This is a genomic window from Candidatus Zixiibacteriota bacterium (assembly GCA_036397555.1).
In the GTDB taxonomy this organism is placed as follows: domain Bacteria; phylum Zixibacteria; class MSB-5A5; order WJJR01; family WJJR01; genus DATKYL01.
Genome location: DASWIS010000008.1, coordinates 519,043 through 575,247 on the forward strand (window position 1 = coordinate 519,043; position 56,205 = coordinate 575,247).

67 protein-coding genes and 2 pseudogenes (2 of these 69 cut by a window edge) are annotated in these 56,205 nt (G+C 60.5%); 67 read left to right on the forward strand and 2 right to left on the reverse strand.

The window, feature by feature from the left end:
* The 41 genes and pseudogenes from rpoB to deoC form a co-directional block, all read left to right on the forward strand.
* Window positions 1–632 carry the 3' end of a DNA-directed RNA polymerase subunit beta gene (gene rpoB, locus VGB22_03745; protein HEX9750391.1) on the forward strand. The gene continues 3,151 nt to the left of window position 1, outside the view, so 632 of the gene's 3,783 nt are visible here — the last part of the coding sequence; its start codon lies off the left edge, out of view; its stop codon occupies window positions 630–632.
* Between the two features lie 112 nt (window positions 633–744).
* A complete protein-coding gene (gene rpoC / locus VGB22_03750) occupies window positions 745–4,839 on the forward strand; it encodes a DNA-directed RNA polymerase subunit beta' (GenBank protein HEX9750392.1) in 4,095 nt (1,364 codons plus the stop codon).
* Between the two features lie 111 nt (window positions 4,840–4,950).
* Complete coding sequence (gene rpsL / locus VGB22_03755; protein ID HEX9750393.1) at window positions 4,951–5,325, forward strand: 30S ribosomal protein S12; 375 nt, start codon at window positions 4,951–4,953, stop codon at window positions 5,323–5,325.
* Window positions 5,326–5,365: 40 nt separating this feature from the next.
* Entirely contained in the window at window positions 5,366–5,836 is a 471-nt protein-coding gene (gene rpsG, locus VGB22_03760; protein ID HEX9750394.1) for a 30S ribosomal protein S7, read from the forward strand.
* Between the two features lie 194 nt (window positions 5,837–6,030).
* The gene (gene fusA, locus VGB22_03765) at window positions 6,031–8,112 is read left to right on the forward strand and encodes an elongation factor G (protein ID HEX9750395.1); all 2,082 of its coding nucleotides are present in this window, start codon (window positions 6,031–6,033) and stop codon (window positions 8,110–8,112) included.
* 130 nt (window positions 8,113–8,242) lie between these two features.
* Window positions 8,243–8,554 carry a 30S ribosomal protein S10 gene (gene rpsJ, locus VGB22_03770; protein HEX9750396.1) on the forward strand — a complete coding sequence of 104 codons (312 nt, stop codon included), beginning with the start codon at window positions 8,243–8,245 and terminating at the stop codon, window positions 8,552–8,554.
* Window positions 8,555–8,571: 17 nt separating this feature from the next.
* A complete protein-coding gene (rplC, locus tag VGB22_03775; GenBank protein ID HEX9750397.1) occupies window positions 8,572–9,198 on the forward strand; it encodes a 50S ribosomal protein L3 in 627 nt (208 codons plus the stop codon).
* Window positions 9,195–9,863, forward strand: coding sequence for a 50S ribosomal protein L4 (gene rplD, locus VGB22_03780; protein HEX9750398.1), 669 nt, complete (start codon window positions 9,195–9,197; stop codon window positions 9,861–9,863). Before rplC ends, rplD begins: the two co-directional genes overlap by 4 nt.
* Window positions 9,860–10,153, forward strand: coding sequence for a 50S ribosomal protein L23 (gene rplW, locus VGB22_03785; protein HEX9750399.1), 294 nt, complete (start codon window positions 9,860–9,862; stop codon window positions 10,151–10,153). The genes rplD and rplW overlap by 4 nt, the downstream gene beginning before the upstream one ends.
* A gap of 16 nt (window positions 10,154–10,169) precedes the next feature.
* Entirely contained in the window at window positions 10,170–11,012 is an 843-nt protein-coding gene (rplB, locus tag VGB22_03790) for a 50S ribosomal protein L2 (GenBank protein HEX9750400.1), read from the forward strand.
* A 30-nt stretch (window positions 11,013–11,042) separates the two neighbouring features.
* Window positions 11,043–11,336 (forward strand): 30S ribosomal protein S19, encoded by a 294-nt coding sequence (gene rpsS / locus VGB22_03795; protein HEX9750401.1) that lies wholly within the window; start codon window positions 11,043–11,045, stop codon window positions 11,334–11,336.
* A gap of 34 nt (window positions 11,337–11,370) precedes the next feature.
* Window positions 11,371–11,790: a 50S ribosomal protein L22 gene (gene rplV, locus VGB22_03800; GenBank protein HEX9750402.1), complete on the forward strand. Its 420-nt coding sequence runs from the start codon at window positions 11,371–11,373 to the stop codon at window positions 11,788–11,790.
* A gap of 48 nt (window positions 11,791–11,838) precedes the next feature.
* The gene (gene rpsC / locus VGB22_03805; GenBank protein HEX9750403.1) at window positions 11,839–12,648 is read left to right on the forward strand and encodes a 30S ribosomal protein S3; all 810 of its coding nucleotides are present in this window, start codon (window positions 11,839–11,841) and stop codon (window positions 12,646–12,648) included.
* A 3-nt stretch (window positions 12,649–12,651) separates the two neighbouring features.
* On the forward strand, window positions 12,652–13,074 hold the full coding sequence (gene rplP, locus VGB22_03810; GenBank protein ID HEX9750404.1) for a 50S ribosomal protein L16: 423 nt from the start codon (window positions 12,652–12,654) through the stop codon (window positions 13,072–13,074).
* 11 nt (window positions 13,075–13,085) lie between these two features.
* A complete protein-coding gene (gene rpmC, locus VGB22_03815) occupies window positions 13,086–13,313 on the forward strand; it encodes a 50S ribosomal protein L29 (protein ID HEX9750405.1) in 228 nt (75 codons plus the stop codon).
* Between the two features lie 15 nt (window positions 13,314–13,328).
* Window positions 13,329–13,595 (forward strand): 30S ribosomal protein S17, encoded by a 267-nt coding sequence (rpsQ, locus tag VGB22_03820; protein HEX9750406.1) that lies wholly within the window; start codon window positions 13,329–13,331, stop codon window positions 13,593–13,595.
* 45 nt (window positions 13,596–13,640) lie between these two features.
* Complete coding sequence (gene rplN / locus VGB22_03825) at window positions 13,641–14,009, forward strand: 50S ribosomal protein L14 (GenBank protein HEX9750407.1); 369 nt, start codon at window positions 13,641–13,643, stop codon at window positions 14,007–14,009.
* 24 nt (window positions 14,010–14,033) lie between these two features.
* Window positions 14,034–14,243: pseudogene (gene rplX / locus VGB22_03830) on the forward strand (50S ribosomal protein L24).
* Window positions 14,244–14,333: 90 nt separating this feature from the next.
* The gene (gene rplE / locus VGB22_03835) at window positions 14,334–14,906 is read left to right on the forward strand and encodes a 50S ribosomal protein L5 (protein HEX9750408.1); all 573 of its coding nucleotides are present in this window, start codon (window positions 14,334–14,336) and stop codon (window positions 14,904–14,906) included.
* Between the two features lie 30 nt (window positions 14,907–14,936).
* Window positions 14,937–15,122 (forward strand): type Z 30S ribosomal protein S14, encoded by a 186-nt coding sequence (locus VGB22_03840; GenBank protein ID HEX9750409.1) that lies wholly within the window; start codon window positions 14,937–14,939, stop codon window positions 15,120–15,122.
* A 22-nt stretch (window positions 15,123–15,144) separates the two neighbouring features.
* A complete protein-coding gene (gene rpsH / locus VGB22_03845) occupies window positions 15,145–15,543 on the forward strand; it encodes a 30S ribosomal protein S8 (GenBank protein ID HEX9750410.1) in 399 nt (132 codons plus the stop codon).
* Between the two features lie 16 nt (window positions 15,544–15,559).
* A complete protein-coding gene (rplF, locus tag VGB22_03850; protein HEX9750411.1) occupies window positions 15,560–16,096 on the forward strand; it encodes a 50S ribosomal protein L6 in 537 nt (178 codons plus the stop codon).
* 29 nt (window positions 16,097–16,125) lie between these two features.
* The gene (gene rplR, locus VGB22_03855; protein HEX9750412.1) at window positions 16,126–16,488 is read left to right on the forward strand and encodes a 50S ribosomal protein L18; all 363 of its coding nucleotides are present in this window, start codon (window positions 16,126–16,128) and stop codon (window positions 16,486–16,488) included.
* Window positions 16,489–16,526: 38 nt separating this feature from the next.
* A complete protein-coding gene (gene rpsE / locus VGB22_03860; GenBank protein ID HEX9750413.1) occupies window positions 16,527–17,120 on the forward strand; it encodes a 30S ribosomal protein S5 in 594 nt (197 codons plus the stop codon).
* Between the two features lie 18 nt (window positions 17,121–17,138).
* Complete coding sequence (rpmD, locus tag VGB22_03865; GenBank protein ID HEX9750414.1) at window positions 17,139–17,321, forward strand: 50S ribosomal protein L30; 183 nt, start codon at window positions 17,139–17,141, stop codon at window positions 17,319–17,321.
* Window positions 17,322–17,339: 18 nt separating this feature from the next.
* Window positions 17,340–17,825 (forward strand): 50S ribosomal protein L15, encoded by a 486-nt coding sequence (gene rplO / locus VGB22_03870; protein ID HEX9750415.1) that lies wholly within the window; start codon window positions 17,340–17,342, stop codon window positions 17,823–17,825.
* A 53-nt stretch (window positions 17,826–17,878) separates the two neighbouring features.
* Complete coding sequence (gene secY / locus VGB22_03875) at window positions 17,879–19,192, forward strand: preprotein translocase subunit SecY (protein HEX9750416.1); 1,314 nt, start codon at window positions 17,879–17,881, stop codon at window positions 19,190–19,192.
* Between the two features lie 23 nt (window positions 19,193–19,215).
* Window positions 19,216–19,779 (forward strand): adenylate kinase, encoded by a 564-nt coding sequence (locus VGB22_03880; GenBank protein ID HEX9750417.1) that lies wholly within the window; start codon window positions 19,216–19,218, stop codon window positions 19,777–19,779.
* Window positions 19,776–20,537 (forward strand): type I methionyl aminopeptidase, encoded by a 762-nt coding sequence (map, locus tag VGB22_03885; protein ID HEX9750418.1) that lies wholly within the window; start codon window positions 19,776–19,778, stop codon window positions 20,535–20,537. Before VGB22_03880 ends, map begins: the two co-directional genes overlap by 4 nt.
* Before the next feature lies 1 nt (window position 20,538).
* Window positions 20,539–20,757 carry a translation initiation factor IF-1 gene (gene infA / locus VGB22_03890; protein HEX9750419.1) on the forward strand — a complete coding sequence of 73 codons (219 nt, stop codon included), beginning with the start codon at window positions 20,539–20,541 and terminating at the stop codon, window positions 20,755–20,757.
* A gap of 14 nt (window positions 20,758–20,771) precedes the next feature.
* Entirely contained in the window at window positions 20,772–20,885 is a 114-nt protein-coding gene (gene rpmJ / locus VGB22_03895; protein HEX9750420.1) for a 50S ribosomal protein L36, read from the forward strand.
* Window positions 20,886–20,934: 49 nt separating this feature from the next.
* Window positions 20,935–21,300 carry a 30S ribosomal protein S13 gene (gene rpsM / locus VGB22_03900; protein HEX9750421.1) on the forward strand — a complete coding sequence of 122 codons (366 nt, stop codon included), beginning with the start codon at window positions 20,935–20,937 and terminating at the stop codon, window positions 21,298–21,300.
* Window positions 21,301–21,343: 43 nt separating this feature from the next.
* Window positions 21,344–21,739: a 30S ribosomal protein S11 gene (rpsK, locus tag VGB22_03905; protein ID HEX9750422.1), complete on the forward strand. Its 396-nt coding sequence runs from the start codon at window positions 21,344–21,346 to the stop codon at window positions 21,737–21,739.
* A 43-nt stretch (window positions 21,740–21,782) separates the two neighbouring features.
* The gene (rpsD, locus tag VGB22_03910; protein HEX9750423.1) at window positions 21,783–22,406 is read left to right on the forward strand and encodes a 30S ribosomal protein S4; all 624 of its coding nucleotides are present in this window, start codon (window positions 21,783–21,785) and stop codon (window positions 22,404–22,406) included.
* 28 nt (window positions 22,407–22,434) lie between these two features.
* The gene (locus VGB22_03915; protein ID HEX9750424.1) at window positions 22,435–23,439 is read left to right on the forward strand and encodes a DNA-directed RNA polymerase subunit alpha; all 1,005 of its coding nucleotides are present in this window, start codon (window positions 22,435–22,437) and stop codon (window positions 23,437–23,439) included.
* A gap of 20 nt (window positions 23,440–23,459) precedes the next feature.
* Window positions 23,460–23,909: a 50S ribosomal protein L17 gene (gene rplQ, locus VGB22_03920; protein ID HEX9750425.1), complete on the forward strand. Its 450-nt coding sequence runs from the start codon at window positions 23,460–23,462 to the stop codon at window positions 23,907–23,909.
* A 93-nt stretch (window positions 23,910–24,002) separates the two neighbouring features.
* Window positions 24,003–24,413 (forward strand): hypothetical protein, encoded by a 411-nt coding sequence (locus VGB22_03925; protein HEX9750426.1) that lies wholly within the window; start codon window positions 24,003–24,005, stop codon window positions 24,411–24,413.
* Window positions 24,410–25,603 (forward strand): phosphopentomutase, encoded by a 1,194-nt coding sequence (locus tag VGB22_03930; GenBank protein HEX9750427.1) that lies wholly within the window; start codon window positions 24,410–24,412, stop codon window positions 25,601–25,603. The genes VGB22_03925 and VGB22_03930 overlap by 4 nt, the downstream gene beginning before the upstream one ends.
* Before the next feature lie 13 nt (window positions 25,604–25,616).
* Window positions 25,617–26,042, forward strand: a complete 426-nt coding sequence (locus tag VGB22_03935) for a cytidine deaminase (protein ID HEX9750428.1) — start codon at window positions 25,617–25,619, stop codon at window positions 26,040–26,042.
* Window positions 26,039–26,332: a EutN/CcmL family microcompartment protein gene (locus VGB22_03940; protein HEX9750429.1), complete on the forward strand. Its 294-nt coding sequence runs from the start codon at window positions 26,039–26,041 to the stop codon at window positions 26,330–26,332. The genes VGB22_03935 and VGB22_03940 overlap by 4 nt, the downstream gene beginning before the upstream one ends.
* On the forward strand, window positions 26,316–27,182 hold the full coding sequence (gene deoC, locus VGB22_03945; protein ID HEX9750430.1) for a deoxyribose-phosphate aldolase: 867 nt from the start codon (window positions 26,316–26,318) through the stop codon (window positions 27,180–27,182). The genes VGB22_03940 and deoC overlap by 17 nt, the downstream gene beginning before the upstream one ends.
* Window positions 27,183–27,202: 20 nt before the next feature.
* On the opposite strand, the gene VGB22_03950 is transcribed toward deoC, so the two are convergent.
* The gene (locus VGB22_03950; protein HEX9750431.1) at window positions 27,203–29,296 is read right to left on the reverse strand and encodes a PBP1A family penicillin-binding protein; all 2,094 of its coding nucleotides are present in this window, start codon (window positions 29,294–29,296) and stop codon (window positions 27,203–27,205) included.
* A gap of 238 nt (window positions 29,297–29,534) precedes the next feature.
* On the opposite strand from VGB22_03950, the gene tyrS reads away from it, so the two are divergent.
* From tyrS to VGB22_03995, 9 genes and pseudogenes are all read left to right on the forward strand, one after another.
* A complete protein-coding gene (gene tyrS, locus VGB22_03955) occupies window positions 29,535–30,782 on the forward strand; it encodes a tyrosine--tRNA ligase (protein HEX9750432.1) in 1,248 nt (415 codons plus the stop codon).
* 11 nt (window positions 30,783–30,793) lie between these two features.
* A protein-coding gene (prfB, locus tag VGB22_03960) for a peptide chain release factor 2 (GenBank protein ID HEX9750433.1) occupies window positions 30,794–31,907 on the forward strand; the annotation gives its coding sequence in 2 pieces (ribosomal slippage) (window positions 30,794–30,847 and window positions 30,849–31,907; 1,113 coding nt in all).
* A gap of 240 nt (window positions 31,908–32,147) precedes the next feature.
* Window positions 32,148–33,200: a phosphate acetyltransferase gene (pta, locus tag VGB22_03965; GenBank protein HEX9750434.1), complete on the forward strand. Its 1,053-nt coding sequence runs from the start codon at window positions 32,148–32,150 to the stop codon at window positions 33,198–33,200.
* Between the two features lie 180 nt (window positions 33,201–33,380).
* A complete protein-coding gene (locus VGB22_03970; protein HEX9750435.1) occupies window positions 33,381–34,562 on the forward strand; it encodes a hypothetical protein in 1,182 nt (393 codons plus the stop codon).
* Window positions 34,563–34,603: 41 nt separating this feature from the next.
* Complete coding sequence (locus VGB22_03975; GenBank protein HEX9750436.1) at window positions 34,604–35,644, forward strand: FAD:protein FMN transferase; 1,041 nt, start codon at window positions 34,604–34,606, stop codon at window positions 35,642–35,644.
* A gap of 18 nt (window positions 35,645–35,662) precedes the next feature.
* On the forward strand, window positions 35,663–36,244 hold the full coding sequence (locus tag VGB22_03980; GenBank protein ID HEX9750437.1) for an FMN-binding protein: 582 nt from the start codon (window positions 35,663–35,665) through the stop codon (window positions 36,242–36,244).
* Window positions 36,241–36,717 carry a hypothetical protein gene (locus tag VGB22_03985; GenBank protein HEX9750438.1) on the forward strand — a complete coding sequence of 159 codons (477 nt, stop codon included), beginning with the start codon at window positions 36,241–36,243 and terminating at the stop codon, window positions 36,715–36,717. Before VGB22_03980 ends, VGB22_03985 begins: the two co-directional genes overlap by 4 nt.
* A 25-nt stretch (window positions 36,718–36,742) precedes the next feature.
* Window positions 36,743–36,958: pseudogene (locus tag VGB22_03990) on the forward strand (hypothetical protein).
* A gap of 23 nt (window positions 36,959–36,981) precedes the next feature.
* Complete coding sequence (locus tag VGB22_03995; protein ID HEX9750439.1) at window positions 36,982–37,545, forward strand: hypothetical protein; 564 nt, start codon at window positions 36,982–36,984, stop codon at window positions 37,543–37,545.
* A 20-nt stretch (window positions 37,546–37,565) separates the two neighbouring features.
* Here the strand turns inward: VGB22_03995 and rlmN are convergent, their stop codons facing one another.
* On the reverse strand, window positions 37,566–38,654 hold the full coding sequence (rlmN, locus tag VGB22_04000; GenBank protein HEX9750440.1) for a 23S rRNA (adenine(2503)-C(2))-methyltransferase RlmN: 1,089 nt from the start codon (window positions 38,652–38,654) through the stop codon (window positions 37,566–37,568).
* Between the two features lie 187 nt (window positions 38,655–38,841).
* On the opposite strand from rlmN, the gene VGB22_04005 reads away from it, so the two are divergent.
* The 17 genes from VGB22_04005 to VGB22_04085 all read left to right on the forward strand — a co-directional run.
* Complete coding sequence (locus tag VGB22_04005; protein HEX9750441.1) at window positions 38,842–39,231, forward strand: response regulator; 390 nt, start codon at window positions 38,842–38,844, stop codon at window positions 39,229–39,231.
* A gap of 68 nt (window positions 39,232–39,299) precedes the next feature.
* The gene (locus VGB22_04010) at window positions 39,300–39,905 is read left to right on the forward strand and encodes a polyhydroxyalkanoate synthesis regulator DNA-binding domain-containing protein (GenBank protein HEX9750442.1); all 606 of its coding nucleotides are present in this window, start codon (window positions 39,300–39,302) and stop codon (window positions 39,903–39,905) included.
* 100 nt (window positions 39,906–40,005) lie between these two features.
* Window positions 40,006–40,764: a ZIP family metal transporter gene (locus VGB22_04015; GenBank protein HEX9750443.1), complete on the forward strand. Its 759-nt coding sequence runs from the start codon at window positions 40,006–40,008 to the stop codon at window positions 40,762–40,764.
* A gap of 103 nt (window positions 40,765–40,867) precedes the next feature.
* Entirely contained in the window at window positions 40,868–41,551 is a 684-nt protein-coding gene (locus VGB22_04020; protein ID HEX9750444.1) for a hypothetical protein, read from the forward strand.
* 105 nt (window positions 41,552–41,656) lie between these two features.
* The gene (locus tag VGB22_04025) at window positions 41,657–42,445 is read left to right on the forward strand and encodes an undecaprenyl-diphosphate phosphatase (protein HEX9750445.1); all 789 of its coding nucleotides are present in this window, start codon (window positions 41,657–41,659) and stop codon (window positions 42,443–42,445) included.
* 24 nt (window positions 42,446–42,469) lie between these two features.
* Window positions 42,470–43,492, forward strand: coding sequence for a glycosyltransferase family 9 protein (locus VGB22_04030; GenBank protein ID HEX9750446.1), 1,023 nt, complete (start codon window positions 42,470–42,472; stop codon window positions 43,490–43,492).
* Complete coding sequence (locus VGB22_04035; GenBank protein ID HEX9750447.1) at window positions 43,489–44,091, forward strand: HAD family hydrolase; 603 nt, start codon at window positions 43,489–43,491, stop codon at window positions 44,089–44,091. The genes VGB22_04030 and VGB22_04035 overlap by 4 nt, the downstream gene beginning before the upstream one ends.
* Before the next feature lie 72 nt (window positions 44,092–44,163).
* Window positions 44,164–45,396: a pyridoxal phosphate-dependent aminotransferase gene (locus VGB22_04040; GenBank protein ID HEX9750448.1), complete on the forward strand. Its 1,233-nt coding sequence runs from the start codon at window positions 44,164–44,166 to the stop codon at window positions 45,394–45,396.
* A 31-nt stretch (window positions 45,397–45,427) separates the two neighbouring features.
* Window positions 45,428–46,360 carry an ROK family protein gene (locus VGB22_04045; GenBank protein ID HEX9750449.1) on the forward strand — a complete coding sequence of 311 codons (933 nt, stop codon included), beginning with the start codon at window positions 45,428–45,430 and terminating at the stop codon, window positions 46,358–46,360.
* A gap of 109 nt (window positions 46,361–46,469) precedes the next feature.
* Window positions 46,470–47,012, forward strand: coding sequence for an archaemetzincin (locus tag VGB22_04050; GenBank protein HEX9750450.1), 543 nt, complete (start codon window positions 46,470–46,472; stop codon window positions 47,010–47,012).
* 128 nt (window positions 47,013–47,140) lie between these two features.
* Window positions 47,141–47,359, forward strand: a complete 219-nt coding sequence (locus VGB22_04055; GenBank protein ID HEX9750451.1) for a hypothetical protein — start codon at window positions 47,141–47,143, stop codon at window positions 47,357–47,359.
* Window positions 47,360–47,546: 187 nt separating this feature from the next.
* Entirely contained in the window at window positions 47,547–48,806 is a 1,260-nt protein-coding gene (locus VGB22_04060) for a hypothetical protein (protein HEX9750452.1), read from the forward strand.
* 546 nt (window positions 48,807–49,352) lie between these two features.
* Window positions 49,353–51,680: a DEAD/DEAH box helicase gene (locus tag VGB22_04065; GenBank protein ID HEX9750453.1), complete on the forward strand. Its 2,328-nt coding sequence runs from the start codon at window positions 49,353–49,355 to the stop codon at window positions 51,678–51,680.
* A 331-nt stretch (window positions 51,681–52,011) separates the two neighbouring features.
* The gene (locus VGB22_04070; protein ID HEX9750454.1) at window positions 52,012–52,524 is read left to right on the forward strand and encodes an NADH-quinone oxidoreductase subunit J; all 513 of its coding nucleotides are present in this window, start codon (window positions 52,012–52,014) and stop codon (window positions 52,522–52,524) included.
* Between the two features lies 1 nt (window position 52,525).
* Window positions 52,526–52,834 carry an NADH-quinone oxidoreductase subunit NuoK gene (gene nuoK / locus VGB22_04075; GenBank protein ID HEX9750455.1) on the forward strand — a complete coding sequence of 103 codons (309 nt, stop codon included), beginning with the start codon at window positions 52,526–52,528 and terminating at the stop codon, window positions 52,832–52,834.
* 16 nt (window positions 52,835–52,850) lie between these two features.
* Window positions 52,851–54,779 (forward strand): NADH-quinone oxidoreductase subunit L, encoded by a 1,929-nt coding sequence (nuoL, locus tag VGB22_04080; GenBank protein ID HEX9750456.1) that lies wholly within the window; start codon window positions 52,851–52,853, stop codon window positions 54,777–54,779.
* Between the two features lie 2 nt (window positions 54,780–54,781).
* Window positions 54,782–56,205: the 5' portion of an NADH-quinone oxidoreductase subunit M gene (locus VGB22_04085; protein HEX9750457.1), read on the forward strand. 130 nt of this gene lie beyond the right edge of the window; 1,424 of the gene's 1,554 nt are visible here — the first part of the coding sequence; it begins with the start codon at window positions 54,782–54,784; its stop codon lies beyond the right edge, outside the window.

The window sequence follows — 56,205 nt, forward strand, 5'->3', positions numbered from 1 at the left end:
TACCGGTCGAAGATATGCCGTACATGGAAGACGGCACGCCCATCGATCTGATTCTCAATCCTCTGGGTGTGCCCTCGCGCATGAACGTCGGACAGATTCTCGAGACCCACATGGGTTGGGCGGCGTCCAAGCTCGGCCGCAAAGTCGCATGCCCGGTATTCGACGGCGCGCAACTTTCCGAGATTCGCAAGCTCTTAGTCGACGCGGGATTACCGGAGTCGGGCAAGGCGCCGCTGATCGACGGGGTCACCGGCGAGTCCTTCGATGAGGAAATTACGGTGGGAATCATCTACATGATGAAACTCTCGCATCTGGTCGACGACAAGATCCACGCGCGTTCGATCGGGCCTTATTCCCTGGTGACGCAGCAGCCGCTGGGCGGCAAAGCCCAGTTCGGCGGGCAGCGATTCGGCGAGATGGAAGTGTGGGCGCTGGAGGCCTACGGCGCGGCGTATACACTTCAGGAAATGCTGACGGTCAAGTCCGACGACGTCGTCGGGCGCTCACGCATCTACGAGGCGATCGTCAAGGGCGAGAATCCGCCCGAACCGGGCATTCCCGAGTCGTTTAACGTTTTGGTGAAGGAATTGCAGGCGCTCTGTCTCGACATCGACTTAGTCGAGAAGAACTGATCGTGTGGCGGGGAGGTCATGCCCTGCCACCGCAGCCGGCGTCACACATAAAGTTCTCCGTCCGGATACGACAGCATCGGGCTGTCGTGATCGATGAATCAGGGAGGCAGTCGTGCCATTTCCCGTGCGTGCGCAGAAAAAGCCCTCGGATTTTGCCGCCATCCGCATCCAGTTGGCATCGCCGGAGACCATCCGTTCGTGGTCGTACGGCGAAGTCACCAAGCCGGAGACGATCAACTATCGGTCGTTTAAGCCGGAACGTGACGGTCTGTTTTGCGAGCGTATCTTCGGACCGGTCAAAGACTGGGAGTGCAACTGCGGCAAGTACAAGCGCATCCGGTTTCGCGGCATCGTCTGCGATCGCTGCGGCGTCGAGGTCACGCAATCGAAAGTCCGGCGCGAACGGATGGGTCATATCGATCTGGCCGTGCCGGTCACGCACATCTGGTATGTCAAGTCGACGCCCTCGCGCATCGGCTACCTGCTGGATCTGTCGATTCGCGACCTTGAGCGCGTCATCTATTACGAAAACTACATCGTCATCGATCCGGGCGATTCGGGCTGCCGTGAGGGACAACTGATCACCGAGGAGGAGCACCAGGAACTCCGAGAAGCAGGACGCGAATTCACCGCTGGTATGGGCGCGCCGTCGGTTGCCGAGGTACTCACCCAAATCGACGCCGATGAGTTGTCGTTGTCGCTGCGCGCGCAGGTCAAAGTTGAGACCTCGGCCCAGCGCAAGAAAGATACGCTCAAGCGCCTGCGCGTGATCGAGTCGTTCCGTCAATCGCAGAACCGGCCCGAGTGGATGGTCTTAAAGACCCTTCCGGTGATTCCCCCGGATTTGCGGCCGCTGGTTCCCCTCGAGGGCGGACGATTCGCGACGTCGGATCTGAACGACCTGTACCGCCGCGTGATCAACCGTAACAACCGACTCAAGAAGTTGATCGATATCAAGGCGCCCGATGTCATTCTGCGCAACGAAAAGCGGATGCTCCAGGAGGCCGTTGACGCGCTGCTGGACAATGGCCGACGTACCCAACTGGCGCGCGGCGATTCGCGGCGTCCGCTCAAATCGCTCTCCGATCTCCTGAAGGGCAAGCAGGGGCGCTTCCGCCAGAATCTACTGGGCAAGCGTGTTGACTATTCGGGCCGTTCGGTCATCGTCGTGGGCCCCGAGTTGAAACTGCACCAGTGCGGCCTGCCCAAAAACATGGCGCTGGAACTCTTCAAGCCATTCATCATCATGAAGCTGGAAGAGAAAGGGTATGTGCAGACGGTCAAGTCGGCCAAACGTCTGGTCGAGCGCGAACGTCCCGAAGTATGGGACATCCTTGAAGAAATCATCAATGAGCATCCGGTGATGCTCAACCGCGCTCCGACCCTGCACCGCTTGGGCGTTCAGGCGTTTTATCCGGTACTGGTCGAAGGCAAGGCGATTCGCCTGCATCCGTTGGTCTGTGCGGCATTCAATGCGGACTTCGACGGAGACCAGATGGCCGTGCACATCCCGCTGTCGTTCGAGGCACAGTTGGAAGCGCGGATGCTCTTGTTCGCGCCGTACAACATTCTCTCGCCGTCGTCGGGACGCCCCATCGCAACCCCGTCGCAGGACATCGTACTGGGGTGCTACTATCTGACCAAAGAGCGAGCGGGCGCCAAAGGGGAGAACGCCAACTTCGCCAACTTCGACGAAGTCTTGATGGCGTATCAGTTCGACACAATTGCACTGCACGCCGTCATCAACGTCCGCCACAATGGCCAGCGGCTGAAAACCACCTGCGGACGTGTGATCCTCAATGAAATCGTTCCTCCCGAACTGGGGTATTTCAACAAGGTCGCGACCAAGAGCGAACTGGAAAAAACCGTCCTGGCCGCCTACCACGAGGTCGGGGCACACCGGACCGCCGAATTCCTTGATCAGCTCAAGAGTCTCGGGTTCCGGTTTGCCACGCGTGCGGGTGTCACGGTCGGTATCGACGACATGATCATCCCGCCGGAAAAGCAGAAACTGATCGACGCGACGCGGTTGCAGGTCGATAAAGTCACCAAACAGTACGAACGCGGCGTGATCACCAACGGCGAGCGTTATAACAAGATCATCGACTTGTGGACGCATACGACCAGCGAGATCTCCGAGTTGCTCTTCGCCGGCCTGGGCGCCGACCGTGATGGGTTTAACCCGCTCCACATGATGGCCAACTCCGGTGCGCGCGGGTCGAAAGAGCAAATTCGACAACTCTCCGGCCTGCGCGGGCTGATGGCGAAGCCACAGAAGAAAATCACCGGGCAGATCGGAGAAATTATTGAGTCGCCGATTCTCTCGAGCTTCCGCGAAGGACTTACGGTGATGGAGTACTTCATCTCCACACACGGCGCGCGCAAGGGGCTGGCCGATACCGCGCTGAAAACGGCCGACGCGGGATATCTGACGCGCCGTCTGGTCGATGTCGCTCAAGACGTCATCATCAATGAAATCGACTGCAGCACGATTCTGGGCCTGAACACCTCAGCGCTCAAAGAGGGTGAAGAGGTCATCGAATCGTTGCAGGATCGCATCCTGGGACGTGTGGCGCTCGAAGATGTAATCGACCCCATCACCGGCGAGCTGCTCGCCAGGGGCGGTGAGGAAATTACCGAGAAGGAAGCTGAGGCGATCGAGGAATCGGGCGTCGATGCGGTCCGGATTCGATCGGTGCTCACCTGCGAGTCACGCCAGGGTGTCTGCGCCAAGTGCTACGGACGCAATCTCGCGCTTTCCGGGATGGTCGATTTGGGCGAGGCGGTGGGTGTGATTGCCGCGCAATCGATCGGCGAACCGGGCACGCAGTTGACACTTCGCACCTTCCACATCGGCGGCACGGCCGCGCGCATCGCTGAGCAATCGCGTGTGTTGGCCAAATCGGCCGGCAAGGTGGTCTTCAAAGACGTGCGCACGGTCGACGGGCCCGAGGCGCGACCGGTGGTCATCTCACGCGAGGGCGAACTGCAGCTCGTCGACGCCGAGGGACGCGTCCGCTCGCGCTACAACGTGCCCTATGCATCCACCCTCCACGCGGCCGAGGGCGACGAAGTGGAGCGCGAGAGCGTGCTCTTTGAGTGGGACCCCTACACCTCGACAATCGTCACCGACCGTCCCGGAATCGTCAAATTCGAGGACATCATCGACGGCTTGACGCTTCGCGAGGAACTGGACGAGACGACCGGTTTGCGCCAGCGCGTCATCGTCGAGCCGCGCGAACGGCGCGAGCGCACCCCGTTGCCGAAAATTCTCATCATGCACCCGAAAAATCCGACCAAGCCGGTGGCATCCTACTCGGTGCCGACCGGTGCGCATTTGAATACCTACGACAGCGCCGAAGTCTCGGCGGGCGCGGCCATCGTGAAGATCCCACGCGCAATTTCCAAGACACGCGATATCACCGGCGGTCTGCCGCGCGTCGCGGAGCTCTTCGAAGCGCGCCGTCCACGCGACCCCGCGATCGTCACCGAAATCGACGGCATCGTCGAATTCGGAAAAATCGTCCGCGCACAGCAGCAGGTCCTGGTCAAGGGTGAACACGAAGAGACCAAGGAGTATCTCATTCCGCATGGCAAACACATGCACGTGCACGGCGGAGATCGTGTCCACGCCGGTGACCGACTCTGCGAAGGCTCGATTGACCCGCACGACATCCTCCAGATCAAAGGCGTCAACGAGGTGCAGGAGTATCTCGTCAACGAGATTCAGGAGGTCTACCGACTGCAGGGCGTAAAGATCAACGACAAACATATCGAAGTGATCGTCCGGCAGATGCTGCAGAAGGTCCGCGTCGATTCCCCGGGCGACACCAACTTCCTTGAAGGTGAAGTGGTCGACCGCTATGCCTTCCGTGACGAGAACGAGTCGGTCATCATGGAAGGCGGCGAACCCGCGACCTTTCAGCCGCTGCTTTTGGGCATTACCAAGGCGTCCCTCTCCACGGAATCGTTCATCTCGGCGGCGTCGTTCCAGGAGACAACCAAGGTGCTGACCGAGGCGGCGGTATCCGGCAAGACCGATACGCTGCGGGGATTAAAGGAGAACGTCATTATCGGGCACTTGATCCCAGCCGGAACCGGACTGGAGGGGTACCGGGCAATCGAGATTCCTCCCGAAGAGATGCCGTACGAGCCGCCCGAAGAGGAATCCGAAGAAGAACTCAGCGTTTTTGAGCATAAGGCGTAGGTACCGCCGCTTGGCCGAAGCGGGGTCGTTGTTGACTTTTGCCACGGATTGTGTATTCTGCCGGTCTGCCGTGACGCCGATGCGGCGTTTCCGGCAACAGTGAGGACATAAGTGCCGACGATTAGTCAGCTTATTCGCAAGGGCCGCAGGCGCCAGCGGGACATGTCGGGAACCCCGGCGTTGAAATCCTGCCCACAAAAGCGCGGAGTGTGCACACGCGTCTATACGTCGACGCCGAAGAAACCGAACTCGGCGCTTCGCAAAGTTGCGCGCGTCCGCCTGACGAATCGGATTGACGTCACCGCATATATCCCCGGCGAAGGGCATAACCTGCAGGAGCACTCGATCGTCCTGATTCGCGGCGGCCGTGTCAAAGACCTCCCGGGCGTGCGCTACCATATCATCCGCGGAACGCTCGACACGGCCGGCGTCGCCGACCGCAAGCAGGGTCGTTCGAAGTATGGCACCAAGCGTCCCAAGAAATAATCACGCACACGTCATCTGACCACATCGGAGCAAACGATCCATGCCGCGCCGTAAATCCGTAGCCAAGCGAATTGTCCTGCCGGACCCGAAGTACAAAGACATCTCGGTCCAGCAGTTCATCAACGGGCTGATGGGACGGGGGAAGAAGTCCGTGGCCGAGCGCATTCTATATGATTCCTTCGGCATGATCGAGCGCGACGCGCAATCCCCGGGCCTGGATGTTTTCAAGAAGGCGATGGACAATGTGCGCCCGCTGCTGGAAGTCAAGTCGCGTCGCGTCGGCGGTGCAACCTATCAGGTCCCCGTCGAGGTCCGTCACGCGCGGCGCACGGCGTTGGCGATTCGATGGCTGATTCAGTACGCGCGTGAACGCAAGGAGCATTCCATGGCCGAAAAGCTCGCGGCCGAACTGCTGGCGGCGTCCAAACGCGAAGGCGGCGCGATCAAAAAACGGGAGGATACGCACCGGATGGCGGAGGCCAACAAGGCATTCGCCCATTTCCGCTGGTGAACCGGGACGTAAGCGCGTCTGGACTGGCCAGGCGTGGATGGGGTTCATGCGAGGATGAATTCGGCGCCGGAGCGCCGTTGACGATATACATGCCGTACCGTTGCTATCACGCACCGTAACGAGCGGTCGCCCGGGTCAAGATCGTGACCCCCGCTGCCCCGCGTGAGTCCGACGGCCGGCGGGGGGCTTTTTTTATGGAAGCCAACATCGACATCAGCAAAATCCGCAACATCGGGATTGCCGCGCACATCGATGCCGGCAAAACGACGACCACCGAGCGGATTCTCTACTACACCGGCAAAACCCATCGGCTGGGCGAAGTCCACGACGGCGCCGCGACCATGGATTGGATGGAGCAGGAGAAAGAGCGGGGCATCACCATCACATCCGCCGCCACCACTTGCGAATGGCACGACCATTACATCAACATCATCGACACGCCGGGCCATGTCGATTTCACGGTCGAAGTCGAACGCTCGCTGCGCGTGCTTGACGGTGTCGTGGCCCTCTTCTGCGCCGTGGGCGGCGTGGAGCCGCAGTCGGAAACCGTCTGGCGTCAGGCCGACCGGTACCACGTGCCGCGCATCGCCTACGTCAACAAAATGGACCGCGTCGGCGCCAACTTCCTGGAAGCGGTCGAGATGATGCGCGAACGGCTCGGCGCCAACGCCATCCCGATCCAGTTGCCCGCGGGCGAGGCGGAGTTGTTCACGGGTATCATCGATCTGATTGACATGAACTTCCGCGTCTATCACGACGAAACCAGCGGCGCAACCTTCGAGGACCTCCCCATTCCGGAATCCCTGTTGGAGAACGCCAGGAAACACCGCGAACATCTGCTCGAGGCGATCTCCGACTACGACGATCGGTTATTGGAGAAATTCATACACGACGAACCGATCCGACCGGACGAGGTCGTGCGCGCGGTCCGTCGGGCCACCATCGACACCAAGATCATGCCTGTGCTCTGCGGTTCGTCGTTTAAAAACAAGGGCGTGCAGAAGCTCCTGGATGCGGTTCTCGCATTCCTGCCGTCGCCGGTTGATTTGCCGCCGGTCATCGGCTACAACGTCGACACCGGTGAGAAGATCGAGCGTCACCCCCGCAACGATGAGGCGTTCTCGGCGCTGGCATTCAAGATCATGACCGATGCCTACGTCGGTCGGCTCACGTATATCCGCGTCTACTCGGGACTCATCAAAGTGGGCGATTCAGTCCTCAATGCCGCCACGAGCAAGAAGGAGCGCGTGGGCCGCATCATGGAGATGCACGCCAACAAACGCGAGGAACTCACGGAAGCGGGGGCGGGCCAGATCGTCGGCGTCATCGGCCTGAAGAACTCGACCACCGGGCACACCCTGTGCGACCCCAAGCATCCGATCCAGTTGGAGCTGATGGTCTTCCCGGAGCCGGTGATATCGGTTGCGATCGAGCCGAAATCAAAGGCCGATCAGGATCGTCTGACATCCGCACTCTCGAAGCTGGCCGAGGAAGATCCGACCTTCAAGATCAAAGTCGACGAGGACACGGGCCAGACCATTATCTCCGGAATGGGAGAGTTGCATCTGGAGATCCTCATCGACCGCATGCTGCGCGAGTTCGGCGTCACGGCCAATGTGGGCCGCCCGCAGGTCGCCTTCAAAGAGGCAATCTGCAAACCGGCCGATGCGGAGATCCGCTACGTCAAGCAGACCGGGGGCCGCGGCCAGTTTGCGCATGTGGTGATGCACTTCGAACCGGGTGAAGCCGGTGCGGGCCTGGTATTTGAAAACAAGATCGTCGGCGGCTCGATTCCGAGGGAATATATCCCATCTGTCGAACGCGGCATTCGCGATTCGATGGAGCGCGGTGTTCTCGCCGGATACCCACTGGTCGACATCAAGGCGCAGTTGGTCGACGGCTCCTACCACGAGGTCGATTCATCCGACATCGCGTTTCGCGTGGCCGGTTCGATGGCGTTCCAGCAAGCGGCCAGGAAGGGCGATCCGGCTCTCCTGGAGCCAATGATGGACATCGAAGTCGTGCTGCCCGAGGAGTACTTGGGGGACGTTATCGGGGATCTGAACTCGCGCCGGGCCAAGATTCACGGGATCGGCATGCGCGGACAGGCCAAGCTGGTTTCAGCCACGGCCCCGCTCAAAGAAATGTTCGGCTACGCGACGCGGCTTCGGTCGCTCTCCCAGGGCCGGGCTACGTATACGATGGAGTTTTCGCATTACGAAAGGGTCCCGGCGAAGATGGCCGAAACGATCCTCGCAGGCGTCGGAAAGGGTTAAGTCGCGGGCCGCATCGGGGAAAAAATCGCTTGCGGCTGAAGGGGTTGTGCATATCTTGTGTCTCTTTTCGCCTCTTGGGTCGTTTTTGGACGTCAGGAGCAACTGAGGTTCTCAAGGAAGGGATTTGGGGTTGGAGCCCGGTCAAAAAATCCGCATTCGATTGAAAGCGTACGATCACCGCTCGCTGGATAAGTCCACGCAGGAGATCGCGCGCACCGCGATGCGCACCGGTGCGCGGATCGTCGGACCGATTCCGCTCCCCACCAAGCGCAGCGTCTACACCGTGCTGCGCTCGCCCCATGTCGACAAGAAATCGCGTGAGCAGTTCGAGACGCGCATCCACAAGCGGCTGATCGACATCATCGAGTCCAGCCCCCAGACCGTCGACGCGCTGATGAAGCTGGAGCTGCCGGCCGGCGTTGACGTGGAAATCAAAGTCTGAGACACAATCGGGATCAGCTGATGCGGCAGATCATGGGATTCAAACAGGGAATGGCGCGCGTGTTTCGCGCAAATGGCGACATCGTGCCCGTGACCGTGATCGTGGCCGGGCCGTGTCCCGTCGTACAAGTCAAAGACGTCGCTCACGACGGCTACCACGCATTGCAGATCGCCGTCGGCGAAATCCGCAAAACACTGGTCAATCGCCCCATGGCCGGTCACTTCAAATCCATTGAACCCAAACGTCACCTCCGTGAAGTTCGCTTCGCGGAAGCGCCGGAGAAGGCCGTCGGCGATGTGCTGACGGTCGATCAATTCAGGCCGGGTGATCGGGTCGACGTCGTCGGGGTGTCCAAGGGGCTCGGATTTCAGGGGGCCGTGCGACGCCACGGATTTGGTGGCGGATCGACTACACACGGACAATCGGATCGACGACGTGCGCCGGGATCGGTCGGCAGTTCATCGTATCCGTCGCGCGTTTTCCGCGGACAGCGGATGGCGGGACACATGGGAAACGTGCGGGTCACGGTGCGCAACATGGAAGTCGTCGACGTGCGACCCGAAGAAAACCTCATCCTGTTGGGCGGAGCAGTCCCGGGAAAGTGCAACGCGCTGATTACGATCCGCGAGATCAAAAAGGCATGATCGAGCCGGGTATCACAGTGAACAACGCCGCGCCGGTGACGGCCGAATCATTCGACGCCCACGGGACGAGAACCGGGTCGGTCGCATTGCCCGAGGAGATCTTCGGACAGACGCCGCACCGTGCGTCGTTGCATGCCTACGCGAAGATGTACCAAACCAATCAGCGCCAGGGTACGGCTAAGACGTTGACGCGTGCCGAGGTTTCCGGCGGCGGGATCAAGCCGTGGCGGCAAAAGGGGACCGGGCGCGCCCGGGCCGGGTCGAATACCTCGCCCTTGTGGGTGGGCGGCGGCATCGTGCATGGGCCGCGTCCCCACAAGCACCATGAAAAGTTGCCGCGCCGCGTGCGCCGCCTGGCATTGGTCTCGGCGCTGTCGTTGAAAGCGCGCGAGGGAAATATCCGTGTGTGGGCACGCGAAGAGTTGAATGCTCCCAAGACAAAGAGCGTCAACGAAGCGTTCGCCAGGATGGGGGTCGCCGCGAAACGGACGTTGCTTCTCGACGAGGGGTCAGTGCCGAACTTCGCCAAGTCGTGCCGCAACATCCCCTGGCTGACACACCGTCGTGCCGATCTCGCCAATGCGTATCAGGTCATGCGCGCAAAAGAATTGGTTCTGTCTCCTGACGGACTCAGGCGATTGACGGAGGCGATCGGGGTCGAATGAAATACGATCCGCGCCATATCGTGCTGCGCGCGCTGACCACGGAGAAAAGTCTCAACCTCCGTGAGAGTCAACATTGCTATGCCTTTGAGGTCGCCGCCGATGCCAACCGTTTGGAAATCGGACGCGCCGTCGCGGAACTCTTCAAGGTTGAAGTGACCGACGTGCGCACGATGAACGTGCGCGGCAAAACCAAGCGTCTGGGACGATTCGAAGGAAAGCGGCCGGCCGGCAAGAAGGCGTATGTGACCATCCGTCCCGGTGGGCACATCGAACTGTTCGAAAAGACATAAGGAATCGACGGAAGCGATGGCGATTAAGAAATTCAAACCGACCACTCCGGGATTGCGGCACCGCAGCATCCCCGTTTTCGACGAGATCACCACGTCGAAACCGGAGAAGTCGCTGCTTCTGCCGCGCAAACGGACTGGCGGCCGCAACAACAAGGGTCGGGTCACGGCGTTTTGCCGCGGCGGCGGCCACAAGCGTTTTCTGCGACTGATCGACTATAAGCGCGACAAGCACGGCGTTCCGGGGCGCGTCGCGACGATCGAATACGATCCGAATCGTTCCGCCCGGATCGCGCTGTTGCACTATGCGGATGGCGAGAAACGGTACATGCTCGCACCCGATGGGCTGAAGGTCGGTACGACCGTTGTTTCGGGTCCGTCGGTCGAGCCGGAAGTCGGTAATGCCATGCCGCTGGCACAGATTCCGCTCGGACTTGCAGTGCACAATGTCGAGATGCGCGAGGGCAAGGGCGGCCAGATGGCGCGCTCGGCCGGATCGCAAGTCATCGTAGCGGCGCGCGAGGGCGGCATGGTCCACCTGCGGTTGCCATCCGGTGAAGTTCGCCTGGTGCGGGAGCAGTGCTTCGCCACGATCGGCCAGGTCGGCAATCTCGACCATGAGAATATCAGTCTGGGCAAGGCCGGCGCCAGTCGCTGGCGCGGACGCCGCCCCAGCGTGCGCGGCGTCGCCACCAATCCGGTCGATCATCCGATGGGCGGAGGAGAGGGAAAATCGTCGGGTGGACGCCACCCCTGCACACCGTGGGGAAAGAAGACCAAAGGTCTGAAGACCCGGCGCAAGCGGAACTTAAGCAATCGGTACATCGTCAAGCGCCGCGGCAAGAAGACGGGCGGGGTCTAATCAACAGTTTGTGGAACTGCGATTGAAGATATGGCACGTTCGCTGAAAAAAGGTCCGTTCATCGATGAAAATCTGATGGGCGTCGTCGAACAACTCAATGCGCGCGGTGACAAGCGCGTCATCAAGACATGGGCGCGCCGGTCAACGATTCCGCCGCAATTCGTCGGGCACACGATCGCGATTCACAATGGCAACAAATTCATTCCGGTCTATGTGACCGAGAATATGGTCGGACACAAACTGGGCGAGTTTGCGCCGACGCGGACGTTCCGCGGGCACAGCGAAAAGAAGACGGAGAAGACGACGGGGCCGGCGCACAAGTAGCACGGTCCCGAATCTGTTGACGTTCATGGAAGGCATGGCACGAGCACGATTTCTGCGGGGCTCCGCGCGCAAGATGCGGCGCGTCGCCGCATTGGTGCGCGGAATGAATGTCGACCACGCGACGGCGCTGTTGAAGCAGCTGCCCAAACGCGCGGCGCGGCCCCTGGCGAAAGCCATCCACGCGGCGCGCGCCAACGCGTTGCAGATCGAGGGAACGGCGCACCATCGCGCCGAGGATTTCGTCGTCGCCGATATTCGGATCGATGGCGGCCCGATCATGCGACGCATCCGCGCCGTGGGCATGGGACGCGCCTATCGGATCCGCAAACGGCTCTGCCATTTGCGCGTTGTCGTCTCCGATGAGGTGGCAACGACGGCCGGCGGGCGCCGGGCAATCCGCTCCGCCCAAAAGGCCGCGCCCGAAACGGTAGTGGCCGACAAAGTCCAGGAGTAACCTTCGGACACCCGGTGTCCGCTGCTGATTCGCAGTTTCGGAGGAGCGTTGGGACAGAAGACCAATCCAATCGGCTTTCGCGTCGGAGTCATTCGCGGCTGGTCGTCGAAGTGGTTCACAGAGCGCAACTACGCCGACCTGCTCATTGAAGATATCAAGATCAAGAAGTACATCAGTCGCCGCTTGAACAACGCCGGCATCGCCAAAGTCGAAATCGTCCGCGCGCCGAAACGCGTGACCGTCGACGTGCACACCTCGCGTCCGGGGATCGTCATCGGCCGCAAGGGCGCCGAGGTCGACAAACTGCGCGAGGAGCTCCAGCTCCTGACCAAGAAGGATATCACCGTCAACATCATCGAGGTCAAGCAGCCGGAGTTGCACGCCCAGTTGGTCGCCGATTCGGTCGCGCGTCAACTGGAAGGGCGCATCTCGTTTCGCCGCGCAATGAAGAAGTCCCTGGCGGCAACGATGAAGATGGGCGCACTGGGGATGAAGATCGAATGCGGCGGACGCTTGGGCGGCGCGGAAATCGCCCGCACGGAAAAATACAAGGACGGACGCGTCCCGTTGCACACGTTGCGCGCGGACATTGATTTTGCCCGATCCACCGCTCACACGGCGTCGGGGACCATCGGCGTCAAGGTGTGGATATTCAAAGGTGAAGTGCTGACCGCATTCGGCGAGGAACAGAAAGAGGGCGAAGAGGCGCCGATGCTCGGCCGCCAGCGCAAAACCGCCAAGACGCGTCGCCCGGGACAGCGGTCGCGCCGTAAGCGTCCCGACGAACGACGCGCCGCCGTCGGGGCGGCGGACAGCGAAGGCGACGCCGATTCCAGCGCAGACGAGGACGAAACGTAAGCCATGCTGTCGCCCAAACGCGTCAAGTATCGCAAGCAAATGCGCGGACGCCGCCACGGCAAGGCGTACCGCGGCGCAACGGTTGCGTTCGGGCAGTTTGGATTGAAAGCATTGGAACCGGCGTGGATCAGCAACAAACAGATCGAAGCAGCGCGTGTGGCCCTGACGCGTCGCATCAAGCGCGGCGGCAAAGTCTGGATACGCATATTCCCGCACAAGCCCGTCACCGTCAAACCCGCCGAAACGCGCATGGGAAAGGGCAAGGGCAACCCGGAGTTCTGGGTTGCGGTGGTCAAGCCGGGACGCGTCCTCTTCGAGTTGGAAGGAATCTCCGAGCCACTGGCGCAGCAGGCGCTGCGTCTGGCCGCCGACAAGCTGCCGCTGAAGACACGGTTCGTTAAGGCGCACGGCGTCGGCACAACATAGCGGAACGATCGATGGAACACTTGAAATCCGATCGCTTGCGGGAAATGTCCGAGGAGGAACTGGGACGGCAACTGCGTGACGTCCAGGAGGAGATCTTCAACTTACGCATCCGTCGCTCGCTCCAGCCGCCCGATAATCCGCTGGTGCTGCGGCATCTCCGTCGGCAAATCGCCCGCATCAAGACCGTGATGAACGAGGCGAAACGCGGAATCGTCACGTCCGGAAAACAGAAGGCATAGGATACGGGTTTGAGCATGCCAAATGAATCGTCGCGCGCGCAGCGCAAGACACGCGTCGGGATCGTCGTCTCCAACAAGATGCAAAAGACGATTGCCGTAAAGATCGACCGGACCCTGATCCATCCTGAATACGGCCGCGTCGTGCGCACCTCCAGCAAAGTTCTGGCGCATGATCCGGACGGGCGTGCCGGGATCGGCGACCGCGTGATGCTCATGGAGACCCGCCCGTTGTCAAAAAACAAGTGTTGGCGTCTGATTGAAGTATTGGAGAAAGCGAAGTAGGAGCTGCCGTCACGCGGATGATTGCCGCCATTCGGGACCAGAGCGATGATTCAGGAATACAGCCGACTCAATGTCGCCGACAATTCGGGCGCGAAAGTCATCATGTGTTTTCGCGTGCTCGGCGGGACGCGCCGCCGTTATGCGAAGATCGGCGACGTAGTCGTCTGCTCGGTCAAGGAGGCGATCCCCGGCGGCACGGTGAAGCGCAAAGAGAAATGCAAGGCGGTCATCGTGCGCACCACGCGCCCGGTGCGACGCAGCGACGGTTCATACATTCGGTTTTCCGACAATGCGGCGGTTATCATCAATGAGGCCGGAGAACCGCGCGGCACCCGCATCTTCGGACCGGTCGCGCGCGAACTGCGCGAAAAGAATTATATGAAGATTGTCTCGCTGGCCCCGGAGGTGCTTTAATCAACGGCGCGAGGGACGAATACGATGCGATTGAAATTCAAAAAGGGCGACACCGTCGAAGTGATCGCCGGCAGCGACAAGGGAAAACAGGGAAGAATTCTGCGCGTGTTCCCCAAGAAGTCGCGCGTGGTCGTCGAGGGGATCAATGTCATCAAACGGCACACGCGTCCGACGCAGAGGAATCCCAAAGGCGGGATCGTCCAGAAGGAAGCGCCCATTCACGTATCCAATGTGCGCGTCGCGTTGTAAGGGAAGTGGAAACGACTGATGGCGAATAAGAAAGAACCGGCGAAGCCCAAGTCTAAAGCGGACGCCAGGGCCAAAATGGAGCCCGGGGCCCAAGTGGCGCCGCGCATTCCCCGGCTCAAGGAACGCTATGACCGCGAAGTCGCCCCGAAGCTCAAGGAGCAATTCGGGTTTACCAGCATCATGCGCGCGCCGAAGCTGGACAAGATTGTGATCAATCAGGGGCTGGGCGAGTCGATTGCCAATCCCAAGGTGCTGGAGGCCTCGGCGACGCAATTGGGTCAGATCACCGGACAGAAAGCGACCGTGCGCAAGGCGCGCAAATCGATCTCGAACTTCAAGCTGCGCGAGGGCGTTCCCATCGGGTGCGCCGTCACGTTGCGCGGACCGCGCATGTATGAATTTTTCGACCGTTTGACGAACGTGGCGCTGCCGCGCGTCCGCGACTTCCGCGGCGTGCCCACCAAGTCATTTGACGGCCGTGGCAATTACACACTGGGGGTTCGTGAGCAGATCATCTTCCCCGAGATCGATTATGACAAAATCGAGAAGGTGCGGGGCATGAACATCACGATCTGCACGACCGCCCGAACCGACGAGGAAGCGCTCGCGCTGCTCCGACTGATGGGGATGCCGTTTCGGCAGGTCTGAGGCCGGCGAACGGATTGGAACGCTGAAGCGATGGCAAAGAAGTGTCTGATCATCAAGCAGCAACGCACACCGAAGTTCAAAGTGCGCGCATACAACCGCTGCCGCGTCTGCGGACGCCCGCGCGGCTACTTGCGCCGCTTCGGCGTGTGCCGGATTTGTTTCCGCTCGCTGGCGTTGCAGGGGGACATCCCCGGCGTCGTCAAGGCGAGCTGGTGACGCCGGCATCGGGAGAATACGAATGGCAGTGACCGATCCCATCGCGGATTTATTGACGCGCATCCGCAACGCGTCGTCAGCGGGACACAAGCGTCTCTCGCTGCCGTCCTCGAAACTCAAACGAGAAGTCGTGCGGGTGCTCAATGATGCCAACTTCCTGCGCGGATTCGCCGAGCAGCCCGCGACGCCGCAGAACCAGTTGCTGGTACGCCTGCGGTATACGCCGACGCAGGAGCAGGTCATCAACGGTCTGGAGCGGGTTTCGCGCCCCGGACTGCGTCGATATATCACATGCGATAAGCTGCGCTCGATGAATCGCCAGATGGGGCTGACTGTCGTGTCGACTTCGCGCGGTGTCATGAGCGGACGCCAGGCGGTTGAACACGGAATCGGCGGCGAAATACTGTGCCGTGTGTGGTAACGAGCGAGCCGATACCATGTCGAGAATAGGCAAATCTCCGGTCCCGATTCCCCGTGGCGTCACGGTCGCCGTTGACGGATCGACCGTACGTGTGAAAGGGCCCAGGGGAGAATTGTCCCGACCGATTCAGCATGGGATGCGTGTCCGCGTCGAAGACAGTCAGGTTCTCGTGGAGCGGCCGTCCGACCATCGCCGCGACCGCGCCTTGCATGGATTGACCCGGGCACTGATCGCGAACATGGTCACCGGTGTCAACGACGGTTTCCGGAAAGTACTGGAGATCATCGGAGTCGGATTCCGCGCAGAATTGGTCGGCAAGAAGCTCAATTTGGTGATCGGGTTTTCGCATCCGATCCTGGTCGAGCCGCCTGACGGCATCACATTCGTGGTCACCAACCCGACACGCTTTGAAGTGCAGGGTGCCGAGAAGGAACTGGTCGGCGAGATGGCGGCGATCATCCGCCGCTTCCGTCCGCCGGAACCGTACAAGGGTAAGGGCATTCGTTACGAGGGCGAGCAGATCCGACGCAAGGCCGGCAAGAGCGCGGCATAGTCGCTGATCGAGCGGCCCAAGGTGAACCCGTGAACCGCACAGGGCTCAAACAGAAACGACAAAAGAGACGGCGTCTTCACGTCCGGCATGATATTTCCGGATCTGCGGAGCGCCCCCGTCTGACCGTTCACAAGACGTTGCGAAACGTTATCGCCCAGGTGATCGACGACTCGACCGGGCGCACGCTGGCCTATTGGTCGACCTTGTCGAACGGGAATGTGGAATCCGGCGGGACCAAGACCGAGGCCGCGCGCCGTGTCGGTAAAAGAATTGCCGAGTTGGCCAGGGAAAAGGGAATCGAAACGGTCGTCTTCGATCGCAACCAATACATCTATCACGGGCGCGTCAAGGCCGTGGCCGAAGGTGCGCGCGAAGGTGGACTGAAGTTCTAACCTGAACGAATGGCGTGCGTCTGCGGGCGCCCACTCGTTTGCACAAACGGAGAGATAACGACTTGTGGCGTGGCGCTCCTGATACCGGCGAACTGCTCGAAAAGGTGATCTACATCAACCGCGTGGCCAAGGTGGTCAAGGGCGGACGACGCTTTTCCTTTACGGCTCTTGTCGCCACGGGCGATCGCAAAGGCAAGGTCGGCGTGGGGCTGGGCAAGGCCAGTGAGGTCGCCGAGGCGATCCGTAAAGGGCTGGAATCCGCCAAGAAGTCGATGGAAGAGATTGACATTAGGAATGGCACGATCGCCCATCAGGTTGTCGGGCGGTCGGGCGCGGCGCGTGTCATGATGCGCCCGGCTTCGGCGGGCACCGGCGTGATCGCCGGCGGCGCGGTACGGGCCGTACTGGAGTCGGCCGGCGTGCAGGACATTCTGACTAAGTCGCTGGGATCTCAGAATCCCCAAAATGTCGTCAAGGCGACGATGGAAGGCCTGTTGCGGCTGCGTAAAATCGAGAAGCTGTCGAAGTTCCGCATGAAAACGTTCGAAGACGGCAACAAAAAGGCGGCACCGTCAGAGCAGACCCCGCCGGAGGTCGCACAATTCGCCTCGGATGCGCCTGAGGGCGAGTAGCGGACATCTAATACCTTTATGAGCGGCAAATTGAAAATCACCTACATCCGGTCGACCATTCGTGGCACGGTCAGGCACAAGCGGACCATCAAGGCGCTGGGGTTCCGCAAGCTGTATCAGACCGTTGAGCACGGCGACACACCCACGATTCGCGGAATGATCCGCACCGTGGCGCACCTGGTCAAGGTCGAGCCGACGTAAGCAGAACGCGAGTCCCGTATGAGTGAAATCCTGTCGACATTGACGCCTCCCGCCGGTTCACGTCGCAAACGCAAGCGCGTTGGACGCGGTCCCGGCTCGGGGCATGGAAAGACCTCCGGACGCGGGCACAAGGGACGGTATGCCCGCTCGGGGAGCGGGTTGATGGTGCACAAAGAAGGCGGCCAGATGCCGCTGTATCGACGCCTTCCCAAGCGTGGATTTTACAATCACTTCCGCGTCGAATACCAGGTCGTCAATCTTGACGCCTTGGCAGCCCAGGAGTCGGTCAGCACATTCGATGTGCCGACTCTGCGCCGACTCCGTCTGATACGGTTTGCCGACCGTCCGGTGAAGATTCTCGGACGCGGCGATATCGGCCGCGCCATCAATGTCTCCGCACACGCCTTCGCGCGTTCGGCGCAGGAGAAGATTGCCTCGGCGGGCGGGCGCTGCCAGACGATCACGACGAAGACACCCGCGACGGCGGGGAAGAAGACCGCCTGATCATCGGCAACACCGGATCGGGCTATTGAGTTTTCGGGGGTAAGAGATCAATCGTGCTCGGCGCATTCGGCAATATATTCAAAGTTGAGGAGTTGCGTCGCCGTGTGCTCTGGACGGTCGGCATACTCATTGTCTACCGCGTGGGCGGCAGCATCCCGACTCCCGGCGTCGATGCCCAGGCGCTGGGAGCGTTTTTCGCCACCGCCGGCAATACGCTGTTCGGCCTCTACGACATGTTCGTCGGCGGCGCCTTCTACAAGGCGACGATCTTCGCCTTGGGCATCATGCCGTACATCTCGGCCTCAATCATCATCCAGTTGCTCGGATCCGTCATCCCGTACTTCCAGCGTCTCCAGAAAGAGGGCGAGGAGGGCCGGCGCAAGATCACGCAGTACACGCGGTACGGAACAGTGTTGTTGGCCGCCCTGCAGGCGTTGGGCACCGCCATCTTCCTCGAGTCGATCAACGCCGGACAGGGAGTGCCGGTGGTGCCGGTGCCCGGATGGGGATTTAAGTTCATTGCCATCATCACGTTCACTTCGGGGACGATCTTCATCATGTGGCTTGGCGAGCAGATCACCGAGCGCGGAATCGGCAACGGAATTTCGCTGATCATTTTCATCGGCATCATCGCCCAATTCCCCTCGGCGATCTTCTCCGAAATCGGGGAAGTGATGGCGGGACGGCGCGGCTTGTTTACCGAGTTGTTCCTGGTCGCCTTTATGGTGGTCGTGGTGGCTGCGATTGTTCTGGTCACACGTTCGCAACGACGCATTCCGGTCCAGTATCCCAAGCGGGTCGTCGGGCGGAAGGTCTACGGCGGCCAGGCGACGCACATTCCGTTGTCGGTCAATACGGCGGGTGTGATTCCGATCATCTTTGCGCAGTCGATCATGTTTGCGCCGCAGACGGTGCTCTCATTCTTCCCGAATGTCGAGTGGCTGCAGGACGTCGGCAGCTATTTCAATCCCGGCGCCGCGGTGTACTCGATCGTCTACGGCCTGATCATCGTCTTCTTCGCATTCTTCTACACGGCGATCGTCTTCAATCCCGTCGATTTGGCGGACAACATGAAGAAGTACGGCGGGTACATTCCCGGCATCCGTCCGGGACGACGCACGTCGGATTACATTGATCGGGTGTTGACGCGGATCACGCTGCCGGGGGCGATCTTCTTTGCGGTTGTGGCGATCCTGCCCTATCTGATGATCCGGCAGTTGAACGTGCAATACTATTTCGGCGGCACGGGTCTCCTGATCGTCGTCGGCGTGGCGCTCGACACGTTGCAACAAGTCGAGTCGCATCTGATCATGCGGCACTACGATGGGTTTATGAAGCGGGGGCGGATCCGCGGCCGGTCCATGTGATCGCCCCAGGGGATGCGCGCACGATGCGTTGGGTCTTATTGGGTCCCCCGGGTTCCGGTAAGGGGACGCAAGCCAGGAAGCTGGCGGAGACATACCATGTCGAACACCTGTCGACCGGCGACATCCTGCGACGTGAAGTGGCCGAAGACACCCCATTGGGGCAGCAGGCCAGAAGCTACATGGACAGCGGAGAACTGGTGCCTGACGTGCTGATTCTCGACATGATCCGCAAGCGGCTGAGCAATCTGCGAAACGGTTCGGGATACGTGCTCGACGGTTTTCCCCGGACCCAGGCGCAGGCCGAGGCGCTCGATTCGATGCTCGGGGAGCTGGGTCAGACTCTTGATCGGGTGGTGCTGTTTGAAGTCGGGCACGGCGAGATTTCCAAACGTCTCGCCGGGCGAGCCGTCGAGGAGACACGCAGCGATGACAGCGACACCATCGTCGCGCATCGTATCGATGTCTATCGTCGTCAGACGGAGCCGTTGGTCGACTACTACCGTCGCAAGGGCCTGCTGGCGCGACTCAATGGTGAGCGCCCGATCGACACCGTGTTTTCCGAGATTCAACAGTTGGCGACCGCATGATCGTGGTTAAGACAAACGACCAGATTGCCAGGATGAGGCGCGCGGGGCTGTTGGTTGCCCGCACGCTCGATCTGATGGCCGAGCACGCCCAGCCGGGCATCCCGACTCAGACGCTTGACCGGATCGCCGAGGAATTCATTCGTTCACACGGCGGAGAGCCGGCCTTCAAGGGGTATCAGGGGTATCCGGCGACGCTCTGTGTGTCGATCGACGACGAGGTTGTCCACGGCATACCGGGCAGCCGCGTTCTCGAGGATGGGCAGATTGTGTCTATCGATGTCGGGGTACGACTCGATGGGTGGTATGGCGACGCGGCGCGCACGCTCACAGTCGGGCCGGTCTCCTCGGATGCCGAGCGGCTCCTTGGGGTCACCAGCCAGGCATTGGACCGAGCCATCGACCAGGCGCGGGAAGGGAATCATCTGGGCGACATCTCAGCCGCAGTGCAGGAATTGGCGGAAGGACAAGGATTCTCGGTCGTTCGGGAACTGGTCGGCCATGGAATCGGTCAAAAGATGCACGAGGAGCCCCAAGTTCCCAATTATGGCAAGCCCCGCACCGGGCCCCGCCTGGAAGCCGGGATGGTCCTGGCCATCGAGCCGATGCTCAACGCCGGGACGGCGAATGTGAAGTTCGACGACGACCACTGGACCGTCCGCACCTCGGACGGGTCGCTTTCGGCCCACTTTGAGCATACGGTGGCCATTACCGCCACGGGCCCCAGGATTCTGACGGTCAGCAGTGGAGAGGACGCCTGATTTGGCCAAAGAACAGGCCATAACGGTCGAAGGAAAGGTGCTGGAACCGTTGCCGAACGCCATGTTTCAGGTCGAATTGGATAATGGCCACAAAGTGCTCGCGCATATTTCGGGAAAGATGCGAATGCATTATATTAAAATCTTGCCCGGTGATCGGGTGACGCTGGAATTGTCCCCCTACGATCTGTCACGTGGGCGCATTGTGTATCGGTACAAATAGTTGGGTGGTATGGCATGAAGGTTCGAGCATCGATCAAACCCCGTTGCGACAAGTGCAAACTGATCCGGCGGCGCGGCGTGATGCGGATCATCTGCAGCAACCCGCGCCATAAGCAGCGGCAGGGATGAGCGCGACGCCCGGTCGTGGGTGACGAACGGGCCGTCGGCAGGAGGACGTGTGGCACGTATTGCGGGAATCGACATTCCGAAGGAAAAGCGGGTCGTCGTCGGATTGACTTACATCTACGGCATCGGTCGGTCCACTGCCGAAAAGATCCTGGCCGCGACTGGCGTCGATCCGAGCGCGCGTGTCCACAGTCTGAGCGAGGAAGACACCCTCAAGCTGCGGGAAGAGATCGAACGCAACCACCGCGTGGAAGGCGCATTGCGCGGCGAAGTGCAGATCAATATCAAGCGGCTGATCGACATCGGCAGCTATCGCGGCCTGCGTCACCGACGCAATCTCCCGGTTCGCGGCCAGCGCACCAAGACCAACGCGCGCACCCGCAAGGGACCGCGGCGGGCGCTGGGAGCCCGCCGATAGCCGGATCGGTATTTGAGCGTCAACAAGATCACAGGAGCATGACGTGGCGGAACAGCCAAAAAAGAAAAAAGGACGCAAGAAACGGGGACGCGTCGAGCCCAACGGCCGCGTGTTTATTCGCGCCACCTTCAACAACACGATCGTCACGATCACCGACATGAACGGCGAAGTCATTTCGTGGTCGTCGTCGGGACGCCGCGGGTTTAAGGGCTCCAAGAAGAGCACGCCATTCGCCGCGCAGCAGGCGGCCAGCGAAGCGGCCCGTGAGGCGATGGATCTCGGCCTGCGTCGGGTGGATATCAATGTCAAAGGACCGGGTTCGGGACGCGAAGCAGCCATTCGATCGCTCTCAGCGGCCGGATTGCATGTCACGTCCATTCGTGACACAACGCCGATTCCGCACAACGGTTGTCGGCCGCCGAAACGTCGACGAGTCTGAGGCCCCGATCACCGAACGTCAACAACGATTGAGGGAATAGTTCATGGCACGATATACAGGACCAAAAAGCCGGCTGTGCCGACGCGAGGGGGAGCACCTCTTCGGGACCCGCTGCCAGTCCGGCAAGTGTTCGCTCGACAAGGCCCCCGGTGGTCCGGGGCAGCATGGCAGCCGCCCGCGACGCAAGACGTCGGAATACGGCATCCAACTGCGCGAAAAGCAAAAGGTCCGAATCCGTTATGGCGTTCTGGAGCGGCAATTCCGCCGTTACTACCATAACGCCGTCCGTTCCCGGGGTGTGACCGGTGAGTTGTTGCTCGTCACGCTCGAGCGCCGCCTGGACAACCTGGTGTATCGTCTGGGCTTCGCCCCGTCGCGTCCGGCCGCGCGACAGTTGGTGCGCCATCGGCACTTTTCGGTCAACGATCAAATCGTGGATATACCCTCGTATCAGGTCGCGCCGGGTCAGGTCATCAAGGTGCGCGACAAGTCCAAGCGCCTCGACATTATTCATTTGGCACTGCGCGACGGTGGCCGCGGCACCGATTTGTCGTGGCTAAGGGTCGACAAGGCGCGCCTGGAAGGAGAGCTCCTGGCGATTCCGTCGCGGATGGAGATTCCGACGACCGCTCAGGAACAATTGATCGTGGAGTTGTATTCACGCTAAGCCTACAACGACTGGGAGGCAGTGACGCATGAAGTGGAGAGCGCTGACCATGCCGCGGGAAGCGGTGGCCGACGACGGTGTCGGTGACCGCCGCTACGGGCGCTTCTATATCGAACCGCTGGAACGCGGGTTCGGCAACACGATCGGTAACGCGTTGCGCCGGTCCCTGCTGTCATCGATTCAGGGGGCGGCGGTGACGAATGTCCGCATCGAAGGCGTCGTCCATGAGTTCTCGACGATTCCGGGCGTGTACGAGGACGTGACCGACCTGATCCTCAACATCAAGCAAGTCCGGCCCGAATTGATTTCCGACGGGCCCGAAATGCTGGTCCTCGACGTCGAGGAAGTCGGGCGTTACAGCGCGGCGAACATCGAGGGCAATTCAAACGTCAAGATTCACAATCCCGACCTGCACCTCATCGAGCTGACCAAGGCGGCGCGTGTCCGCATCGAGATGGAAGTCACCTCCGGACGCGGCTATGTCATGGCCGAAGGAAATAAGCGTGCCGACGATCCGATCGGTACGATCCCGGTCGATTCGATGTTCTCACCGGTGACCAAAGTCAACTACTCCGTCGAAAACACGCGCGTCGGACAGCGCACCGACTTCGACCGGCTGATCCTGGACGTTTGGACCGACGGCACCATCTCCCCGGCTGATGCGCTGTCGTACTCTTCGAAGATTCTGCGCGATCACTTCCAGCTCTTTGTCACCATCGAAGAGGAGTTCGTCGAGGAGATGTCGCCCGAAATCGACGATGAAACGCTGCGCATCCGCCAGTTGCTCAAGCTGCGGGTCGACGAACTGGAGTTGTCGGTTCGTTCGTCCAACTGCCTGCGGGCGGCCAACATCATGACCCTCGAAGATTTGGTGCGGCGCAGCGAATCGGAAATGCTCAAATACCGAAACTTCGGACGCAAGTCGCTGACCGAGTTGAACGCCATCCTGTCTGAGATGAACCTGCACTTCGGCATGGATGTCGACCGTTACAAGGATCCGCACGAGCATCAGGCGGTGGAATCGCTCGCCTGACACACGGGACTATCAATATCATGAGACACGGCCGCACCATACGCAAACTGGGACGCACAGCGGCGCATCGTCGCGCGATGCTGGGGAACATGGCTTCGTCGTTGTTCCGTGCCAATGCCATCGTAACGACTGTGCCCAAGGCGCGTGTCGTGCGTTCGGTGGCCGAGAAGCTGATCACGCTCGGCAAACGCGGCGATCTGCACGCACGCCGTATGGCGGCGCGGCGCATCAAGGATCGCGGCATCCTGCGACGCCTCTTCGAGGAGATCGCTCCGCAATTCGCCGACCGTCAGGGCGGCTATACCCGTCTGCTGAAGTTGGGGACGCGCAAGGGCGACGGTGCGCAGTTGGCACGCGTCGAGTTGCTGATGCCCGTGACGACCGCGACGCCTGAGTCCGACGATCAGAAGGGCAAGTCGTCAAAGCGGCGAAAGAAGAGCGAGCCCGCCGCGGCCGAAGCTGCGGGGTAGGATCGGCACCCGGAGAAGGCAGTGGGCAATCCGCGAGGGTTGCCCTTTTTTGTTTTGAGTCTGTCGTCACAAGTTGAGACCAGGCCGCATCGCATGCGCAGTATCCTCCATCTGTCGCTGGGCATCATCATCGTCTGCGGGCTTGTCATCCTCGGTTCGATGGGTCTCGTGCGTTCGCGGAATCGCAATCGTGCCGCCACATTTCCTATAGTCCATGCGCTTGAACAACTCGCCGCGGTATCCGACAGCGTCATCGCCCCGGTCGCATCGGCAGAGCAGTGGCGCGATGGATGCCGGCGGCAATTGGAACGGCTGCGATCCGGTGAGATGCCGGTCGATTCGGCGCGCGCCTTTTTTCATGCCTATGCCGACTGCGCCCGAGACGGCATCATGGACACGGAAGAAATCGCGACACTGGGGATTTATGTCGGCATCGCCGCGTCGGCGCCGCTGCAGCCGGTCACCGAGTCGGCCGATTCGTCCGACAGCGTCGATTCGCGATGAAACTGAGTCGGGTTATCGTCATTGTGCTGGACGGCTGCGGCATCGGCGAGGCGCCCGATTCCGAGGCATTCGGCGACTCCGGTTCCAACACGATCGCCAATACCGCCCGTGCTGTCGGCGGTCTGGACTGCCCCAATCTGGGGCGGCTCGGTCTGGGACATCTCAGCGACATCGCGGGCATGACCCCGGACAAAGAGCCATTGGGCTGCTACGGCACGATGCGGGAACAGGCGGCGGGCAAGGACTCGACCTCCGGGCACTGGGAATTGATGGGCGTCACGTTGCGTCGGCCGCTGCCGACCTATTCGGACGGCTTTCCATCGAGTATCATCGATGCGTTCGTCGAGTCGACCGGGCGCCGGGTCGTCGGCAATTGCCCCGCCTCGGGGACCGAAATCATCGCCCAGTGGGGGAAGCGACACATCGAGACCGGAGAGCTGATCGTCTACACATCTGCGGATTCGGTCTTTCAAATCGCCGCCCATGAGGAGATTGTTCCAGTCGAGGAATTGTATCGATGCTGCCGTGTGGCGCGCCGGATTCTCAACGGTCCCCACGCCGTGGGGCGTGTGATCGCGCGTCCGTTTGTCGGTGAGTCGGGACACTTCACACGCACAGAGCGACGCCGAGATTTTTCGCTGGAGCCCCCGGAACCGACGATGCTCGACCTCCTGATGACGATGGGTGTCCCGACCATCGGGATCGGGAAAATCGATGATCTGTTTGCCGGACGCGGGCTATCGGTCAAGATTCACACGCATGACAACCTCGACGGTATGAGCCGGACGCTGTCGGCATTGCGGGATCACCCGCGCGGGCTCATATTCACCAACCTGGTGGAGTTCGATATGACTTGGGGACACCGCAATGATCCGCACGGTTTTGCCGCCGCATTGCGGGGTTTTGACCGGCAGCTTGGCACGTGTCTTCCGATCTTGAACGCAGATGACGCACTCTTCATCGTTGCCGATCACGGCTGCGACCCGACAACCCCGTCGACCGATCACTCCCGCGAACTGGTGCCGTTGCTTGCCTATGGACCCGGCCTGAGACGCGGTGTTGATCTGGGTTGTCGCGATACGTATGCGGATCTGGCGGCCACGATCGGGGAAGTCTTCGGAGTTCCCCACAGAGCGGCGGCGACCAGTTTCCTGGGCGACATCATCCCCCGAATTGCTGAAGCCGAATGATCCACACGCTCTTATGTTGATACCGGCCGACCGACTGAGCGAACTGGAGACACGCGCCATCGCGTTGGCGCGCATGGCGCAGGAATGGGCGCATGCCCCGTACTCGAACAAACTCGTCGGCGCCGCTGTGATAACTGCTGCGGGATCGATCTTCACCGGCTGCAATGTTGAGAATCTGGCCGGAGAACTCGGAGTGTGCGCCGAACGCAATGCCATCGGAGCGGCAATCGCCGCCGGTCATCGTGACTTCAGCACCGTTGTGGTGATCGCGCCCGATGAGCGCCTGTGGCCGCCCTGCAATCTCTGCCGTCCGGTGATCGTTGAGTTTTCCGCCAATCCCTCGGTTCTTCTGATCAGCGGCGAGTCGATCTGGCGCGCACGATTCACCGAATTGGGCGATCGCCCGTTTTCCGCCGACGGGAACAGACCGAACGCATGAAACTGGGATTTGTCGCCGGAACGCTGTGGAACGGCCGTCAGCATGCCGCGCTCGATGGCGCCAAATTGCTGGTCGTGCGCTTTGTTGATCGCGATTTGAAGCCGACCGACGACTATGCCATCTGCGCCGACGCGGTCGGGGCCGGTGTGGGGGAGTGGGTCTTGACCGTGGCCGGTTCGTCGGCGCGACTGACCGAGCGCACGCGACGTACTGCGACCGACAACTCCATCGTCGGAATCGTCGACCAACTCGACATCGATTCAGCGTATCGATATGTCAGCAAGCGCTAAAACCGTCCCATCGCGACGCGTGCTCATCACGGCCGCCGATTTGAAAGGTGTGTCAGACCGGCTGCTTGTTCCGATCAACGCGATTATCACACCGTCCGCGCACGACCAGGCCGCCCAATCCGGTATCACCATCATCCGTGAACAGCGCGTGACTGCTCCGTTGACCGTCAAGCCGGGCCGCCCGACACGCACTGTGACCAGTGTCGCACGTGTCATCGATCATACGAATCTGTCACCTTTGGCGACGCGTGACGACATCGCCTCGCTGTGCGGCGAGGCACGGGATTACCGGTTCGCGTCAGTCTGCGTCAGCCCGCCCCACGTTTCGGGGGCGGCATCTGAGACGCGTGGTACCGATGTCGCCGTCTGCTCCGTGGTGGCATTTCCATTGGGCGCGCATGATTCACAACTCAAGGCATCGGAAGCGCTGGAGTGTGTCAAATCGGGCGCGCGCGAAATCGACATGGTCGCCAACAGCGGGCTTTTGCATTCGGGCGAACTTCGCGCCTACTACGATGACATCGCCCTCGTCCGCCGGGCGATTGGCCGCGAAATCAAACTGAAAGTCATCATCGAAGCGCCGTTGCTCGATGAGTGCGACATCGTGCGTGCGGGTGTGCTGGCGGCCGAGGCGGGCGCTGATTTCATAAAGACTTCAACCGGAGTGTATTCACAGGCGCGCGCGACCGACGTCCACTTGCTCAAACGCGCGCTCGGTTCGCGTGTCCAGATCAAAGCCGCCGGGGGCATCCGCGATGCCCAATCCGCCTGCGCCATGCTCGATGCGGGGGCTGACCGTCTGGGCACGTCGTCGTCGATTGCGATTATGTGGGAGTTGGGGGCGAGATAGTCGCGTCCGACTATTGATGGTCAGATCCGTCTTTTCCGCCGATTCGCGCCGGGATCATGCAGGGGACAGACTTCCATCGTGTCGGCCGAATCCAGATACACTTCCTCGTGTACGCGGTGGCATTGGTCCGACGCGCGGCGATTCGATTCATCGCAGACCGTGGTCAGGATGACGCCGTCGGGGACAGGAAAGTCGCTCGGCGGCAGATCGCGCGTGGCGAACTTCATGATCTCGGTCCAGATCGGCAGGGCGGTCGCCGATCCGGTGCCGGTGTGGTACCCGCCGATCGGCGTCTTCAGATCGTAACCGACCCAGGCTCCGCACGTCACCTGTGGCGTGGAGCCCAGAAACCAATTGTCCATGTACTCGTTCGAGGTGCCGCTTTTTCCGGCGCAGGGGCGTGTAAACCCTCTCGTACGCGCGCCCCGTCCTGTCCCGGTGGGGCCATCCATGACCGATTTGAGCACGTGCAAAACGACGTATGCATTGGGAGATGAGAGCACTTCTTCGCGCTCGGGATTCGTGTGGTCCTCAATGACGCGTCCGAACCGGTCGACGATCTTACGGATCAGCACCGGCCGTGTGCGGATGCCCCGATTAGGAAATGTCGTGTACGCGGCGGTCAGATCGTACAGCGTGACCTCAGAGCTGCCGATCGCCAACGACGGCACCGGCTTCATCGGCGTCGTAATTCCCATCTGCTCGGCCCAGAAGACCGCCCGACGCACGTCGAGCTTGAGCAGCAGCTTGATCGCGATCAGGTTGCGCGACTCCATGTATCCCTGCCGGATCGTGATCGGCCCCTTGAACTGCCGGTCGAAGTTGTTCGGCGCCCATTCTTTTTCCGTGCCCGGAATGTTCATCACGATCGGCGAATCGTAAATCGTGTCGGAGGGCTTAAATCCCGCTTCAACGGCGGCGGTCAGCACGAACGGCTTGAATGCCGAGCCGGGCTGGCGTAGCGCCTGCGTCACACGATTAAACTGGCTCTCCTTGAAGTCGTAGCCGCCGACCATCGCCAGCACGCCGCCTGTCTCGTTGTCGATGACCGTGACCGCGGCCTGAAGCTGCTTGCGCACACGCACCATCTCGCCGGTCGCGGTATCGCGAATCAGATACGTATAGATCGGATCGTCGGCGGGATGCCGCGCTTCAGCAACCGCACGCAGCGAATCGAGACGGACGTGAATCACCTCTTCGGCGACACGCTGCAGCGCCGTGTCGATCGTCGTGTAGATCGACCATCCCTCCGTGTACAGGGCATCGGTCCCGTATGTCTTCTCGATGTAACGGCGCACTTCCTCGGCGTAGTAATCGCCCTGCGATGCGAGGACGGTCTTCTCATTGAGTTCGACGGGTAAAATCTTTAATGAATCGAACGTCGCCTGATCGATGTCGCCGACCGTCAGAAGCGAGCGGTATACGACATTGCGGCGCTTGAGCGCCAGTTCGGGATTTCGTTTGGGCGAATACAACGACGGCGCGGGCAAAAGGCCGATCAGCACCGCGCACTCCGGCAGCGTCAATTCCGATGCATCCTTGCCGAAGTACGTCATCGAAGCGGCCTGGATGCCGTAGGCGCCGGATCCGTAGTAGTTGTGATTCAAATACATCTCGAGGATTTCATCTTTGGCGTAAGTGCGCTCCAGCTTGAGCGCCATCATCCACTCTTTGATCTTGCGTTGGACCGTCTTCTCCGGGGTCAGGAACAACTGGCGCGCCAATTGCTGCGAGATCGTCGAACCGCCCTGGGCGCGTTGCCCCTTCAGGAAATTGATGACCACCGCGCGCATGATCGCCTGCCAGCGCACGCCCCAGTGATCGTAGAACTCGCGGTCCTCGGTGGCCAACAGCGCCCGTGTCAACTGCGGGGGCATGCTCTCATACGGGACCAGGACACGGCGCTCGGTGTAGAACTCATGGACCGGGTTGTCGTCGCGGTCGTAGACCCGTGTCACCAGACGCGGCTCAATGTTGTAGACCGCCTCGATCGGCGGCAGCTCGCCCGCGTAACGGACAAGCGTGACCGTGATCCACCCCGCGACCAGAAACAGAACAATCACCACCGGCCACACGAACGACGCGCGCGTCCACAGCGAACGCCGCCGGCGCATGGGTGGCGACGTCCGGAGACGGTCGGGCAGCCGACGAACCGCGTCGGCCGCGAGATGACGGTTTTGATCGCTGGTCACGCTGGTTTCTACACGTCTTTGGTCGGTTCCGATGCGGCGATTAGTCCCCCAGATGCGAACGTCACTCCGCGCCGCGAGACCGTCAAGGAAAAAGCCCGTGGCGCTGCGACCATGTCGCGCGTATCATGGTCAAGTTGTTCGCGTTTCGACGGTTACTGCCATGGCGATGCGGCCGGTCAAAGAACAATTGGCGATCATTCGTTCCGGGACCGTCGAGGTCATCCCGGAGGATGAGCTCGAACGCAAACTCAGACGCGCCGTCTCCGAGAATCGACCGCTGCGGGTCAAACAAGGATTCGATCCGACCGCACCCGACATCCACCTGGGGCACACGGTCGGTCTGCGCAAGCTCAAACAGTTCCAGGACCTGGGACATCAGATCGTTCTGATCGTCGGCGATTACACCGGCATGGTCGGTGATCCGTCGGGCTGTTCCTCGACACGCCCGCAACTGACCCAAGCCGATGTGCTCCGCAATGCGGAAACGTACCAGAATCAATTCTTCAAGATTCTCGACCGCGGCAAGACCGAGGTGCGTCGCAATGGCGAGTGGTTCGCGAAGATGTCGTTCGTCGAGATCATGCACCTGGCATCGCGCGTGACCGTCGCGCGCATCCTCGAACGCGACGATTTCGAAAAACGCTACCGCGGCGGTGATCCGGTGTCGATCCATGAACTGTTCTATCCGCTTATGCAGGCCTACGATTCGGTCGCGATCAAAGCCGACATCGAAATCGGCGGCAATGAACAAAAGTTCAATCTGCTCACCGGACGGCAGATTCAGCAGGATTATGGCGTCGAGCCGCAAGTGATCCTCACGTTGCCGATCCTGATCGGCACCGATGGGCAACTGCGCATGAGCAAGTCGACCGGCAACTATATCGGTGTCGATGAGCCGCCCGACACCATCTTCGGCAAAACAATGTCGATTCCCGATGATCTCATCGTGTCTTACTTCGAATTGGTCACCGACTCCACGTTGGAGCGGATCGACGAGGTGAAACAATCGCTGCGGTCGGGCGCCAATCCCCGCGACCTGAAGCTCGAGTTGGCCCGAACGCTTGTGCGGATGTATCACGGCGAGGCGGCGGCGAAGAGCGCCCGTGACGGGTTCATCCGACAGTTTTCCGAGCGGCAGGTGCCGCACGAGATCGAGCAGACTGCCATCATCTCGTCGGAGACGCACCTGCCGCTGTCGCGGATCATGGTCGAGGCGGGCGCCGCCAAAAGCACCAGCGAATCCAAACGCAAAATCGAGCAGGGCGGAGTCCGCATCATGTATGATGACGGAGACAGCGCCGATTTCACCTCATTCACCGACCCGCAGGGCACGATCGGCACCGACCGGCCGTTTGTCCTGAACGTGGGCAAACGCTTCTTTAAGCGGATCGCATTCTCCAGGGAATAACGGGGGCACTGATGGAAGGTCTCGACACAATCAACGAAAAGCTCGAACGGCTGCGGAGGTTCCTTTGACATTGATGGTCTGCGCCGACAGATCGCCGACCTCGAAGAGCAAAGTGGATCGAGCCAATTCTGGAACGATGGCCAGGCCGCGCGCAGCACGTTGAAGCAGCTCTCGCGCGCTAAGTTTTGGGTCGTCCGCTACGATTCGTTGCAGCAGCGCCTGCAGGACACCGCAACCCTCTGGGACCTCTCCGAGGAGGAAGCGGACCAATCCGCCAGGGACGAAGCATCCTCCGAGGCCGCCAAACTCACCGGGGATGTCCGCACATTCGAGTTTCAATCGCTGCTCTCCGGCGAAGACGACCAAAACGACTGCCTGATCACGATCCATTCCGGCGCGGGCGGGACCGAATCATGCGACTGGGCCGAGATGCTCCTGCGCATGTACACGCGGTGGATCGAGCGTCGCGGCTTCAGCTACGACACGCTCGACTACACTCCCGGTGATGAAGCCGGAGTCCGATCGGTCACGCTCGAAGTGCAGGGCGATTTCTCCTATGGACACTTGAAGGCCGAGGTCGGCGTGCATCGGCTGGTCCGCATCTCGCCATTCGACGCCAACAAGCGCCGTCACACGTCATTCGCGTCGGTCTTTGTCATCCCCGAGGCCGGGGAAGAAGTCGTCATCGAGATCAAGGATGAGGATTTGCGCGTCGACACGTACCGCGCCTCCGGCGCAGGCGGCCAACATGTCAACAAGACCTCATCGGCCGTGCGCATCACGCACATCCCGACCAACATCGTTGTGCAATGCCAGACCGAACGCTCGCAGCGCCAGAATCGCGAAGCGGCGATGAAAGTCCTGCGCGCGCGGCTCTATCAGCTCGAGAAAGAAAAGGCCGACGCCAAGAAAGCCGAGATGGCGAAAGCCAAGAAAAAGATTGAGTGGGGCAGTCAGATTCGTTCTTATGTCTTTCAGCCCTACCAGATGGTGAAGGATCACCGCACCGGCGTGGAGACATCGAATGTGCAGGCGGTCATGGACGGCGACATCGACGATTTCATCGAAGGGTTCCTCAGCCACGGACAGGCCGGAGTCATGACTGTCCCGCAGGCGGAATCGTAAACGATTGAGCTTATTGAGAGGAATTGGCCATGATTCCAATCTTTCCCTCACCCGTCCCTCCGTCCCGCGCACTGCTGTGTTCGGGACTCGGGACGACCTCTCTGCCTCGTCTTCGTATGGGACCCAGGGACACAGGGACACAGGGAGAGTTTAAAAGCTTCTGCTCCCTCTCCAATCGGGAGAGGGCAGGGGTGAGGGAAACCGCAGCCGTACCCAAAGCGAGATCATGAGACCGAGTCCATGTCGCACACAGCACCATCGTCACTGGATGAAGAGGCGACCGACAATATGATGAATCCCCTGCAACACATCCGCGAGCGGGCGCGACGGATCAAAGCGCGCATCGTCCTGCCCGAGGGGACCGATCCCCGCGTGATCATGGCCGCGCGATCGCTCGCGTCCGAAGAAATCGCGCAGGTCACGTTGCTGGGCGATGAACGCGCTGTTCGTCAAGCCGCCGAAGCCGAACACTTGTCTCTGCGCAAAGTGACCATCATCGATCCGGCGTTGTCGCCGCAATTGGCCGAGTATGCCGCCGAACTGCGCAAGCTGCGTCCCGACCAATTCCCGACCGACGACACGGCGCGCACACAAGCGGCCGACATCCTCTGGTATGGAGCGCTCATGGTGCGCACCGGCGCGGCCGATGGCATGGTCGGCGGTGCGGCGCACACCACCAGCGATCTGTTGCGCGCGGCGCTGCGGGTGGTCGGGCTGGCGCCGGGGATCAAGACCGTGTCGGGATACTTCTTCATGGTCTTCCCGCGATTCAACGACGAACTCAACAAGGTCTTCATCTTCGCCGACTCGGGTGTGGTGCCCGATCCCGATGCCGCGCAGCTTGCCGACATTGCGATTTCCTCGGCGGGTGCGTATCGATTGCTCACCGGCGATGAACCGCGTGTGGCGCTGCTCTCGTTTTCGACCAAAGGCTCAGCGAAACATCCGATGCTCGACAAGATCACCGAGGCGCTCTCGCTGATCCGTCGGCGCGATTCGGCGCTAATCTGCGATGGCGAGTTGCAGCTTGATGCGGCGCTTGTCCCCTCGGTGGCGCGCAGCAAAGACCCCGACGGCATGATTGCGGGCAAGGCCAATGTCCTGATCTTCCCCGACTTGAACTCCGGCAACATCGCCTACAAACTCGCCGAACGGATGGCGGGCGCCAAGGCGGTCGGCCCGCTCTTGTCGGGTCTGGCCAAACCGGTCAACGATCTCTCGCGCGGCTGCTCCGCCGAAGACATCGTCAACGCCGTCGCCGTCGCCGCGGTGACCTCCCGGCCCGGGCGATAGCTGTCCTTGGGCCTCCGCATGCGTCGCTGAGGCAGAACTGTCAGAATGTGGGACCAGTCTTCCCCGAATAGAAAAGTTAGGTTGACCTAACAATCGTCTGGCGCTATGATCGCCGCGGGTTTTTCCGAAGGAACTAACTTAGGCGCACCTAACTTTCAATCCGCCAAGGGGACATATCAAATGACGAGATCAGCAATCAGGATCGTTCTCCTGAGTTTTGGGCTGACGACAATGACCGCCGTACCGGTTGGCGCACAGTTGGCTCCGGGCAGCCGACCATCAGTTCCCGGAGGAATCTATGACAAACCCTACCTGCAGAATTACAGCGGTGGCATCGCGCTGGGAGGGTACATGGATCATGAACTCTTCGTGCAGCCCGACCATTCGACCTTCGATCAGCACCGTTTCATTCCCTTCATCTTTGCCTCCCCGACCGAATACATTCATGTCACCGCGGAGATCGAATTCGAACACGGCGGGCTGGTGAAAGGAAGCGGCACTAGTGACGGCGAGATTAAGCTGGAGTTCGCCGTCATGGACTGGGTGATCAGCGATGCATTCGGATTTCGCGGCGGGGTGATCCTGACCCCGCTGGGAAAGCTAAACCTCACCCACGACAGCCCCTTGCAGGACCTCACCAACCGTCCTCCGGTGTCGAGCCAACTGATCCCGACTACGCTTTCGGAATCCGGGATGGGTGTGTTCGGCGTGTTGTACCCGGGCGATTGGGTCGTCGGCTACGAACTGTACGTCGTCAACGGTTTCAACGAGAAGATCATCACCGGCGCCGGCGATCTGCGTGTGCGCGGCGGGCGCGGCTCGCAGAAGAGCGACAACAACGAAAACAAAGCCGTCACGGGCCGTCTCTCGGCTTCGCCGATGCTGGGTCTGGATGTCGGCGTGTCCGCGCACAGCGGCACCTATGACCCCGCCGGTGAGCATCGACTGACCATCGCTGCGGCCGACTGGGACTGGCAACGCGGTCCGTTCCAGTTCCTCGGTGAGGCGGCCTTGGTGAATGCCGAGATCCCGTCCGCCGAACTGCGCCTCGCGCAGACCGGTTCAGCCGACATTACCCAACGCGGTCTGTATGCTCAGGCGAACTATCACTTCGGTTTCGGCACAATCCGGCGATACCCCGAAAGCGTCTTCACCAGTATCGTGCGCTGGGATTATGTCGACTTCAATGCCGACGCCTCCGGTGACGACACACAGCAGGCGACCGTGGGCTTGAACTTCCGTCCGGTCGAACGCAGCGTGGTCAAAGCCGATTACCGCTGGGGCTGGTCTCGCGGATCCGGGACCGAATCCTGGTCGAGGCCGGACAAGCTCTTCAGCTTCTCCGTCGCCACCTACTTTTGATCCTGAACCGACTGACCGTGAACCGGATCGATCCGATTCCGATGACACGACGGCGCTTTGTCGCGCTCGGTGCGATGTCGGCCCTCGGCGCGCTGATCCCGGCGCCTCTTCGGCGGCTTGTCGAGATTCCCGGCGACAGGTACTCAGACCTTCTGTGGTCTATGGGGGGCTGGAACCTGATCGAGGTGCGCGCACACACTTCGGACGGGGCCGCCGCCGCGATCTCCGTGGCCAAGGACGCCATCCGGCAAATCGATCGGACCTTCTCGGTCTTCGACCGCCGTTCCAAACTCTCTCGGATCAATCACGACCGTGGATGTCACGTAGCCATCGACGATCAATCCATTCTCAACGGCATCGCGGCGGCGCTGCGCTGGGCGTCGGCGTCGGCAGGTGCCTTCGACCCCACAGTCGAACCGCTCATGAGGCGCTGGGGATTTCGCGAAGGCATCGACCGCGCCGTCGACGGCAATCAATCATCGTCATGCGATCATCGGGCAATCGAACTGGATCTGGCGCGGGTATGCCTGCGGCGCGAGACACCCCAATTGCAACTGGATTCGGGCGGCTGGGCGAAGGGATGGGCGGCCGGATTGGCCGCACAGGCCGCGCTCCGCCACGGTGCGGTCGAGGCGCTGGTCAACTGCGGCGGCGATATCGCGCGTGCCGTTGCGCACGGCAACCCGGAGTGGACCTGCGGCATACGCAACCCGGCGGGCACGCGGCACGAAATTGTAGCCCGGGTCCGCCATATATTCCCGGCCGCGGCGACATCGGGTGACTATGAAAACTACCGGCTCGACGACCACAACAGGCGCATCGGCCATCTGATGGATCCCCGATCACGCCGACCGGCAATCACCGATTTGTTCTCGGCGACCGTCTTCGCTCATGATGCCCTCGCGGCCGATGCGATGGCGTCGGCGCTGTTTGTGATGGGCTCCGCCCGGGCCACGCGCTGGCTTTCGGCGCATCCAGATTTCGCGGCCGTTCTCATCACCGATGCCGATTCGGGCACTGGCCTCCGCATTCAGGCGATCGGTCCGATCGATTTGACCGCCGTGCCCTTGCCGCGCGGGTAAAGACGCATGAGAACCCCGGTGCCCATCCTCGTGATTTTGCTCGTTCCGATGTCCTGCCCGCGCGGATACGCGCAGGAGCCGACAGAAGACGAAATCGGTACTGTGCAGGTTCTCACTTCGGAGGAGCATGCCCTGGCGGCGATCTTTCCCGATGCCGATTCCGCTCATCCCGGCGTTATTGCCCTCGATTCCATCCGCCGTGAGGCGTTACGCGCGTTGCTGGGCCGACATGTGCGTGACTCCGCGTTCGTCTATTTTGATGTCTTTGCGCAGGGACGACGTGCAGGAACAGCCGTCATCGCCGAGGAACGCGGCAAATACCGCCCCATCACCTTCATGGCCGGCGTTGATACCGCGCTGCGAATCGTTGATGCCCGCGTGCTGGTCTACCGTGAGAGCCGGGGGGGAGAGGTGCAGCGCACGCGCTTTCTGAAACAGTATCGGGGCAAGTCCCTCAACGACCCGATCCGCATCAACCGCGACATCATCAACATCACCGGCGCGACCATCTCGGTCAATGCGCTCAATGCCGGAATCCGCAAAGTCCTGGCGGTCGCGGCCCTCCTGCATCCGCCGGCAACGGGGGAGGGGGGGCCATGACCCTGCCGCGGCTGCGCACCTGGTCGCGTCCGTTACGCCTGCTGACACTGGCTTTCGTGGTCGTCGTGGCCTTGGGGTATGCGGTCGGGCTGGCGTTCATTGTCCACAACACCGCGGTTTCCCCATCAGGGATCGTCGATCACTACCACGGCAACGAAGACCGCATGAAATTCGGCAAATCGACGGGGGAGATGCTCGAAATCGTCCACAATCACCTGCTCGGCATGGGCATGCTGTTCTTCGCGGTCGGCTTACTCTACATCGCCGCCGACACCCCGCCCCCATGGAAAACCCTGATCCCCGTCGAAACGCTCCTGACCCTCCTGTCGACCTTCGGCGGCCTGTGGCTGATCCGCGAGGGCCTGGCCTGGGCCAACTGGCTGGTCTTCCCCTCTTCCTTCCTGATGCTGGCCGGGTATATTGCCATGTGCACGACGGTGATCTGGAACTGCCTGACGCCGTCGTCGAATTAGCTTGGCCCATGTCGTACCGACTTGCCCGGTCAACGATCTCTCACGCGGCTGCTCCGCCGAAGACATCGTCAACGCCGTCGCCGTCGCGGCGGTGGCGTCGCGACCGGGGGGGGTAGCCGATTCGTGGATTTGTAGGGTGGGCTCTGCCCACCATTTACTTAATTCGTGCGAGATATGGCAAGCCCTGACGAGAGTGCTTGTCCCGAGCGAAGTGGAGCGATCAGGGCCACGAACCCGCTGACGAAGGACTGCAGCGCAGGTGCAATGAAGAACACTGAACTCGTAGAGAAGACCGCCGAGCTGACTCCGCACAATCGAATACAATCGAACCGGCCGTGGTGGAAAGACGCGAAGTTCTGGATCACTACTGTCGTGTCTTTGTTGGCAGTAGCCGTAGCGTTCGATGCTCGTGACAAGGCGCTTACTGTCAACGTAAGGCTGAACAATCTCGTTGGTGAAGAGGGTAGGACATTGCTTGTCACAGAACTTGAGCAAACTCGACGACTCCTAATAAAGACCGAAGGGGCCATCTCAGATAGCATCGAAGCTGGTCGTAATCGTGCGGGTGCGAAAGGATTTGCGGGTGGCTCAGTTCATACGTATGAGATCAAGCGAGCATTGGAGCCTCTAAGAGAATTAGTGGAAGAAGAGTGGTTCGGATTGGATCGTCGTATAGCCAAACTCTTGGCCCAGATGGGACACAGCGCAGACTCGTTGAATCAAGTTGAATCACTGGTGGACTTGAATCAAAGCTACGCCGAACTCAGGATACAAAAGGATTCTGTCTTGTGCGTGATTCAAGTAGCCATCGAACAGTCTGGGCAGTGAATATGTGGCACTGACCTTGGTCAGTGGATTTGGGCTCTCCCCGCCAACTGCCCGCACGCCGCGTCAATGTCGACGCCGAAGGACTTGCGGATGTTGACTGCCGGGCAGCGCGGGTAGAGGTATTCGCGGAAGGCAAGGACGCGCTCTTCGGGCGGGCGGCGATACGGACTCTCGGGGTTGGGGTGGAAACGGATCAGGTTGATCTTGCAGGGGATGCCGTGGATGAACGTGACAAGCTGTTGGGCGTGCTCGATGGAGTCGTTGATCCCGTCCATCAGCACATACTCGAATGTGACACGACCCTTGGTGCTCTCGGCGACCGCGATCGCCGCGTCGCGCAGTTGCGCCAATGGATAGCGCCGATTGATCGGCATCAGCTCGGACCGCAGCGGGTCATTGGGCGCGATCAGCGAGATTGCCATCTTGGCGCGCACTTTCTCCTGGGCCCATTTGCGCATCGCCGGGACCAGCCCGACAGTCGAGACCGTGACCCGATTGTGCGAAATCGCCAGCCCTTCATCGTGCGTCAGTATGTCCAGCGCCGCCTTGACGGTCTTGAAGTTCTGCAATGGCTCGCCCATGCCCATAAAGACGACATTCGTAACGCATTCATCATCAGGGAGCAGCCGCGCTGTCGCCATCACCTGCCCGACAATCTCACCGACCGTCAGATTGCGCCGCAGCCCCATCCGCGCGGTCGCGCAGAAGACACATCCCAGCGCACACCCCGACTGCGATGAGACACAGACCGTGCGACGCCTGCGGCCATCGCGCATCAGTACCGATTCCCATAGATCCTTGCCGCTACGGAACAGCAGCTTGTCGGTGCCGTCGGGGGAATGCTGGATCGACTCGGGCTGGGGAATGTCGATCGTGAAGCGCTCGGCCAGCAGCGAGCGCAGTTCCAGGCGCAGATCGGTCATCGATTCGAAATCAGTCGCACCGCGCCGGTAGATCCAGCGGTAGAGCTGCCGCCCGCGATACGGCGCCTCGCCCAGCGACTGCATTGCTTCTTCAAGCTGCCCCAGCGACTGCCCCAATAGGTCAGTCCGAGTCGAGGGCTCGGCCGCATGGGAATGCGAGGCGATTGTTAAGGCGTTATTGTGCATACTGTTACGGGCATCGCTCTGCGATGCCGATTCAGCAGGCGCAGCAATCCCGACCTGCTGCGTCCTCAACTCAAGAATAACCGCTGATCGACGCAAGCGGGCAGGAAACTGGCATAATTCCGTCAAGAGCTCTCCGGGATGGTCCGACAACTTGAATAGGCCACATTGTGCCGTGTGCGAGTATCCAATGTTCCATGAGCATAGCGCCAAAGTCTTAGTCGTTGATGATGATCCGGGAATTACCGAGATCGTCGATGCCTTTCTGAGTACGGCGGGCTATGACGTTTCGGTGGAGAATACCTCGGAAAGCGCCATCAAGAAGGCCAAGGAGTGGCGTCCCGATGTCATCCTGCTGGACATTATGATGCCGCACATGGATGGCTACGATATCGCCGAGACGCTCAAAGATGAAAAGAGCATGCAACAGACCCCGATCATCTTTCTGACCGGCAAGGACGCCGAGGAGGATCAAGGGCGCAGTTTCCGTGCGGGCGGCAACCTTTACGTGAAGAAACCGTTCTCGTGCGAACGGCTGCTGGATATTGTCAAAATCGTGCTGATGTCGGTGAACAAATAGCGGCGGCTTTTTTTGGCAAAATTTTTGTGCGTTGCACACAGATTTACGTATCAGCACCAGGGAGTCCGATGGTCCTGAACGATTCTCAGGTCCGGGTCTTGAAGCGATACCGAAACCGGCGGCTCTACGACCCCGAGACCAGGCAACAGGTCACTCTCGCTTTTGTCCGGGGATTGGTCAACAAAGGCGCCGATTTTCGGGTCGTCGACAATGCCAGCGGGCAGGATGTCACCGTCGCGGTCCTGGTCCAGGTCTTAGGCGAGGATGCGCGCGGCTGGCGCGATTGGGACGAATCGACGCGGGTCTTACGTTTGCTCATTCAACGAGGAGGAGATGCCGGAATGGCCATTCTGTCGAAAACAGTGTTGGCGGCGATCGGCGCATTGGCGATCACGCGCGAAAACGCCGAGAAGTGGGTCGATGAACTCATCAGACGCGGCGAGCTCGACAAGAGCAAACGCGCCGAGGCGATCAAAGAGGCAGCCGCCCGGGCCGAAGTGCGCGCCAAAGAGACGGCCCAAAAGGTCGGCAAGAAAGTCTCGGATGCGTACCGTGAGGTCAAAGAGCAGGGAATCGGCAAGCGGTTCGCCAAGTCGGCCGAAGTCGCCGAACTGAAGCGCACGGTCGATGAATTGACCGCAAAGCTCGAGGAGTTGCGCGCCAAACTCGGCTGATCGAGGTCAGCAACGAATTCAGAACGCCCGGCGACGCTCGCGGGGCGTTCTGCATCCGGCCCGTCGCCCGTAACGAGAAAGCCATTGGACATCCGGTTCCGTGCCAGTATTGTCCGCGCGGAGCCGGGGGAATTCGATCACTCTTCAGATCATCATCTACCTGATCGGAGCCGCGCTGGCCGATCTGTTCGGCGCGTGGCTCTTTCTTTTGCGCAAGCGTTGGGAAGCCGAGCCGTTACGATTGCTCATCGGCGCGGGCGCCGGGTTTCTGCTCGCGGTCGCGCTGCTGGAGATGGCCCCGCATGCAGCCGGAATGATCCCGACAGCGCCGGTCTGGCTGCTGGGCGGATTTCTGCTTGTTCATGTGGTCGAACACGTGGTACCGGCGCACTTCCACTACGGTCACGAGACCCACTCCGGGCTGCAGCCCCATGTCGGGGTCACCGCGACGGCCGGGTTGACGATCCATTCACTGCTCGATGGCGTGGCCATCGTGGCGGCGCTGCAGGCCGACAGTTGGCTGGGTGGGATGGTGTTCGCCGCGATGGTCTGGCACCGCATTCCCTCGGGATTCACGGTCGCATCCGTGGTACGCGCCGTTGGCGGATCACCCGGCAGCGCCATGCTGGCGGCGGGAGTCCTCGGTGTCGCCGCGGTCCTGGGCGGGCTGCTTTGGCTCGCGCTTCCGCAGGGACGGTGGCTTGGGGCGGCGCTGTCGGTGTCGGCGGGGTCGCTTCTGTATGTGGCTGCGACCGATCTGTTGCCCGAAGTCAATCGCCGACGCACGCTGCTGGCCCCGCTGGGCGTCGTCATCGGGGTCGGTGTCTACTATGTCATCCATCTGGGCTTCGGGCACTGATGCCCGCGGCTGTATTTCCGGTCGAAACTCCCGTTTCCCATCGGCGTAAAAAGGTCCTATCATATCGGCCGGGTTGGGTCGGCCAAAATCTGTGGAGGGCGAAGTGAAACGGACAATCTCGGTCTTCGTCATTTATGTGGGTGTCGCGCTGGTCTGTGGCTTCGGAGCAACAGTCGCGCAGGCATCGTTCTTTGGCCAGGTGACCACCGCGCGGATTCTCGAACGCGGCGTACAGGACGTCAGCGCCTTCGTCGGTTTCTACGAAGATGCGACCATGTTCTTCGGCCAGCTTCGGCGCGGTTTTTCTTCCAGCGTCGAGGGCGGTCTCCAGTTCGGTCTGCTCGACCCGGAGGTCGGCGATGTCGGACTTGCGGCGGGTGGCGACTTTAAGTTCGGGTTGATGGCATCGAAGCCGGGACAACCGCTCGACATGGCATTCGACATTCGCGGCGCCTATTTCAATCTTGATGCATTCAGCGTGGTCGAGTTGGGAGCATCGGCCATCCTGTCGCACCCCTACGTCCTGACCCAGGGCTCGACGTTGACCCCGTATGGAGCCGTCAATCTGCGGGTGGAGCATGTTTCCATCGACAATCAACCCAATGCCGCCGCGCGCCGATACACGCCGGCACGCGCTCTGGCCAATGGCGGCGGTGACGACACGAGTTTGGAAATCAGCGCCATGGGCGGAGTCAAGTGGGACATCTCCGATCTGCTCGATCTGCTCGGGGAAATCGTCATCGATGACCAGCTCGGTCTGATCTTCGGCATCAATTTCAAGATTTGATCTTTCCGGACTGCTCGAGTTCTCATCTGCCCCGAGGCAGCCCTCAGGGTGTTGTGCATGTGCCCATCAGATGGGCCGTTGCCTTGTGCACGTGAAGCCGATTCCATGACTGCATATGAGGCCGTCTGGTTGGGAATCATCCAGGGCGCGACCGAGTTTTTGCCGGTCTCCAGTTCGGGCCATCTGGTGATTGCGGAGCGTCTGCTGGGAGTCAGACAACCCGGAGTCGCTTTGGAGGTCGCGCTGCACCTGGGAACGCTGCTGGCCGTCATCGTTTACTTTCGCCAACAGCTCCGGTATCTGGCGCGAGGCGTAATCGGATTGATACCCGACGTGCCGGAGAGACGGACCGCTCGGCGCCTGTTCCTGCTTCTGATTCTCGCGTCGGTCCCGGCTGCCGTTGTGGGATTGCTGCTGAAGGATCGTATCGAGGAGGCATTCGCTTCGGAGGTTTTTGCCGCGTCAATGCTGATCGTGACCGGACTGCTGCTCTTGAGCACCGTCCGTGCCCGCGTGTCGCGCGCGAGAATCGATCCGGCATCCGCCTGGTGGGTGGGCTGCGCGCAGGCGATCGCGATTCTCCCCGGCATCTCACGCTCCGGCTCCACGATGGCCGTCGGGATGATGCGCGGGATCAGCCCTACCGAGGCGGCCGAATTTTCGTTTCTGTTGTCGATCCCGGCGGTCGCCGGCGCATCGATCCTGACACTGCCGGATGCAATGTCACGGTCGCAGCTCGGGATGCCGCATTTGATCGGCGGCCTCGTCGCCGCGGTCACAGGGTATGCCGCGCTGGCTTTTCTCTTTGCCATCCTGAGGCGGGGACGCCTCTGGTGGTTCGGCTGGTACTGCGTCGGCGCCGGAACCGCCACGATCCTGGTCTTTCGCCTGTAGCCGACACCCACATACATTGATTCCATGAATGCGCTGGTGATTCGCTTCTCGTCGCTGGGCGACGTGGTATTGTCGACGTCTCTCGTCGATGCGCTGCTTGAGTCCGATCCCAGCACTCGCGTTACGGTCGCGACCAAAGCGCAGTACGCCCCTGTTTGGGAGCACCATTCCGAGCGCGTGGATGTCCTGCCGCTGGAGACCGGGATGCGGTTGCCGGCCTATCTCCAACAATTGCGACGGGGGCGTTTTCACGTCATACTCGACCTGCACCGCTCACTGCGATCACGCATTCTGCTGCCGCTTCTGAAGGCCAAACGTGTCGGGCGCGTCCGCCCGCGCTGGATAACGCGACAGATGATGGTGCGGCTCAAGCGTGGGCTGGAGCGCCCGCTCGATCGCCTGGCCAGCTACTACGAGGCGGCAACGGATGCCGGGCTCGTCTTGCACCGTCTGCCGACCCGTATCGGGCTCTCCGGCGACGAGCGGAGCCGATGCGATTCCATCCGGTCAAACGGTGTGCCTGCCATTGGCTTCGGCTGGGGCGCGCGCTGGGACACCAAGGCAGTGCCGGTACCCTTGTGGATTGGCCTGCTGCAACGGCTGTCGGGGCCGAGTACAGTACGCGCTTTGATCTTCGGTCTGGAGACCGATCGGCGGCAGATCGAGTCGGCGATCAATGCTCTCGCATCGGATCCGTCGGTGACTTGTGAGGTCCATTACGGGTTGCCGTTGCGCGAGGTCGCCGTCCGAGTCGCGGCGTGCGGCGCATTCGTGTCATCCGATTCAGGATTGGCCCACATGGCAATGGCACTGAATGTGCCGACCGCCGTGCTCTTTGGGCCCACACATCCCGCCCTGGGATTTGGGCCCCCCAGTGGGCACTCGCAGGCATTTCATGCCGGAACCTATTGCTCACCATGTCATGTTCACGGCCGTGCCCCATGTTTCCGTGATCGTCGCTACTGTTTCGATGAGATCGATATCAACGCTGTCGCAGGATTCCTGCGTTCGCACATGACAGACGACCCGATGCAGGCGTCCGCATGAGTGACACCGCCCCCCGACCCGCCGCGTTTCTCGACCGTGACGGGACCCTCATCGTCGAATACGGATACCTCGGCGATCCGGCATTGGTCGAGCCGCTGCCGGGAGCGGTCGAAGCCGTACGAATCCTGCATGCGGCAGGATACCATGTTTTCGGCGTGTCGAATCAATCGGGCGTGGCGCGCGGATACTATGATGCTGAAACAGTTGACGCAGTTAATCAGCGGATTATCGATGAGTTCGATGAGATGGGGGCGCGAATCGACCGGATCTATTACTGTCCGCATCTGCCCACGGGGAGCGGAGCGATGCGCGAATCCGACTGCGAATGCCGCAAACCCAAAGATGGAATGGTACGGCTGGCGCAGCGGGAATTCCGTATCGACATGTCACGGTCGTTTGTCGTCGGCGATCAGCAGGCGGACCTCGGGCTGGCACGGTCCATCGGAGTCCCCGGCTATCTGGTCCTCACCGGTTTCGGCCAGGAGACACGAAGCGCGCTCAGCCCGGGACTCGCAGACAATTTCATCGCCGACAATCTGCTCGATGCGGTCCGCCGACACGTCGGACGCAGCGCGCACAATCGTCAACCGCTTCCCTGAACTGATTGACCCCCGGGACTCTCGGGAGTTAGACTTAGGAGTGATCGCGTCATCCACAACAAGGACACTTCAGTGAGTATTTCGACCGCTCCGCCGATCCGACGGACCGAGCTTCCGTCACTCTCTGCACGGGCAACGGCGATTCCGCCGTCAACGATCCGCAAGCTGGTCGATGTCGCCAACGCGGCGAAGTCGCGCGGGGTGCATGTCTACCACCTCAACATCGGGCAGCCCGATGTGCCGACACCGCCGGTGTTCTTTGAGACATTGCGTGCCTTCAAAGAGCCGGTGCTCTCCTATGGCCATTCCAAGGGCCACCCCGGATTGCTCAAGGCATGGTCTGAGTACTATGGACGGATCGGGCTGGACGTCGAACCGTCACAAATCCAAATCACGACCGGCGGCTCCGAAGCGATCCTCTACGCGCTGACCTTGGTTGCCGATCCCGGCGACAACGTGATCGTCTCCGAACCGTTCTACACCAACTACCGCTCCCTCGCGGTGGCGGCCGGGGTAGTGTTGCGCGGTGTTCCCGCCGAGGCGCAACTGGGCTATCCGTTGCCGGCGCGCCGGTTGATCGAGGACGCCATCGACGAACGCACGCGCGCGATCATGATCTGTTCGCCGAACAATCCAACCGGCACCGTTCTGACACGCGATGAGATTTCGACAGTGGTCCAGATTGCCGCGCAGCATCGCCTGTTTGTCATCTCCGATGAGGTATACCGCGAATTCTGCTACGAGGGCGGCCATACCTCGATCTGGCAGTTTCCGCAGGTGGCATCGCAGGCGATCATTGTCGATTCGATCTCCAAGAGATTCTCGGCCTGCGGCGCGCGAATCGGCGCGCTGGTTTCCCGCAACGCGGATGTCATCGACGGCGCCTTGCGGCTGGGGCAGTCACGCCTGTGCCCGGCGACGCTCGAACAGGTCGCCGCCATTCCCTTGATGGCTTTGGATGCGAACTATTATGCCCAACTGGCCGCCGAATACCAAGGTCGCCGCGATTTGATGTGCGAGCGGCTTTCGGCCATGCCCGGTGTCGCATTCCGCAAGCCGGCGGGCGCGTTCTACCTGATGGCGACACTCCCGGTCGACGACGCCGATGACTTCTGCCGCTGGATGCTGACCGACTTTGAGCACGAACGCCAAACTGTCATGATGGCTCCGGCCGCGGGATTCTACATGACGCCGGGTGCGGGCCGACGCGAAGTGCGCATCGCTTACGTACTCATACAGGCCGAACTCGACAAAGCGATGACCGTGCTGGAGGCGGGGCTTTCGGCCTATCCCGGCCGCGTGTGATTCCCCGTATCAGTCACTCCACACTACGCGCATGAACGCCCACCTCGGCATCGACATCGGCGGCAGCGCGATTAAGATCGGCGTGATCGATGCCGAGGGACACATTCTCCTGTCCGACCGCATGCCGATCGACCTGACCAGTCGGGAGGCAACTGTGGGCTGCATCGTTGCCTGCGTGCAGAAGCTGACCGATTGGTGCGGCAGGGCCGGGCACAAACCGCTATCCGTTGGTGTCGGCTCGCCGGGAACCATCGATAGACACACCGGCATGGTGCAGCCGCCGACACCGAATGTCACCACGATCATCGGGGTTGATTTCGTCGATGTCATAACGCGCGCGACCGGCCTGCCGACCGCGGTCGACAACGATGCCAATTGCGCCGCCTGGGCTGAACACCGCTATGGAGCCGGGCGCGGCATCAACAACCTAATCTGCATGACCGTCGGTTCCGGGATCGGCAGCGGATTCATTGTCGACGGCCGCATCTTCTCCGGATCGAGCGGCGCGGGAGGAGAGCTGGGGCATGTCTCGATCGAGCACGACGGTCCGCGATGCGGCTGCGGCAATCGCGGCTGTCTGGAGCTCTATACGTCGACAACAGCCATTGTCCGTGCAGCCAATGACGCGTCCGGCGCGAATGGGAAGCGGACGATCGCCGATCTGTTCGATTCAGCGCGAAGGGGAGACTCCGGAGCGAACGAAGTAATCGAGCAACGCGCTGCGATGTTGGGCATCGGGTTGGTCAATGCGATCAATCTGTTCGATCCCGAAGCCGTGATCATCGGCGGCGGCATCGCCGATGTCGACACCGACGGGCGATTTGTCCGCGCCGTCGCAAAGTCCATTCATGCACTCGCATTTTCCGAATCGGGCAAGCATCTGCCGGTTGCCAAAGCCGCGCTCGGCAACGATGCCGGATTCATCGGCGCGGCATCATTGGGCGCAAGTTTGGTGACCGCCTGAACCGGTTGCATCCGTCCGACCGCACGATTAGATTGTCAGCGCTCGTGGTGAGCAAAGTCGCACCATCGTCATCGGCGTACCCGGCACGCCATCACTCACGATCCTCTCTATGAAATCCCGCGGCAAAATCATCGTTGTGCCGCTCGGCGACCTCGACTTTTACCAGATCAACAAGCTCGCCGCCAATCTCTCGGTCGCGTTCTCGGCCGGAGTCGACATCCTGCAGGGAATCGAGCTGCCCGACGAGGCCGAAAACGAGGAACGCGGCCAGTACTATGCCACTGTCATCCTCACCAAGCTGGAGATGATGCGCCAGAACGAAACCGAGCGCATCTTCGGGATTACCGAAGAAGACCTGTATGTCCCCACCACGCAGTTTGTCTATGGCGAGGCCGACCCGGTGTCGGGGTGCGCGATCATGTCGTTTTTCCGGTTGCGGATGGAGTTCTACGGTCTGCCCGAGGACGACAAGATGATCTATTCGCGTTCGCTCAAAGAAGCGATTCGCCTCCTGGGCCAACTGTACAATCTCAACACCTGCGGCAATCCGCGCTGCGTGATGTTCCACTCAAACTCGATGCAGGAGATCGACGATAAGAATCCCCGTTTCTGCGACAACTGCCAGCGCCGTCTCGTGCGGCAGCGGGTGTGACTCCGCGCAATGCTTGTCCTTTCCCCGGATGAAGTGGAGAGCTTCCTTTTATCCTCTCCCCTCTGGGGGAGAGGGTAGGGTGAGGGGGGGCAAGGCTGACTGACCCCATAGTTTTGCAGAAAAACAACGTGGCCGATCGTCAATCCCAACCGCCCCGTTCCACCGGTCTGTATCGTCTCGGTCGGATTGTCCAGATTCTCGGCCTGATCATCGGGCTGGAGGCGCTCTTGGTCTTCGGCGCCGAACCAAGCGAAGGCCCGATGATCTATGTCACGTTGGCGGCGGTCGCCGTCTTTTACATTGGGCACTGGCTGGTCAAACGCAGCGGCGCGACGAAGGCGGAGTAGAATTGGAGCATCGCGCGGTGGGGTACCAGTTCCCCAAGGCTTGCCGAAAGTACTCCGTAAAGGGCAGTCGGATCGATTGATCGGCAAAGAGTTCCAAGAGTCCCCAAGAAAGTGATGGACACAAGCGTCGCAACGCGCTACAACCATCGTGACGGGTTGACTTGCGCGCCACGTCCTTGAGCAAATCATGGAACAAGAGATTGCCACTGAGTTGGAGAGTGCCGCGACGGATTCCGAATCTGATGAGGTCCGAACTAGACCTATTGTCCACAGATTCTCCACATTCCTCAGGGATCTTCTTGCTGCGACGTTTTGGACTTACCTGATTACCAAGCTCTTCGTGACAGATCTCGATGCATTGCTCGTTAATCGATTCATTCCTGCACAGTCATGGCTGACGGAGTTCAAGTTCTTCATCCTGCTAGCCGTGTATGCCGCACTACTGTTGATTGCTGGCGTCAAGCCAGTTCTAAGGTGGTCTCTCTACACGGTCCTGTTTCCAATCATTGTACTCGCGTGGAAATTCCCAGTCTTCATCTTCAAGCGAGAAAAGTGGATGCTTTCGCTCGCAATGGCTGATGTTGCTTTCTCGTTCTTCAAATCCTTCCGGTTTAACGTCGTGATCACCGCACTCTTCCTGTGCTCCTTCGCCCTGGCGCTCGCTGCGGCAAGTCCGTGGCTTCTCTGGCCCGCGACGGTGGTCATGCTGGCGACCCTGTCCGTGGTCTACTATCAGAGATTCAGGGTCATTTTCAAGCCTTCAGGGCTGTATCAAATGCATATCAAGGTATTTCGCGAGCTGCGAACGAGTGCGAGTAAATCCTTCGCTCTCGACGAGAGTATCAAGACTCTGTCCGTGGATCGACTGGATGAAGAGCAGATTCAGAAGCGGGTTGCCACACTACAAACGCCGGTGCTGTTTAACAGGGTCTGTTGCTTCGTGGCGAAGAAGCTGAGAGACTATCAAAACAGTGGATTGAACATCATGTTGTATGGCATGACGATTCTTTTCATGATAATTCTTACGACTCTTTCGTTTTCCGCGATAAACTTTGCCGTTTTCAAGATCAATGAAGGGCTATTCGAGTTCACGTACGATCCCAACTACTTTACTTTTATCTTCTATAGTTTCAACAATCTACTCTTCAATTCAATCAGAGATCTTGGCCCTATCGGCATGTTGTCGCAGGCCGTATCGATGATCCAGTCGTTGTTTTCATTCTCTCTGGTGGCAATTCTTGTGACTCTCTTCTTCTCCTTACGCAATCAACGGTACACCGAGGAGCTCAACGAGGTCATTTCGGGGATGGAAACAGAGGGGCATGAGATGGAGCGCTTCATAATAGATGAGTACAGACTAGGTAGCATAGAGGAGGCCATGGCAGAACTTCAGAACGCAAAGGCAAGTTTCGCAAAATTCATCTACAAGATATCCGAGAGCCTCTAATTCGATCCGTTTGTAGCGCTTCACTATGTTGCAGTAATTCTTCTCGTCCACCGTCGAATCGCTTGCCAAGGACTTACTCCCTAATTGGGTATGAGAACTCGATTCTGCAGATGTTTGTTTCCGGGGGCAATCAGAGGGCATGCTATGTGGTTTGTTCTGTATCTGCCTCCAGTTCGCCTCTTTGCTTCGCGCTCTGCAACAATTCTCGTAAAAGCCTTTCTGCCACATACTTTGCCGGTGTGACACCCGCTTGTGTTGACTTCGTGCCGAACTCGGAGGTGCACGTAACGGTGGCACTTCCAACACAGAATTCAGCGCGGTCCAGATGCGGCCCAAACTCTGTCACTACTGACTCAAACTTTCGTCCATTGCTCAAGACGTCCTCCTGTGATTCCCGGTAACCCACACCATTGCACGATTCTCCGCATCTTGTAATCTGTCATCCCTCTTCATCAATCTGAGGGGCCAAGATGTCCCCCCCAAGAAAGTGATGGACACGCGCCTCCCCCTGCGCTACCACCAGCGTGATGGGCTGGCTTGCGCGCCATGACACTTGAGCAAATCCTCGAACGGCTGCGGCACGATCCCAATGTCGCGCATTGGCACACGCTTGAGGCGGCGGACGGGGTCTATGCCGATTTTCCTGCGAGTCTGGACCCACGGCTGGCCGAGGCGGCGAAGCGACGGGGCATTCGGCGGCTCTATCGCCACCAAGCCGACAGCGTCGAGCAAGTCGCCGTCGGACGCAATGTGGTTGTGGTCACGCCGACTGCTTCAGGAAAGACCCTCTGCTACAATCTGCCGGTATTAAACGCGGTGTTGGCCGATCCCTCGGCGCGGGCGCTGTACCTGTTTCCGACCAAAGCGTTGGCGCAGGATCAAAAGTCCGAACTGCTTGGCTGGATCGAGGCGCTCGAGGCCGATATCAAGGCGCACACCTTCGATGGCGACACCCCGGCGATGGCGCGGCGCGCGGTCCGCATCTCCGGGCATGTCGTGGTCACCAATCCCGACATGCTGCACACCGGGATTCTGCCGCATCACACCAAATGGGTCAAACTCTTCGAGAATCTGCGCTTTGTCGTCATCGACGAACTGCACCACTACCGCGGCGTCTTCGGCTCGCATCTGGGCAATGTGATCCGGCGTTTGCTGCGCATTGCCCGGTTCTACAACGCCGATCCGCAATTCATCGCCTGCTCCGCGACCATCCACAATCCCGGCGAGCTGGCCGAACGGATCGTGGGCAGGCCCTTCACCGTGATCGACCAAAGCGGCGCGCCGACCGCGCAGAAGCATGTGATCTTCTACAACCCGCCGGTCGTCAATGAGCCGCTCGGCATCCGTCGGTCGTCGCTTTCGGTTGCCAACCAATTGGCGGCGACATTCCTGACCAACCAAGTCTCAACCATCGTCTTCGCACGGATGCGTCGCTCCGTAGAAGTCATCCTCACATATTTGCGTGAGCATCTGCGACGGGAAAAGCAGGACCCGAATCTGGTCGAGGGATACCGAGGCGGGTATCTCCCCAACGAACGACGCAGCATCGAACGCGGGCTGCGCGAGGGATCGATCCGCGGCGTGGTCTCGACCAATGCCCTCGAACTGGGAGTCGATGTCGGCGCGCTCGATGTGGCGATCCTGACCGGCTACCCCGGCACCGTGGCCTCGCTTTGGCAACAGATCGGCCGCGCCGGAAGGCGCTCCGGCTTGTCCGCCGCAATACTTGTCGCTAATTCCTCGCCGATCGATCAATTCCTGATGCGCAATCCCGAATACCTGATCGGCCGCTCGGTCGAGTCGGGCATTATCGATCCAACCAATCTTGTCGTGCTAATGTCGCACTTGAAATGCGCGGCATTTGAGCTGCCGTTCTCGGAGGACGACAAGTTCGGCGTAGACCACACCCTGCCGATGTTGCAATACCTTGAGCAGAACCGCGTCTTGACACGTTCGGCGGGGCGCTTCTTCTGGGCATCGGAGGTGTATCCCGCCGCCGAGGTCTCGCTGCGTTCGGCATCGCCGGAAAACTTCGTCATTCACAACAGTTCCGATGGCAACAAGATCATCGGCGAGGTCGACTATTTCTCCGCGCCCGTCTTCCTGCATCCCGAGGCGATATATCTGCATGGCGCCGAGCAATACCAAGTCGAGGAACTCGACTGGGATGGACGGCGCGCGTATGTGAAATCAGTCGATGTCGAATACTTCACCGACGCCGAGACCAAGACCGACTTAAAGATTCTCACAGTCGACAAAGACCGCCGCACCCCCGATGCGCGCCTGTCCTGCGGTGAAGTTGCGTTGACCACGGTCGCGGTGCTCTACAAAAAGATTCGCTTCCACACGCACGAGAATGTCGGCTCCGGGCAGATTCGTCTCCCCGAACTCGAGATGCACACGACTGCGTTTTGGATCGAGTTTCCTGAAAACGTCTTAGAGCGGCTCGATCTTCCGATCGGCCAGACCGGCTCGGTCCTGCATGCTGCCGCCAACGCCTTGGGACAGATGGCGCCTTTGTGGGTGATGGCCGATCCGCGCGATGTCGGCGCGCTTTCACAGGTGCGCTCGCCGCGTTCGGGGCTGCCGACTCTGTACCTTTACGACAACATCCCCGGCGGAGTGGGATTCTCGCAGCGCATCTACGAAATGGCAGGCCAGCTCTTCACCGAGACCGCCAACATGATCGCCGCCTGCCCCTGCCGCAGCGGGTGCCCATCGTGCGTCGCACCCGAAATGGCAGTCGGCGCAACCGGCAAACGCGGCGCGGAGGCATTATTGCGTTTCGCCGCCGCTACCGCCGACCTCTCACTTGACCCGATCATCGATCAGCCGGTCGCCGAGCTCGCCGCCGATGAAGGCGGGATGGATTGATCCTGCGCTCTGTCACAATGGGCGTGTTGAAAAACCCATTTGAACCCACATAATCGAGTTTCATGGAAGTAATCATTCGGGTCATTCCGAGCGAAGCGAGGAATCTCCAACGCGTTGTCGGCGGCCACTCGCGCATCGAGACCCCTCGCTCCGCTCGGGGTGACATCAAATTGGGCTTTTTCAACACGCCCACAATGTTACGCTGGATTCCCGCCGTGACAGACTCGTACCAAATCCGCATTGACTGACCCATTGCACGCCTTCATCTTGCGCGACCTAAGGGGGGAGTGGGTCAACTTGCCCATCGCCCCGGAACAAGACGCTAACGGCCATGGATCAGGTCATTTTCTGGGCGGCGGCGATTGTTGCCGCGCTGGCAGCACTCAGGACAGTCACGCTCCGTCATCCGGTCTCGGCGGTGTTGCATCTGATTGTCACACTGGTGGCGCTGGCGGTCCTGTTTTTGCAGTTGTCCGCCGAGTTCATCGCCATGTTACAGATCATCGTCTATGCCGGGGCGATCATGGTCCTGTTCCTGTTCGTGTTGATGCTGCTGAATCTGCGTAAGGACGAATTCGGTTCCGATGAAATCCCAGGCGTCAAGTTTTTAGGCGGCCTCCTGGCCATTGTCCTGTTGGTCGAATTCCTGGCGGTCTTTTCCAGCGGTGGGGCCGATGTATCTCCGATGCCGGAAGGATTCGGCGGCATCCGCACCATCGGGCGATTGTTGTTTAGCAAATACCTCCTGCCATTTGAACTGACCGGCCTGCTGCTGCTCGCCGCCGGATTGGCGGTCATCGTCATCGCGCGCGAAAAGTCACCGCGTCAGACCGAGGACATGTAGCATGCTGCCGGTCCCGCTGTCTCACTATCTCATTCTTGCGGCTGTGCTCTTTGTCATCGGCGTCGTCGGCGTCATCTCGCGCCGCAATGCCATCGTCGTGCTGATGGGTGTCGAACTCATGCTCAATGCCGCCAATCTTTTGTTGATTGTCTTCTCACGCGTGCACGCCGACCACAGCGGACAGGCGATGGTCTTCTTCGCGCTGACCGTCGCGGCCGCCGAAGCCGCAGTCGGGCTGGCGCTGTTGGTGGCGGTGTTCCGCCGCAAAGGCGTGATCAATGTCGATGCGCTCAATATGTTGAAGGGATAAAAACCGAATACGCATCATGACGTCTCTGATCTGGACCATACCGCTGTGGCCGTTGGCCGGGTTTCTGCTCAATGGCTTCTTCGGCCGCCGTTGGGGGAAGCAGTCGACCGGGATGATCGCCTGCGGCACGGTCGCCGTGTCGTTTGCGATCTCGGCGGCGGCGTTTCTCTCGTTGCTCTCGCGGGAGCCGCGTCAAATCATCCAAACACCGTTTCTCTGGATCGGTGTCGAGGATTTCCGAGCGTCGTTCAGCATCCTGTTTGATCCGCTCTCGGCGGTAATGGTCCTGGTCGTGACCGGAGTGGGATTCCTGATTCATGTCTACTCGATCGGTTACATGGGTCACGATCCCGACTTCTCGCGCTACTTCGCATTCCTGAATCTGTTTGTCTTCTTCATGCTCATGCTCGTATTGGCCGACAACTTTCTGCTGCTGTATGTCGGCTGGGAGGGTGTCGGGCTGTGTTCGTATCTGTTGATCGGTTTCTGGTACAAGCGCGAATCGGCCGCGCGCGCGGGGATGAAGGCGTTCATCGTCAACCGCATCGGTGATTTTGGGTTTGCGATCGCCATCTTCCTGATCTTCACGACATTTGGCACCATCGGATTCCAACAGGTGTTCGCGGCGGCGCCGGCGGTCGCGGGAATCGCCGGTGCGACCATCACCGCCATCTGCCTGTTGCTCTTCCTCGGCGCGACCGGAAAGTCGGCCCAGATACCGTTGCATGTCTGGCTTCCCGATGCGATGGAAGGTCCCACGCCGGTCTCCGCGCTCATTCATGCCGCCACCATGGTCACAGCGGGAGTCTATTTGGTGGCGCGTTGTTCGGCGCTTTTTGCGCTCTCGCCGGTGGCGATGATGACAGTCGCGATCGTCGGGGCCGCCACCGCGCTCTTTGCCGCGAGCATCGCTCTGGTGCAAAACGACATCAAGAAGGTGCTGGCCTATTCGACAATCAGCCAGTTGGGATACATGTTTCTGGCGCTCGGAGTCGGCGCGTTCGCGGCCGGAATCTTCCACCTGATGACGCATGCTTTTTTCAAGGCGCTGCTGTTTCTCGGGGCGGGGAGCGTCATCCACGCGCTGTCCAGCGAGCAGGATCTGCGTAAGATGGGCGGTCTGCGCCACGCCCTGCCGATTACATTCCGTACGTTCCTGATTGCGGCGCTGGCGATCGCCGGAATTCCGCCGCTGGCCGGGTTCGTCTCCAAAGATGAAATCCTCTGGAAGTCATTCTCCTCACCGGTCGGCCACTGGGCGCTGTGGGCGATCGGCAGTCTGACCGCGCTGCTCACCGCGTTTTACATGTTTCGTTTGGTATTCCTGGCCTTTTACGGTGAGAAACGCTACGCCGACGATATTCACCCACACGAGTCGCCGGCGTCGATGGCGATCCCGCTGATTGCCCTCGGCATTCTCTCGATAGCCGGCGGCTGGATCGGCTGGCCCGGTGCGCTGGGCGGCGGCGCGTGGATCGAACACTTTCTCGAGCCCGTGTTTGCCCAGGCGGATGCGGCGCTCCAACTGGGGGCACACACGGCATCGCGGACCGCCGAATACGCACTGATGGGCACGTCGGTGCTCGTTGCGCTCATCGGGATCGCATGGGCGAATCGCTGGTATGTCCACAATCCGGCCGCAGCGGAAGCGATGCAGCGGCGTCTTGCCGGTTTCTACAACGTTTTGGCCAACAAATACAGGATCGATGAATTGTATGACTCGACCGTTGTGCGTCCGTTGATCGTACTGGGAACGAAGATCTATCGGCGCTTTGATCTCGGTGTCATCGATGCGACCGCCAATGGCGTTGCCTCCACCGCGCAGCAGGCGGCATCCGAAGGCGTCGCGCTGGCCACCGGACGATTCCGCTGGGGCGCGGTCACCTTTGCGCTCGGATGTGTCATCGGTGTCGGCTGGTTGTTGTTCGTGTTTGTGGACGGTTGACGATGGAGCACCTGGGGATTCTCACCGCACTGATCGTTTGGCCCGTTGTAGTCGGAGTATTCGTGTTGCTGGCCGGACGCGGCGATACGCTGCGGTCGGGATACATGGCCGCGGCGGGCGCCGCGATCGAGCTGGTGATCGCGATGTGGCTGTGGTTCGGTTTCGAGTTGTCGGCGGGGTTTCAATTTGTCGAGCACACGCCCTGGATTCCCAGTCTGGGCATTTCCTACAGCGTCGGCATCGACGGCATCTCGCTGTTGCTCGTGCTGCTGACCGTGCTGTTGACTCTGATCAGCATCGCCGCGTCGTTTACGTTTATCGGCAAAGCGCGCAATGGCTTTTATGCCTCGTTGCTGTTCCTCGAGGCGGGCGTCATCGGCGCATTCGTCGCAACCGACGTGTTCTTGTTCTATGTTTTCTGGGAGGCGATGCTCATCCCGATGTATTTCCTCATCGGGGTTTGGGGCAGCGAGCGGCGCATCTATGCGACCGTAAAGTTCGTGCTCTTCACGATGGTCGGTTCGCTCCTGATGCTGGTCGCGATCTTGTGGGCGTATCACTACGTCTCCGTTGGCGGCGCGCGGACATTCGATTTGCAGGCATGGTACCAGACCGATTTTCCCGCATCGGTACAATTGTGGTTGTTTGCCGCATTCGCGCTGGCGTTCGCGATCAAAGTGCCGATGTTCCCGTTTCACACGTGGCTGCCCGATGCGCATGTGCAGGCGCCCGCGGCCGGTTCGGTGATGCTGGCCGGGGTGCTGCTCAAGCTCGGCACCTACGGGTTCTTCCGTTTTGCCGCGCCGCTGTTTCCCGAGGCGTTCGCGGCGGCGCAGACGCCGATCATCATTCTCGCCGTCATCGGCATCGTCTATGGCGCGGTGATGACATTGGTGCAGACCGACGTCAAGAGTCTGATCGCCTACTCGTCCGTTTCGCACCTGGGGTTCGTCATGCTCGGTCTGGCGGCGCTGAATTTGATCGGCGCGACCGGATCGCTCCTGCAGCAAGTCAACCACGGCATTTCGACCGGCGCGCTGTTTCTGATCGTCGGGATGCTCTATGAGCGCCGTCACACGCGGGCCATCGCCGACTACGGCGGGCTCTTCGCCACGGTGCCGCTGTTGACGATCGCGTTTCTCATCGTCATGCTGTCATCGGTGGGACTGCCCGGTACGAATGGCTTTGTCGGCGAGTTTCTCATTCTGCTCGGCGCGTTTCGTCATTCGCCCGTTGCGGCGATCATCGCGACGTCCGGTGTCGTGCTGGCGGCCGGGTATCTGCTGTGGCTGGTGCGCCGTGTGTTTTTCGGCCCGATGACGATATCGGCCAACGAGACGATCCCCGATTTGTCGCGACGTGAATTGGCGACCATCGTCCCGCTGGTCGCACTCATTATTTGGATCGGCGTCTATCCGCGCCCGTT

Coding starts and splice junctions, on each gene's coding strand:
- rpsG (HEX9750394.1), top strand. CDS start 5,366: ATGCCGCGCCGTAAATCCGTAGCCAAGCGAATTGTCCTGCCGGACCCG.
- fusA (HEX9750395.1), top strand. CDS start 6,031: ATGGAAGCCAACATCGACATCAGCAAAATCCGCAACATCGGGATTGCC.
- rplD (HEX9750398.1), top strand. CDS start 9,195: ATGATCGAGCCGGGTATCACAGTGAACAACGCCGCGCCGGTGACGGCC.
- rplW (HEX9750399.1), top strand. CDS start 9,860: ATGAAATACGATCCGCGCCATATCGTGCTGCGCGCGCTGACCACGGAG.
- rplB (HEX9750400.1), top strand. CDS start 10,170: ATGGCGATTAAGAAATTCAAACCGACCACTCCGGGATTGCGGCACCGC.
- rpsS (HEX9750401.1), top strand. CDS start 11,043: ATGGCACGTTCGCTGAAAAAAGGTCCGTTCATCGATGAAAATCTGATG.
- rplV (HEX9750402.1), top strand. CDS start 11,371: ATGGCACGAGCACGATTTCTGCGGGGCTCCGCGCGCAAGATGCGGCGC.
- rplP (HEX9750404.1), top strand. CDS start 12,652: ATGCTGTCGCCCAAACGCGTCAAGTATCGCAAGCAAATGCGCGGACGC.
- rpmC (HEX9750405.1), top strand. CDS start 13,086: ATGGAACACTTGAAATCCGATCGCTTGCGGGAAATGTCCGAGGAGGAA.
- rpsQ (HEX9750406.1), top strand. CDS start 13,329: ATGCCAAATGAATCGTCGCGCGCGCAGCGCAAGACACGCGTCGGGATC.
- rplN (HEX9750407.1), top strand. CDS start 13,641: ATGATTCAGGAATACAGCCGACTCAATGTCGCCGACAATTCGGGCGCG.
- rplE (HEX9750408.1), top strand. CDS start 14,334: ATGGAGCCCGGGGCCCAAGTGGCGCCGCGCATTCCCCGGCTCAAGGAA.
- VGB22_03840 (HEX9750409.1), top strand. CDS start 14,937: ATGGCAAAGAAGTGTCTGATCATCAAGCAGCAACGCACACCGAAGTTC.
- rpsH (HEX9750410.1), top strand. CDS start 15,145: ATGGCAGTGACCGATCCCATCGCGGATTTATTGACGCGCATCCGCAAC.
- rplF (HEX9750411.1), top strand. CDS start 15,560: ATGTCGAGAATAGGCAAATCTCCGGTCCCGATTCCCCGTGGCGTCACG.
- rpmD (HEX9750414.1), top strand. CDS start 17,139: ATGAGCGGCAAATTGAAAATCACCTACATCCGGTCGACCATTCGTGGC.
- rplO (HEX9750415.1), top strand. CDS start 17,340: ATGAGTGAAATCCTGTCGACATTGACGCCTCCCGCCGGTTCACGTCGC.
- VGB22_03880 (HEX9750417.1), top strand. CDS start 19,216: ATGCGTTGGGTCTTATTGGGTCCCCCGGGTTCCGGTAAGGGGACGCAA.
- map (HEX9750418.1), top strand. CDS start 19,776: ATGATCGTGGTTAAGACAAACGACCAGATTGCCAGGATGAGGCGCGCG.
- rpmJ (HEX9750420.1), top strand. CDS start 20,772: ATGAAGGTTCGAGCATCGATCAAACCCCGTTGCGACAAGTGCAAACTG.
- rpsD (HEX9750423.1), top strand. CDS start 21,783: ATGGCACGATATACAGGACCAAAAAGCCGGCTGTGCCGACGCGAGGGG.
- VGB22_03915 (HEX9750424.1), top strand. CDS start 22,435: ATGAAGTGGAGAGCGCTGACCATGCCGCGGGAAGCGGTGGCCGACGAC.
- rplQ (HEX9750425.1), top strand. CDS start 23,460: ATGAGACACGGCCGCACCATACGCAAACTGGGACGCACAGCGGCGCAT.
- VGB22_03925 (HEX9750426.1), top strand. CDS start 24,003: ATGCGCAGTATCCTCCATCTGTCGCTGGGCATCATCATCGTCTGCGGG.
- VGB22_03930 (HEX9750427.1), top strand. CDS start 24,410: ATGAAACTGAGTCGGGTTATCGTCATTGTGCTGGACGGCTGCGGCATC.
- VGB22_03935 (HEX9750428.1), top strand. CDS start 25,617: ATGTTGATACCGGCCGACCGACTGAGCGAACTGGAGACACGCGCCATC.
- VGB22_03940 (HEX9750429.1), top strand. CDS start 26,039: ATGAAACTGGGATTTGTCGCCGGAACGCTGTGGAACGGCCGTCAGCAT.
- deoC (HEX9750430.1), top strand. CDS start 26,316: ATGTCAGCAAGCGCTAAAACCGTCCCATCGCGACGCGTGCTCATCACG.
- VGB22_03950 (HEX9750431.1), bottom strand. CDS start 29,296: ATGCGCCGGCGGCGTTCGCTGTGGACGCGCGCGTCGTTCGTGTGGCCG.
- tyrS (HEX9750432.1), top strand. CDS start 29,535: ATGGCGATGCGGCCGGTCAAAGAACAATTGGCGATCATTCGTTCCGGG.
- pta (HEX9750434.1), top strand. CDS start 32,148: ATGTCGCACACAGCACCATCGTCACTGGATGAAGAGGCGACCGACAAT.
- VGB22_03970 (HEX9750435.1), top strand. CDS start 33,381: ATGACGAGATCAGCAATCAGGATCGTTCTCCTGAGTTTTGGGCTGACG.
- VGB22_03975 (HEX9750436.1), top strand. CDS start 34,604: ATGACACGACGGCGCTTTGTCGCGCTCGGTGCGATGTCGGCCCTCGGC.
- VGB22_03985 (HEX9750438.1), top strand. CDS start 36,241: ATGACCCTGCCGCGGCTGCGCACCTGGTCGCGTCCGTTACGCCTGCTG.
- VGB22_03995 (HEX9750439.1), top strand. CDS start 36,982: ATGAAGAACACTGAACTCGTAGAGAAGACCGCCGAGCTGACTCCGCAC.
- rlmN (HEX9750440.1), bottom strand. CDS start 38,654: ATGCACAATAACGCCTTAACAATCGCCTCGCATTCCCATGCGGCCGAG.
- VGB22_04005 (HEX9750441.1), top strand. CDS start 38,842: ATGTTCCATGAGCATAGCGCCAAAGTCTTAGTCGTTGATGATGATCCG.
- VGB22_04010 (HEX9750442.1), top strand. CDS start 39,300: ATGGTCCTGAACGATTCTCAGGTCCGGGTCTTGAAGCGATACCGAAAC.
- VGB22_04025 (HEX9750445.1), top strand. CDS start 41,657: ATGACTGCATATGAGGCCGTCTGGTTGGGAATCATCCAGGGCGCGACC.
- VGB22_04030 (HEX9750446.1), top strand. CDS start 42,470: ATGAATGCGCTGGTGATTCGCTTCTCGTCGCTGGGCGACGTGGTATTG.
- VGB22_04035 (HEX9750447.1), top strand. CDS start 43,489: ATGAGTGACACCGCCCCCCGACCCGCCGCGTTTCTCGACCGTGACGGG.
- VGB22_04045 (HEX9750449.1), top strand. CDS start 45,428: ATGAACGCCCACCTCGGCATCGACATCGGCGGCAGCGCGATTAAGATC.
- VGB22_04050 (HEX9750450.1), top strand. CDS start 46,470: ATGAAATCCCGCGGCAAAATCATCGTTGTGCCGCTCGGCGACCTCGAC.
- VGB22_04060 (HEX9750452.1), top strand. CDS start 47,547: ATGGAACAAGAGATTGCCACTGAGTTGGAGAGTGCCGCGACGGATTCC.
- VGB22_04065 (HEX9750453.1), top strand. CDS start 49,353: ATGACACTTGAGCAAATCCTCGAACGGCTGCGGCACGATCCCAATGTC.
- VGB22_04070 (HEX9750454.1), top strand. CDS start 52,012: ATGGATCAGGTCATTTTCTGGGCGGCGGCGATTGTTGCCGCGCTGGCA.
- nuoK (HEX9750455.1), top strand. CDS start 52,526: ATGCTGCCGGTCCCGCTGTCTCACTATCTCATTCTTGCGGCTGTGCTC.
- nuoL (HEX9750456.1), top strand. CDS start 52,851: ATGACGTCTCTGATCTGGACCATACCGCTGTGGCCGTTGGCCGGGTTT.